Origin of the sequence: Nitrosomonas sp. Is24 (genome assembly GCF_033063335.1) — a bacterium.
GTDB lineage: Bacteria > Pseudomonadota > Gammaproteobacteria > Burkholderiales > Nitrosomonadaceae > Nitrosomonas.
Window position 1 is genome coordinate 1,268,015 of sequence record NZ_JAWJZG010000001.1, and the last position, 57,671, is coordinate 1,325,685.

55 protein-coding genes (1 of these 55 cut by a window edge) are annotated in these 57,671 nt (G+C 46.5%); 31 read left to right on the plus strand and 24 right to left on the minus strand.

All coding sequences use genetic code 11. From position 1 onward, the window contains the following. The 3 genes from R2103_RS05670 to R2103_RS05680 form a co-directional block, all read right to left on the minus strand. A protein-coding gene (locus tag R2103_RS05670) for an ABC transporter permease (RefSeq protein ID WP_317530530.1) crosses the window boundary here: on the minus strand, positions 1-943 show its 5' portion. Its footprint begins 566 nt before the window's first position; only the first 943 of its 1,509 coding nucleotides appear in the window; it begins with the start codon at positions 941-943; its stop codon lies off the left edge, out of view. A 295-nt stretch (positions 944-1,238) separates the two neighbouring features. Next, complete coding sequence (locus R2103_RS05675; RefSeq protein WP_317530531.1) at positions 1,239-2,258, minus strand: PstS family phosphate ABC transporter substrate-binding protein; 1,020 nt, start codon at positions 2,256-2,258, stop codon at positions 1,239-1,241. A 198-nt stretch (positions 2,259-2,456) separates the two neighbouring features. Continuing rightward, the gene (locus R2103_RS05680) at positions 2,457-4,175 is read right to left on the minus strand and encodes an OprO/OprP family phosphate-selective porin (RefSeq protein WP_317530532.1); all 1,719 of its coding nucleotides are present in this window, start codon (positions 4,173-4,175) and stop codon (positions 2,457-2,459) included. Between the two features lie 376 nt (positions 4,176-4,551). On the opposite strand from R2103_RS05680, the gene R2103_RS05685 reads away from it, so the two are divergent. The 8 genes from R2103_RS05685 to hslU all read left to right on the plus strand — a co-directional run bounded on the left by R2103_RS05685 (position 4,552) and on the right by hslU (position 11,005). Next, complete coding sequence (locus R2103_RS05685) at positions 4,552-5,361, plus strand: methane monooxygenase/ammonia monooxygenase subunit C (RefSeq protein WP_317530533.1); 810 nt, start codon at positions 4,552-4,554, stop codon at positions 5,359-5,361. 148 nt (positions 5,362-5,509) lie between these two features. Then, complete coding sequence (locus R2103_RS05690) at positions 5,510-5,947, plus strand: PGPGW domain-containing protein (RefSeq protein ID WP_317530534.1); 438 nt, start codon at positions 5,510-5,512, stop codon at positions 5,945-5,947. A gap of 73 nt (positions 5,948-6,020) precedes the next feature. Next, positions 6,021-6,542 (plus strand): GNAT family N-acetyltransferase, encoded by a 522-nt coding sequence (locus R2103_RS05695; protein WP_317530535.1) that lies wholly within the window; start codon positions 6,021-6,023, stop codon positions 6,540-6,542. 20 nt (positions 6,543-6,562) lie between these two features. After that, complete coding sequence (gene dapF, locus R2103_RS05700; RefSeq protein ID WP_317530536.1) at positions 6,563-7,390, plus strand: diaminopimelate epimerase; 828 nt, start codon at positions 6,563-6,565, stop codon at positions 7,388-7,390. 14 nt (positions 7,391-7,404) lie between these two features. Continuing rightward, the gene (locus R2103_RS05705) at positions 7,405-8,115 is read left to right on the plus strand and encodes a DUF484 family protein (RefSeq protein WP_317530537.1); all 711 of its coding nucleotides are present in this window, start codon (positions 7,405-7,407) and stop codon (positions 8,113-8,115) included. Continuing rightward, entirely contained in the window at positions 8,099-8,992 is an 894-nt protein-coding gene (gene xerC, locus R2103_RS05710; protein ID WP_317530538.1) for a tyrosine recombinase XerC, read from the plus strand. The genes R2103_RS05705 and xerC overlap by 17 nt, the downstream gene beginning before the upstream one ends. Before the next feature lie 66 nt (positions 8,993-9,058). After that, positions 9,059-9,580 carry an ATP-dependent protease subunit HslV gene (hslV, locus tag R2103_RS05715; protein WP_317530539.1) on the plus strand — a complete coding sequence of 174 codons (522 nt, stop codon included), beginning with the start codon at positions 9,059-9,061 and terminating at the stop codon, positions 9,578-9,580. Positions 9,581-9,673: 93 nt separating this feature from the next. Then, positions 9,674-11,005, plus strand: coding sequence for an ATP-dependent protease ATPase subunit HslU (gene hslU / locus R2103_RS05720; RefSeq protein WP_317530540.1), 1,332 nt, complete (start codon positions 9,674-9,676; stop codon positions 11,003-11,005). Here the strand turns inward: hslU and R2103_RS05725 are convergent, their stop codons facing one another. Then, a complete protein-coding gene (locus R2103_RS05725) occupies positions 11,006-11,701 on the minus strand; it encodes a laminin B domain-containing protein (protein WP_317530541.1) in 696 nt (231 codons plus the stop codon). It lies immediately after the preceding gene. A gap of 239 nt (positions 11,702-11,940) precedes the next feature. On the opposite strand from R2103_RS05725, the gene R2103_RS05730 reads away from it, so the two are divergent. The 3 genes from R2103_RS05730 (at position 11,941) to nudB (ending at position 14,605) form a co-directional block, all read left to right on the plus strand. Next, a complete protein-coding gene (locus tag R2103_RS05730) occupies positions 11,941-12,246 on the plus strand; it encodes a zinc ribbon domain-containing protein (protein ID WP_317530542.1) in 306 nt (101 codons plus the stop codon). Positions 12,247-12,346: 100 nt separating this feature from the next. After that, complete coding sequence (gene aspS, locus R2103_RS05735; protein WP_317530543.1) at positions 12,347-14,128, plus strand: aspartate--tRNA ligase; 1,782 nt, start codon at positions 12,347-12,349, stop codon at positions 14,126-14,128. Positions 14,129-14,149: 21 nt separating this feature from the next. Next, entirely contained in the window at positions 14,150-14,605 is a 456-nt protein-coding gene (gene nudB, locus R2103_RS05740; RefSeq protein ID WP_317530544.1) for a dihydroneopterin triphosphate diphosphatase, read from the plus strand. Here the strand turns inward: nudB and R2103_RS05745 are convergent. From R2103_RS05745 to R2103_RS05780, 8 genes are all read right to left on the minus strand, one after another. Next, positions 14,602-15,870: a SulP family inorganic anion transporter gene (locus tag R2103_RS05745; RefSeq protein WP_317530545.1), complete on the minus strand. Its 1,269-nt coding sequence runs from the start codon at positions 15,868-15,870 to the stop codon at positions 14,602-14,604. The two genes, nudB and R2103_RS05745, sit on opposite strands and share 4 nt — an antisense overlap. Positions 15,871-16,045: 175 nt before the next feature. Continuing rightward, positions 16,046-16,279 carry a hypothetical protein gene (locus R2103_RS05750; protein WP_317530546.1) on the minus strand — a complete coding sequence of 78 codons (234 nt, stop codon included), beginning with the start codon at positions 16,277-16,279 and terminating at the stop codon, positions 16,046-16,048. Between the two features lie 309 nt (positions 16,280-16,588). Then, positions 16,589-17,638, minus strand: a complete 1,050-nt coding sequence (locus tag R2103_RS05755; protein ID WP_317530547.1) for a carboxysome shell carbonic anhydrase domain-containg protein — start codon at positions 17,636-17,638, stop codon at positions 16,589-16,591. Between the two features lie 46 nt (positions 17,639-17,684). After that, positions 17,685-19,190, minus strand: a complete 1,506-nt coding sequence (locus tag R2103_RS05760) for an NADH-quinone oxidoreductase subunit M (RefSeq protein ID WP_317530548.1) — start codon at positions 19,188-19,190, stop codon at positions 17,685-17,687. 1 nt (position 19,191) lies between these two features. Beyond that, positions 19,192-20,778, minus strand: a complete 1,587-nt coding sequence (locus R2103_RS05765; protein ID WP_317530549.1) for a NuoM family protein — start codon at positions 20,776-20,778, stop codon at positions 19,192-19,194. 7 nt (positions 20,779-20,785) lie between these two features. Next, positions 20,786-22,354, minus strand: coding sequence for an NADH-quinone oxidoreductase subunit L (locus tag R2103_RS05770; protein WP_317530550.1), 1,569 nt, complete (start codon positions 22,352-22,354; stop codon positions 20,786-20,788). Between the two features lies 1 nt (position 22,355). After that, positions 22,356-25,628: a DUF2309 domain-containing protein gene (locus R2103_RS05775; RefSeq protein ID WP_317530551.1), complete on the minus strand. Its 3,273-nt coding sequence runs from the start codon at positions 25,626-25,628 to the stop codon at positions 22,356-22,358. Between the two features lie 10 nt (positions 25,629-25,638). Beyond that, on the minus strand, positions 25,639-27,111 hold the full coding sequence (locus R2103_RS05780) for a NuoM family protein (protein ID WP_132426426.1): 1,473 nt from the start codon (positions 27,109-27,111) through the stop codon (positions 25,639-25,641). Between the two features lie 672 nt (positions 27,112-27,783). Between R2103_RS05780 and R2103_RS05785 the strand changes: the two genes are divergently transcribed. Beyond that, entirely contained in the window at positions 27,784-28,035 is a 252-nt protein-coding gene (locus R2103_RS05785; RefSeq protein ID WP_317530552.1) for a hypothetical protein, read from the plus strand. A 103-nt stretch (positions 28,036-28,138) separates the two neighbouring features. Here the strand turns inward: R2103_RS05785 and R2103_RS05790 are convergent, their stop codons facing one another. After that, positions 28,139-29,290 carry an RNA methyltransferase gene (locus tag R2103_RS05790; RefSeq protein WP_317530553.1) on the minus strand — a complete coding sequence of 384 codons (1,152 nt, stop codon included), beginning with the start codon at positions 29,288-29,290 and terminating at the stop codon, positions 28,139-28,141. Between the two features lie 41 nt (positions 29,291-29,331). Between R2103_RS05790 and msrB the strand changes: the two genes are divergently transcribed. The 7 genes from msrB to R2103_RS05825 all read left to right on the plus strand — a co-directional run bounded on the left by msrB (position 29,332) and on the right by R2103_RS05825 (position 35,511). Continuing rightward, the gene (msrB, locus tag R2103_RS05795; RefSeq protein WP_317530554.1) at positions 29,332-29,799 is read left to right on the plus strand and encodes a peptide-methionine (R)-S-oxide reductase MsrB; all 468 of its coding nucleotides are present in this window, start codon (positions 29,332-29,334) and stop codon (positions 29,797-29,799) included. Beyond that, a complete protein-coding gene (nhaC, locus tag R2103_RS05800) occupies positions 29,783-31,237 on the plus strand; it encodes a Na+/H+ antiporter NhaC (RefSeq protein WP_317530555.1) in 1,455 nt (484 codons plus the stop codon). The genes msrB and nhaC overlap by 17 nt, the downstream gene beginning before the upstream one ends. Positions 31,238-31,246: 9 nt before the next feature. Further along, a complete protein-coding gene (locus tag R2103_RS05805) occupies positions 31,247-31,642 on the plus strand; it encodes a lysophosphatidic acid receptor (RefSeq protein WP_317530556.1) in 396 nt (131 codons plus the stop codon). A gap of 269 nt (positions 31,643-31,911) precedes the next feature. Next, entirely contained in the window at positions 31,912-32,532 is a 621-nt protein-coding gene (locus R2103_RS05810; protein WP_317530557.1) for a PEP-CTERM sorting domain-containing protein, read from the plus strand. A 142-nt stretch (positions 32,533-32,674) separates the two neighbouring features. Further along, positions 32,675-33,610, plus strand: a complete 936-nt coding sequence (locus R2103_RS05815) for a response regulator transcription factor (RefSeq protein ID WP_317530558.1) — start codon at positions 32,675-32,677, stop codon at positions 33,608-33,610. Between the two features lie 228 nt (positions 33,611-33,838). After that, positions 33,839-34,465 carry an FxDxF family PEP-CTERM protein gene (locus R2103_RS05820; protein WP_317530559.1) on the plus strand — a complete coding sequence of 209 codons (627 nt, stop codon included), beginning with the start codon at positions 33,839-33,841 and terminating at the stop codon, positions 34,463-34,465. 317 nt (positions 34,466-34,782) lie between these two features. Beyond that, complete coding sequence (locus R2103_RS05825; protein ID WP_317530560.1) at positions 34,783-35,511, plus strand: PEP-CTERM sorting domain-containing protein; 729 nt, start codon at positions 34,783-34,785, stop codon at positions 35,509-35,511. Positions 35,512-35,748: 237 nt separating this feature from the next. Here R2103_RS05825 and R2103_RS05830 read toward each other — a convergent pair whose 3' ends face one another. Continuing rightward, on the minus strand, positions 35,749-36,186 hold the full coding sequence (locus R2103_RS05830) for a CopD family protein (protein WP_317530561.1): 438 nt from the start codon (positions 36,184-36,186) through the stop codon (positions 35,749-35,751). A gap of 120 nt (positions 36,187-36,306) precedes the next feature. Between R2103_RS05830 and R2103_RS05835 the strand changes: the two genes are divergently transcribed. Further along, on the plus strand, positions 36,307-37,812 hold the full coding sequence (locus R2103_RS05835; protein WP_317530562.1) for a carboxypeptidase M32: 1,506 nt from the start codon (positions 36,307-36,309) through the stop codon (positions 37,810-37,812). Positions 37,813-37,828: 16 nt separating this feature from the next. Here R2103_RS05835 and pbpG read toward each other — a convergent pair whose 3' ends face one another. The 5 genes from pbpG to flgA form a co-directional block, all read right to left on the minus strand. Further along, positions 37,829-38,659, minus strand: a complete 831-nt coding sequence (pbpG, locus tag R2103_RS05840) for a D-alanyl-D-alanine endopeptidase (RefSeq protein ID WP_317530563.1) — start codon at positions 38,657-38,659, stop codon at positions 37,829-37,831. Positions 38,660-39,143: 484 nt separating this feature from the next. Continuing rightward, positions 39,144-39,371 carry a hypothetical protein gene (locus tag R2103_RS05845; protein WP_108697773.1) on the minus strand — a complete coding sequence of 76 codons (228 nt, stop codon included), beginning with the start codon at positions 39,369-39,371 and terminating at the stop codon, positions 39,144-39,146. Between the two features lie 201 nt (positions 39,372-39,572). Next, positions 39,573-39,941, minus strand: coding sequence for an Mth938-like domain-containing protein (locus tag R2103_RS05850; RefSeq protein ID WP_317530564.1), 369 nt, complete (start codon positions 39,939-39,941; stop codon positions 39,573-39,575). 84 nt (positions 39,942-40,025) lie between these two features. Then, positions 40,026-40,304, minus strand: a complete 279-nt coding sequence (locus tag R2103_RS05855; RefSeq protein WP_317530565.1) for an acyl carrier protein — start codon at positions 40,302-40,304, stop codon at positions 40,026-40,028. Positions 40,305-40,447: 143 nt separating this feature from the next. Continuing rightward, the gene (gene flgA, locus R2103_RS05860; protein ID WP_317530566.1) at positions 40,448-41,158 is read right to left on the minus strand and encodes a flagellar basal body P-ring formation chaperone FlgA; all 711 of its coding nucleotides are present in this window, start codon (positions 41,156-41,158) and stop codon (positions 40,448-40,450) included. Positions 41,159-41,371: 213 nt separating this feature from the next. On the opposite strand from flgA, the gene flgB reads away from it, so the two are divergent. The 11 genes from flgB to flgL all read left to right on the plus strand — a co-directional run bounded on the left by flgB (position 41,372) and on the right by flgL (position 51,892). Beyond that, a complete protein-coding gene (gene flgB, locus R2103_RS05865) occupies positions 41,372-41,782 on the plus strand; it encodes a flagellar basal body rod protein FlgB (protein ID WP_317530567.1) in 411 nt (136 codons plus the stop codon). A gap of 3 nt (positions 41,783-41,785) precedes the next feature. Further along, positions 41,786-42,190 carry a flagellar basal body rod protein FlgC gene (gene flgC, locus R2103_RS05870; protein WP_090316871.1) on the plus strand — a complete coding sequence of 135 codons (405 nt, stop codon included), beginning with the start codon at positions 41,786-41,788 and terminating at the stop codon, positions 42,188-42,190. An 11-nt stretch (positions 42,191-42,201) separates the two neighbouring features. Further along, entirely contained in the window at positions 42,202-42,870 is a 669-nt protein-coding gene (locus R2103_RS05875) for a flagellar hook assembly protein FlgD (protein WP_317530568.1), read from the plus strand. 12 nt (positions 42,871-42,882) lie between these two features. Beyond that, positions 42,883-44,160, plus strand: a complete 1,278-nt coding sequence (gene flgE, locus R2103_RS05880; protein WP_317530569.1) for a flagellar hook protein FlgE — start codon at positions 42,883-42,885, stop codon at positions 44,158-44,160. Between the two features lie 49 nt (positions 44,161-44,209). Continuing rightward, positions 44,210-44,953 carry a flagellar basal-body rod protein FlgF gene (flgF, locus tag R2103_RS05885; protein WP_317530570.1) on the plus strand — a complete coding sequence of 248 codons (744 nt, stop codon included), beginning with the start codon at positions 44,210-44,212 and terminating at the stop codon, positions 44,951-44,953. A gap of 30 nt (positions 44,954-44,983) precedes the next feature. Then, positions 44,984-45,766, plus strand: a complete 783-nt coding sequence (gene flgG / locus R2103_RS05890; protein WP_317530571.1) for a flagellar basal-body rod protein FlgG — start codon at positions 44,984-44,986, stop codon at positions 45,764-45,766. Beyond that, on the plus strand, positions 45,763-46,488 hold the full coding sequence (locus R2103_RS05895) for a flagellar basal body L-ring protein FlgH (RefSeq protein ID WP_317530572.1): 726 nt from the start codon (positions 45,763-45,765) through the stop codon (positions 46,486-46,488). Before flgG ends, R2103_RS05895 begins: the two co-directional genes overlap by 4 nt. A gap of 51 nt (positions 46,489-46,539) precedes the next feature. Next, positions 46,540-47,649, plus strand: coding sequence for a flagellar basal body P-ring protein FlgI (locus R2103_RS05900; protein ID WP_317530573.1), 1,110 nt, complete (start codon positions 46,540-46,542; stop codon positions 47,647-47,649). A 17-nt stretch (positions 47,650-47,666) separates the two neighbouring features. After that, the gene (gene flgJ / locus R2103_RS05905; protein WP_317530574.1) at positions 47,667-48,674 is read left to right on the plus strand and encodes a flagellar assembly peptidoglycan hydrolase FlgJ; all 1,008 of its coding nucleotides are present in this window, start codon (positions 47,667-47,669) and stop codon (positions 48,672-48,674) included. Positions 48,675-48,757: 83 nt separating this feature from the next. Then, the gene (flgK, locus tag R2103_RS05910; RefSeq protein ID WP_317530575.1) at positions 48,758-50,656 is read left to right on the plus strand and encodes a flagellar hook-associated protein FlgK; all 1,899 of its coding nucleotides are present in this window, start codon (positions 48,758-48,760) and stop codon (positions 50,654-50,656) included. Between the two features lie 24 nt (positions 50,657-50,680). Then, on the plus strand, positions 50,681-51,892 hold the full coding sequence (gene flgL / locus R2103_RS05915; protein WP_317530576.1) for a flagellar hook-associated protein FlgL: 1,212 nt from the start codon (positions 50,681-50,683) through the stop codon (positions 51,890-51,892). A 6-nt stretch (positions 51,893-51,898) separates the two neighbouring features. Here flgL and purD read toward each other — a convergent pair whose 3' ends face one another. The 5 genes from purD to R2103_RS05940 form a co-directional block, all read right to left on the minus strand. Next, on the minus strand, positions 51,899-53,221 hold the full coding sequence (purD, locus tag R2103_RS05920; RefSeq protein WP_317530577.1) for a phosphoribosylamine--glycine ligase: 1,323 nt from the start codon (positions 53,219-53,221) through the stop codon (positions 51,899-51,901). A 12-nt stretch (positions 53,222-53,233) separates the two neighbouring features. Next, positions 53,234-54,793, minus strand: coding sequence for a bifunctional phosphoribosylaminoimidazolecarboxamide formyltransferase/IMP cyclohydrolase (gene purH / locus R2103_RS05925; RefSeq protein WP_317530578.1), 1,560 nt, complete (start codon positions 54,791-54,793; stop codon positions 53,234-53,236). After that, complete coding sequence (locus R2103_RS05930) at positions 54,790-55,032, minus strand: helix-turn-helix domain-containing protein (RefSeq protein ID WP_108697756.1); 243 nt, start codon at positions 55,030-55,032, stop codon at positions 54,790-54,792. The genes purH and R2103_RS05930 overlap by 4 nt, the downstream gene beginning before the upstream one ends. A gap of 7 nt (positions 55,033-55,039) precedes the next feature. Further along, positions 55,040-56,044: a tRNA dihydrouridine synthase DusB gene (dusB, locus tag R2103_RS05935; protein ID WP_317530579.1), complete on the minus strand. Its 1,005-nt coding sequence runs from the start codon at positions 56,042-56,044 to the stop codon at positions 55,040-55,042. A gap of 164 nt (positions 56,045-56,208) precedes the next feature. Then, on the minus strand, positions 56,209-57,381 hold the full coding sequence (locus R2103_RS05940) for an FAD-dependent monooxygenase (protein ID WP_317530580.1): 1,173 nt from the start codon (positions 57,379-57,381) through the stop codon (positions 56,209-56,211). Positions 57,382-57,671: the final 290 nt, after the last annotated feature.

The following is a 57,671-nucleotide window of genomic DNA, read 5'->3' on the forward strand; positions in this document are numbered from 1 at the left end:
ATAATTCCGGGTGGGTTTCGATATACACCTGCATCATCAATACCGCGGCGGCGATCAGTAAAACGCTGGGGATGGAGTTTAGCGTCGTATAAATATACTGAATGACATCATCGACCCAGCCGCGGAAATAGCCCGCCATAATGCCCAGCAATAATGCGAACGGCAGCATAATGAGCGTGGTTAGCGTGCCGATCACCAGCGCGACGCGTATGCTTTTGAGCGATTGATATAAAATATCCTGCCCGACCTTGTCGGTGCCCAGCACATGATAATGCCCGGCCAATGCAGTGATGCAGCCGATGATGAGCAACAGAATGAGTAGGGTGATCAAGATAGCGCGCCAGGGAATTTCGGTGTTGCGGCGCCAGATGGCCATTAGGCATGGCGCAAAATTCTGCCGGTTGCGATAGGAAAGCCGGGCGATTAAGCCAATGGACAGTATGCTCCAGATTAGCAAACCGCAGGCCAAGCCTTTTAGCGCAAGCTGCGTGATATCGGCGCTGTGTTCCTTGTCAGGATCTTGCAAATGCGCGCCGCCAAACTGGAGCCGGGCGAAAGTCCGCACTTGCTTGCCATCCTGCTCAATGGTTTCTTTGGCATACAAATGCGCTGCCAGCGGTGCGGAGTAGGTTTTCTCGACTTGCGTGCGTAACGGTGCTACCAGTACATCCAGCAGACTCAGCACTTCGACGCTATAAATCGTCTCGCCCTGATTGTTCTTGTGATCCAGCGCGGGGCGGAAATGCACCGTGTCCAATAAGCCAACCGCCAGGAAAAAGATCAGCACGGTGAGCGCTGACATGCCGCTGGCGCTATGTCCCACGCGCTTCCATTGCGCCAGCAGATGTTCATGGCGGCGGATATACCAAACGATAAAGAATACAATGGCGACAAACAAATAGATCAGCGCATCGGTCCACAAAATAATCGGGCTAAAAGACATGGTCAGGATGGATGGCTCTGCGGCGATGAGGCCGGTTTAATTACACATAATCATTCATATCATAAATGAATGCTGGGATTTTTTGAAAATTTATCAATACCGGTAAACCGATCAATGTATTAAGGCAGGATACAGTCTAACATCGATAACGGTTAAGGTCGCGCGATGATAGAAAATCCGCGGATGAAAAAGGAAGCAACAGCCCGGGAGAGTTTCTCCGTAAGGCCTCTATCCGGAGCTGTTGTGTAAAGGATGTATTGTTGCTGTGAAAAATATTTTTTAGAAATACTGCTGGTTAGAAATTCTCGTATTGCAATCGGTCTTCACGCCTGATCAGCTCGTCAATTGTAAGACCGATAGCCGGTTTGCCGCTAAATACCGAACCCACCCGTTTATTGTTGAAGTGTTCCAGCATGGTGGCATAAGCTCTGGGTGGAAGAGGGAAGAACTTAACTTCTTTGACCAGTAGAAGCGCATTCTTCATATAAAACTCTACAAATGCCTTGACCTCGGGTTTTTCAGCCGCTTTGATATTGACATAAATAAAAACCGGGCGGGATAGCGGTTGATAGCTGCCATTTTCCACGGTTTCGACAGAAGGGAGAATCGCACCTTTGCCGCTGTCGATTGCAACGGCGGTTACTTTGTCCTGATTTTCGATGTAATAGGCGAAGCCAAAAAACGCTAAGCTGTTTTTGTTACCCGCCACATGATTCACCAGCACATTGTCATTATCGGATTCGGTGAAATCATGACGGCTGGATTTGGCTTTGCCGACAATGGCCTCGGTGAAGTAATCATAGGTGCCGGAATCCTCGTCAGCGCCGGATAACTTCATCGCTTCATCCGGCCATGCCGGGTTGATTTGATTCCATTGGGTGATTTTACCTTGTGCCGCCGGTTCCCAGATTTTCTTCAACTGCGCGACAGTCATTGACGTGCTCCAGGAGTTTTCCGGGTTTATCGCCACCGTCAGCGCATCAAACGCCACGGGTATTTCGACATATTGCACGCGGGCGCTTTTACAATCTTTCATTTCACTATTCAGAATCGGGCGGGAAGCATTCACGATATCAATCTCACCACGGCAAAATTTCTTGAAGCCGCCACCGCTGCCGGAAATACCGACCGTAACGTTAATCGCGTTCTTTTTTACGGCTTGGAAATTGTCTGCTACGGCTTGGGTGATCGGATAGACGGTGCTGGAGCCGTCTATTTTAATGACCGCTTGTGCATTGGCAACACTGGCGGAGCCAGTCAGTATTGCCAATGAAATTGCTACAGTGAGTTGCTTGAAGGTATGAGGTTGCGACATTTCATTCTCCTGTTTGAGATGATGCGGCGTAAATGACGGCATTCAAAATGCCGCGCACGAAAATGTTAACGCATGTTTTCCAATCATGTCATGCTGGTAAAAGCTTAAGCATTGATGGATTGCAGGCTTTTTAAAATCGAGCATTCAGAAAATCACACTGAACACTCGATTTTTGCTCAACTTCTCAGTGGCGGATTTTTAGAAATCAATCGTCCACTGTGTCAGGAATGCGCTCAGATCACCATTATTCCATCCATGCGTACGTGCTCCGGCGCCGCCTGAGTAACCATTGGTATTCGTGGTTGGCGTTGCTGCCGTGTTGATATCCAGCATATGGATGACATTGGCCTGAAACTTAACATTGGAATGCGGGTACCAATTTAAACCGAATCTGACCATGTTGGCGCGGCCTCCTTTGATGACACCGGAATTCATGTCAATGTAATCATAGCCGAATGCGACTTCCCATGCGCCCCAGCCGGTGCCGTTCCAATGAAAGGGCCGGTTAGGCTTGATGCGGTTTGCCGCGCCGTTTCTGACGTGATAGGCCTTCGACTCACCGGTCAGGAAATAGCTTACAAAGCCATAATAACCGGTTAGGTGTTCGCTGTCATAACCGACACCGTTGATATTGGTGCGCAAATATTCAGCTTGCGCCGAGAATGGGCCGTAGACAAACCAGCTTTCCGCTCCGTAGCGATCATAACTGGTGACTTGACGGCGATTCGGATCACTCAACGCACCGGTGCTCAGATTACCGGTATTCAGGATATTGGTGCGGTCCACGTTGGTTCCCGGAAAGGCGAAGAATGACATACCGCCGCCGCCACCGATCTGGCCTTCTCCGACCATGGTGCCATCGGCGCGATATTGTGTGTTGACATCGGTATGTCCGGCAGAAACACCGACATGGAAAAACTTGGTGTCATCAATCATCCAAGGTCTGCCGCTGACACGGCCAATACCTTGCCAGCCGGTGTCGCCGGAGCCATTGTTACGATTCTGATTGCCGTTGGCATTGACGGAAGTCGATGCGGAAGACCATCCGCCGATGGGCTCGGTTTGGAATGCAATACCGGTTTGAAATCTCTTAACCGCGTAATTGGCGCCGATACCGGTTTTATAGGTGTTGGGATTATCGACGAACGAATTGACGGACATATGCCGTTCGATAAAAGTCAGATAGCGGTTGCTGGCAGCTTCTTCCAAGCTGAACGGCTCCTTGAACGAACCCAGTTTGTAAGAGAGCGCATCGGTATGGTTCAAACGCACGAACGCATCAGTAATTCCCGATCCGACAGTACCATTGCCTCGGCTGAAGTCGTATTCGAACTTGTAATCCCAGATTTTGTAAAAAGTGCCCTCAATGCCCAAACGCGCACGGCGGATATTCATGCCGCTATTCAATTCGTTTGCGGTACTCGCTCCGAAAGCGGGGTCAGGGTCATTGATAAAATTGTATTGCGAGGCTGGTTGAATCCGTCCATTCATCGATACCGAGAAATTGCCATCCTTGGTTGACCAATGTAAGCCGCGGTCATCAAAATTCCCGTGTATTTTTTCAACTTCCTTGACGCGTTCTTCGAGTACCGAGACTTGATTCTTAAGTTGCTCTTTCTCAGCCTTTTCACGCAATCTTACCAAGCGGTCACCCGCAGGTTTATTCTCCGTTTCCGCTGTCCGGTCCTCATGGGTTGGAGTTTGTGCAGGCGCTGCCAATACGCTTTGGGGAGCCTTTGTTTTGGCCGATTTCTCTGATTTTTCATAGGTGCCCATATGAACACGGCCGGGACCGGGTTCCGCAAAAATTTGCTTGGTTTTTGTATCGACATATAAATCGAGTGCATAGGCGCTGGATAGAACACCTAAATTGATTAACGCGGTGGTTGCCAGGGTAAGTCTGAATAATTTCATCATCTGTCGTTGATCCAGGGTTGAGAAAGTGAGTCATCTACGGTGGCAACCGTTATATAGAATCAATGTTACAGTTTTATGACAGTTACATTTTTTTTACGCTTTTATGACACAGCCTGTTATCCGGAATAGCAGTGCTGGCAGGTTAACTACTTGAAATAGTAATTATTAATTCCTAAAATACCGGATGCATTCAACGCAAAAGTAACAATGACGTTGCGTAATGCATAGTTTGACTTTCTTGAATTGACGGGAACTTTCATGACGAGAGCACCTGTCTAACCAAGTGCTTAACAGGGGAATATAATTTCTCTTGTTAAACGCCTAATTCTATTAACTAACTAACTGACTTATTATTATTTAATAGGAGGAAAATAAAATGGCAACAACTTATGGCACGAGTAGCAATGCATCAAGTGCTGACTATGATATGTCGCTGTGGTATGACTCAAAATACTACAAACTGGGCATGTTAACCATGCTGCTGGTTGCGATATTCTGGATCTGGTACCAAAGAACGTTTGCATACTCACACGGTATGGATTCGATGGAACCGGAATTTGACAAAGTATGGATGGGACTGTGGCGTGTACACATGACCCTGATGCCTTTGTTTGCGTTAGTAACCTGGGGTTGGATATTGAAAACCCGTGATACCAAAGAGCAACTGGACAATCTCGATCCGAAACTGGAAGTGAAACGCTACTTCTACTGGATGATGTGGCTGGGCGTGTATCTGTTTGGTGTTTACTGGGGCGGCAGCTTCTTCACCGAACAAGACGCATCCTGGCACCAAGTGATTATTCGTGACACCAGCTTTACCCCAAGTCACGTGGTGGTGTTCTATGGTTCATTCCCGATGTACATCGTATGTGGCGTAGCATCATACCTGTACGCGATGACCCGTCTGCCACTGTACAGCCGCGGCACATCGTTCCCGCTGGTGATGGCAATTGCAGGCCCGCTGATGATTCTGCCAAACGTAGGTTTGAACGAATGGGGTCACGCATTCTGGTTCATGGAAGAACTGTTCAGCGCGCCACTGCACTGGGGCTTTGTAATTCTGGGCTGGGCAGGTTTATTCTCGGGTGGTATTGCAGCACAAATCATCACCCGTTACTCCAATCTGACCGATGTGATCTGGAATGGTCAAAGCAAAGAAATTCTGAACAACCGGATCGTTCCTTGATCCATTCTCTGTTACTGTAAACTAAACCCGTTGCCTGAACTCTGGCAACGGGTTTAGTTCTGCCCAGCGTCTTCTTTACTCATTTGCAGCGGATCAATCTTCCGGTTGGTTTGAATAATTTCATTCGGCATATCTGTATTCTTACATCATGGAAGATTTGACAACCCCTATTCAACAATGGATATCGACCGAAACATTGATCGCGCTCTCGATCGCTTCAATCATTGGCTTCATCGGTTCTTTGATTGCAATTCCATGGATTCTGATCCGGTTACCGAGTGACTATTTCGATTTGCGCGTTCCCCGTCACTGGATGAGAGAGCACCACCCTGTATTGAGGGTGATTGGATTAATCGTCAAAAATATTGCCGGTGCAGTATTTCTAATTGCAGGTATCTTGATGCTATTTTTGCCTGGGCAAGGGATACTGACGATGCTGATCGGTATTTCTTTTATGGATATTCCTTACAAGCGTGAGTTTGAAGTCCGAATTGTCGGACAACCCACAGTATTTAACGCCATCAATGCCATGCGTCATAAATTCAATAAACCGCCACTCACGCTAGCCTTATCTCCCAAAAAGTAAAATAATTTTGGGATACTCAGGCCATTCTGATGGCCTGTTCATCACGCTGTAAGCAATGCATTAACCGTTTGAGATGAGAATAGACAAAAATATCGAGCAGCCGGAAATATTGCCCTTGACGACAGGGGATGCGGATGCCATTTCGGCATTGGCTGAAACGATCTGGCGGCATCACTATGCCCATATTATTTCAACAGAACAAATCGAATATATGCTGCAGCAGCGTTACCAGCCGGAATTGATCAAGAAGCAACTGTTGAATCCGGCCATCTGGTGGCGGAAGCTGATTTTGAACGAGGCGATCATCGGTTTCTCATGTTGCATGCTTACAAATAAGCCAGGTGAGCTTAAAATAGACAAACTCTATATCCATCATGACCATCACCGTAAAGGCTATGGTGCTATGCTGATTAAAAACGCGATTCAAATTATGCGGGAAAATAATCTGCAATCGCTGATTCTGACCGTCAACAAAGATAACCGCACCGCGATTTCGGCGTATCGGCATTATGGATTTGAAATTACAGGTGATAGTATTGTTGATATCGGCAATGGTTTTGTCATGAATGATTATTTGATGACCTGGAGAAATTAAACCGCTTGGCGGATTGAGCTATGAAACTGAAATTCACCAAAATGCAGGGCTTGGGTAACGACTTTGTCGTTCTGGATGGTATCAACCAAGCTATTACGCTCGACCGGGAGCAAATCCGCAAATTGGCAGATCGCCATTTCGGCATCGGTTGCGATCAGTTATTGCTGGTTGAAAAAGCCGAGGGTCAAGCTGATTTTCGCTATCGCATCTTCAATGCCGATGGCGGAGAAGTGGAGCAATGCGGCAACGGTGCGCGCTGCTTCGTTCGCTACGTGCATGATCATGGTCTGACACAAAAAAATGAAATTCGCATCGAAACCCTCAGTGGCGTAATATCGCCACACTTGGAAGTCAGCGGGAATGTCACCGTCAACATGGGAAAACCCATTTTTGAACCGGAAGCAATTCCTTTCATCGCTGAGCGACGTGCATTGACTTACCCGCTTGAATTGCCAGGCCAGCCGGTTACAATCAGTGCGGTGTCGATGGGCAATCCGCATGCCGTGCGCGTGGTGCCGGATGTGGACAATGCACCGGTCGATGCGGAAGGCGCGCTGATCGAATCGCATCCCCGTTTTCCCAAACGCGTGAATGTCGGTTATCTGCAAGTGATGGATCGCGCGCATATCAAGTTGCGTGTTTATGAGCGTGGCGCGGGTGAGACGCTGGCATGCGGAACGGGCGCTTGTGCCGCGGTTGTTGCGGGTATTAATCTGGGATTATTGGATCACCGGGTTAAAGTCAGTACGCGCGGTGGTGAATTGACGATCAGCTGGCAGGGTAACGACGAACCGGTCTGGATGACCGGTCCCGCCGTCACTGTGTTTGAAGGCGAAATAAATTTGTAATCAACCAAGGAATTATGATGAAACCGGAAGAAATCGCGCAGTATTTGCAGGAGCATCCGCAATTCTTCAATGAATACGCCGACTTACTGGCGGATATTCAAATTTCCCATCCGCAGGATGATAAGGTCATTTCATTGAATGAACGGCAAGTCATGTCATTGCGGGAAAGAAATCGCGTATTGCAGGATAAATTGCTGGAGTTGATCAGCTTTGGAGAAGAGAACGATGCCATCGGTGAAAAGATGCACCGCTTGGCTATTTCACTGCTTTCCGTTTCCAGTCTAGACGAGCTTTTTAATGCATTGTATTTCAGTCTGAAGGAAGATTTTGCCGTTCCGCTGGTGGCCATGCGGCTGTGGAATATTGCCAATAGCGCCGGACCGGCTGTTGAATTGACGCCGGTCAGCGACGATGTGCGCACCATCGCGGAAAGTTTGCCGCAGCCGTATTGCGGTAACCATGTCGCGAACGAAATCAAGCAATGGTTCGGCGAAGGTGCTGAGCATCTGCATTCATTTGCGATGATTCCGATGAAAACAACGCAAACTATCGGTTTGCTGGTTCTCGGCAGTCCCGATGCCGAGCGGTTTTACCCAGAGATGGGTACGTTGCATTTAAAACGGCTGGGTGAGCTGGTGTGTACAACGATAACCCGTTACGACCACGCCGAAGCCGCTAGTGCTATCGCTTCTCAAGATCATGCCGCTCATGAGCAGCAAACCTGAGTCACTGGCCGCTGCATTTATTCATCACCTCACGCATGAGCGGCGCTTGTCGCCGCTGACCGCCGACAGTTATGCCCGGGATATTCGTCTTCTGTTCAGTCATCTGCAAAAAGATGACTTAGCGCAGGTGCAAGCGCCGCATATTCGCCAAGTCATAGCGCAGCTGCATGGCAAAGGCTTGTCGGGTAGAAGTCTGGCGCGCATGTTATCGGCCTGGCGCAGCTTTTACCGCTATTTAATCCGTAGTCACGGCTATCAGCATAATCCCTGTATTGGTTTGCGGGTTCCCAAGTCACCGCAAAAATTACCCAATGCGCTGTCTCCTGATGAAACTGTCCGGCTGCTGACGTTTTCGGCGGATCATATTTTGACGGTGCGCGATAGTGCGATGTTCGAATTGTTTTATTCCTCCGGGTTGAGGTTGGCGGAATTGGCCCAGCTTAAGCTGGCGGCCATAGATTTTGCCGAAGGAACCGTGAAAGTGCGCGGCAAAGGGGGAAAGGAGCGCATTGTTCCAGCCGGTGATTTCGCCCTGCAAGCGTTGAAAGCATGGCTTGTTCAACGGGCACAGATCGTCAAACCGGGTGTAACCGCGTTATTCTTATCGCAGCATGGTGATGCGATCAGTATGCGCACCATCAGTCATCGTCTCAAGGGCAGGGCCAGGCAGCAAGGCATAAACCAGAATGTGCATCCGCATATCTTGCGGCACTCCTTTGCGTCCCATTTATTGCAATCCAGCGGCGATCTGCGTGCTGTGCAGGAAATGCTGGGACATGCGCATATCACCTCTACTCAGGTTTACACCCATCTCGATTTTCAGCATCTGACCAAGATTTACGATACTGCGCATCCGCGCGCAAAAAAACGGAATTGACTTCTACCGGAATCAGCCCGGTTTTATACGTTATAATGCGATTTTGTAACGAATTAAACGAATTCCATGACAACAATTGTTTCAGTAAGACGCGGACGTCAAGTGGCTCTCGGTGGGGATGGTCAGGTAACGCTGGGGGCGGTGGTGGCCAAATCCAGCGCGCGTAAAGTGCGCAGACTCTATCACGATAAAATTCTGGCGGGATTTGCCGGTGGCACTGCGGATGCATTCACATTATTTGAGCGCTTTGAGGGTAAATTGGAAGCGCATCATGGACATATCATGCGTGCCGCGGTTGAACTCGCCAAGGATTGGCGCACCGACCGGATTTTACGCCGGTTAGAAGCCATGCTGGTGGTTGCTAACGAAGACGCCACGCTGATTGTCACCGGTGCGGGCGATATTATTGAGCCGGAGCTGGGTATTGCCGCCATCGGCAGCGGCGGATCGTATGCATTGGCAGCAGCGCGCGCGCTTTTGGAAAATACCGATTTGCCGCCGCACGATATCGTGAAAAAAGCCCTTACCATTGCTGGCGATATCTGCATTTATACCAACCAGGATCATATTATAGAAACCATTGATTGATATCCGGTAATCGCGCAATACCGTTGTAACAATCCACACCGGAACGGTATTCGATACTCTATTTACATCACACCTATCACAGAATTTAAAATCATGTCACAAATGACCCCGCAGGAAATTGTCCATGAGTTGGACAAACATATTATTGGCCAGGATGCAGCCAAGCGTGCCGTCGCCATTGCCTTGAGAAATCGCTGGCGCAGGCAGCAAGTTGCCGATCCGCTGCGTCAGGAAATCACGCCGAAAAATATTCTGATGATTGGTCCGACCGGGGTCGGTAAAACCGAGATTGCGCGGCGTCTGGCAAAGCTTGCAAACGCGCCTTTCATCAAAATTGAAGCGACCAAATTCACCGAAGTCGGCTATGTCGGGCGCGATGTCGATTCGATCATCCGCGATTTGGCGGAAACCGCTGTTAAGGAATCACGCGAAAATGAAACCCGCAAAAAGCAGCCGCTGGCTGAAGACCGGGCTGAAGACCGGATTCTTGATGCTTTATTGCCCGTTGCCAGAGATTTTGGTGTTCATTCGAATATAGAAGATCAGGATAACGCGACGCGGCAGAAATTCCGCAAGAAATTACGCGAAGGTGAGCTGGACGATAAAGAGATCGAAATCGAAGTCGCCGCGCCGCGCGCCAATATGGAAATTTTCGCGCCACCGGGAATGGAGGATTTGACCTCGCAAATTCAAGGTATGTTCCAGAATATGACCGGGGAACGCAAGAAAACCCGGAAGCTGACAATCCGTGAAGCGAGGAAGATTCTTCTCGAAGAAGAAGCGGCGAAAATGGTGAACGATGAAGAATTGAAGTTGACGGCGATCCAGAATGTGGAACAGAACGGCATCGTGTTTCTCGATGAAATAGACAAAATTGCCAGCCGTGCAGGGCATACCGGCGGCGATGTTTCCCGCCAGGGGGTGCAGCGCGATTTGCTGCCTCTGGTTGAAGGCACGACCGTTTCAACCAAATACGGCATGATCAAAACCGATCATATCCTGTTTGTGGCCAGCGGCGCATTTCATATGTCCAAACCTTCCGATTTAATTCCTGAGTTGCAGGGGCGTTTCCCGATTCGCGTTGAGTTGACCAGTCTGAGTGTCAGTGATTTTGAGCAGATACTCACCAATACCGATGCCTGTCTGACCCGTCAATACGAAGCGCTACTGGCCACGGAAGGCGTTACATTGCAGTTCGGCGAAGATGCAATCAAACGCTTGGCTGAAATAGCCTTTTCCGTGAACAGTAAAACGGAAAACATCGGTGCCAGACGGTTGCATACGGTGATGGAGAAACTGCTGGAAGACATCTCGTACGATGCACCAAAACACAGCGGAAAGACGATTGTGATTGATGCAGCGTATGTTGATCAGCGCCTTAAAGACTTATCGCAAAGCGAAGACTTGGCGCGCTACGTGTTGTAATTACGCTGCTTGCAGCGTTTTTCTGCGGTAGGCAGCAAAACCGAGCAACCCGAATCCGGCAAGCAACATTGTGTAGATCTCGGGCTCGGGTACCGGTGTCAGGAGACTGACATTGTCCAGAGCAATGACTTCCATCACCGGTGTAAAGTGCTCGGCATTGATCCAAAGTGCATTCAGGTTGGAAAGAACAGCGAGCAATTGCGCATCGGTGGCCAAAGCTCCGGAAAAAGTATCGGCAACCCGCCAAGTACCGGCTGTGAGCGCAGCATCGAAATGCGTCCAAGCGGCTGGCAAGCTGTTGGTGGCTTCATAAACCAGCGTCAGTCCGGCGCCTTTTAAGACAATTTCGGCTTCATTGGCGTAACTCGTGCCCGCAACCACATACCGGCTATCGAATTGAAGGCTGCCGCCAAAAGCAGCGCTCTGATCGCCGAGGAATTTGCCGGGGGCGCTAAAATATGTCCATTGCGAATCGGGATCGGCAAGCGTAATGGAACCGGCGGGTACGCCGTCTGCGCTGTGTGTGGGCGTTAAACCGCTGGTGATGACCGACCAGGAAGGAGAGCCATCCGTTGTGAGTCCGCTCCAGCCATCAGCATCGCTATCGAAAGTGCTGGATACGAGTGAGCTGGCGGCGATCGTGGAATAACTCAGAATAGTCAAACAGCAAGCAACAGAAATGACAGAACGGATCATAAATATTCTCCTTGGGTAGGGTTGAAGCTGAAAGTGTCCTAAAGCTGAAGTGAATATAGTTTGGATTCTCTCATTTTGTCAAATAGATAAAGTCATTATTGTAGAATCGGCCTGAATAACAGTTTCGACTCAGCTGCATATTGAGAGGTACGGATACCGGGGCAGCATGGATGCTTATCCAACAAGGGCGGTTAAGGTATAATATCCCGTTTCTCAATATTGGATTGTCGGAGGTCTCTATGCCTATTTATGAATATCTATGCAATTCATGCGGTGCCGAGAAAGAACATTTGCAAAAAATTAACGATGCGCCTATTGCAGTTTGTCCTGTCTGCGGCAGCAGCAATTATGTGAAGCGTATTTCTGCGGCTGGGTTTCAGCTAAAAGGAAGCGGCTGGTATGTCACTGACTTTAAGAATAATAAAACACAGAAAACGGAATCCAAAGCCAGTGCAAAAGAAAATACGCAACCTGCGGCATCTACCGCTACGGATTCACCGGCAACAACAGAAAGCAGTTCCGCTTCCACGGCGGCTGCCGATTAACGGATCCGCAATATCCCAATACAACGCGATGCATGTCTTGGCTACTGCCGGTAATACCGGAAAATCACTTATCTCACCATTCTGACTACTGAATAGAACTATGCGTACAAACTACTGTGGCGCCATTAACACCGGATATCTGGGTCAAACCGTAACTCTTTTCGGCTGGGTGCACCGGCGCAGGGATCACGGTGGTGTAATCTTCATTGATTTGCGCGATCGTGAAGGGCTGGTACAGATCGTGTGCGATCCCGATAACGTGGAAACATTTCAGGTTGCGGAAAAAATTCGCAATGAATTCGTCTTGAAAATTACCGGTAAAGTGAGAAAGCGTCCCGAAGGAACGATCAATACCGCGTTGGTCAGTGGTGAAATTGAAATTCTGGTGGCTTCCATTGAGGTATTGAATCCGTCACTGACACCGCCGTTCCTGATGGACGATGACAATATCAGTGAAGCAGTGCGGCTGGAACATCGTTATCTGGATTTACGCCGTCCGGCGATGCAATCGAATCTGCGCTTGCGGCATAAAGTGGCGATGGCGGTGCGTGTGTTTCTCGATCAACATGGATTTCTCGACATTGAAACGCCGATGCTGACCAAATCCACACCGGAAGGCGCGCGCGATTACCTGGTGCCGTCACGGGTGAATGCCGGTCATTTTTTTGCTTTACCGCAATCACCGCAATTGTTCAAGCAGCTTCTGATGGTATCCGGATTCGATCGTTATTATCAGATTACGCGCTGTTTCCGCGATGAAGATTTACGTGCCGACCGGCAACCGGAATTCACGCAAATCGATATTGAAACCTCATTCCTGTCAGCGGATGAGATCATGTCGTTGATGGAAGAAATGATACGCGGCTTGTTCAAAACCGTGAGCAATGTGGATTTACCCGATCCTTTTCCGCGTCTCACTTATGCCGATGCCATGCACAAATACGGTTCGGATAAGCCGGATTTGCGTATCCCGCTGGAATTCACCGAATTGACCGACATCATGAAAGATGTGCCGTTCAAGGTATTCCGTGAAGCCGCGGAAAAACCCGATGGCCGTGTCGCGGCGCTATGCGTGCCCAGGGGTGGGGAATTGTCACGCAAGGAAATCGACGATTACACCAGCTTTGTCGCAATTTACGGCGCCAAAGGCTTGGCTTATATCAAAGTCAATAATCTCGCGGCTGGTGTGGAAGGGTTGCAATCGCCGATTCTGAAATTCTTACCGGAAGAAACAATTAAAACCATTCTGGCGCGCACCAACGCAAAGGATGGCGATTTGATTTTCTTTGGGGCGGACAAAACCAAAGTCGTCAACGAATCATTGGGTGCGCTGCGTATCAAAATCGGACATCAGCACGGACACGCTGAATCCGGCTGGAAACCGCTATGGGTTGTCGATTTTCCGATGTTTGAACGGGATGAGGAAGAAAATCGCTGGCAAGCATTGCACCACCCGTTTACGTCTCCGGCTGACGGGCACGAGGACTTGCTCGAAACCGATCCGGGCAAAGCGCTTTCCAAAGCGTACGACATGGTGCTGAATGGCTCCGAAATTGGCGGCGGATCGGTGCGGATACATCGCCAGGAAGTGCAATCGAAGGTGTTCCGCGCACTCAATATTTCCGAACAGGAAGCACAAGAGAAATTCGGTTTCTTGCTGGAAGCGCTGCAATACGGCGCGCCGCCGCATGGTGGGATTGCATTCGGCCTGGATCGTATTCTGACGATGATGACCGGTTCGGAATCGATCCGGGACGTGATTGCGTTTCCTAAAACGCAGCGCGCGCAGTGCTTGTTAACGCATGCGCCCAGCACCGTGGATGAAAAACAATTGCGGGAATTGAACATCCGTCTGCGACAGGTTGAAACCAAGCCCAGTTAACGGGCAACCGGGTGTTTGTGGATGTACAAAATACCGGTTTCTGTGTTGGTGGTGATTCATACCGCTGATTTGCAGGTTTTATTGCTGGAGCGCGCCGATCACCTCGGTTACTGGCAATCGGTGACTGGAAGCCAGGACTCTGGTGAAACATTGACACAAACAGCAGCACGGGAAGTATTTGAAGAAACCGGTTTGAACGTTGCCGATTATGCGCTGACTGATTGGCAAACTGAAAATCGCTATGAAATTTACGAAGAGTGGCGTTGGCGCTATGGACCGGATGTTCGGTTCAATACCGAACATGTGTTTGGGTTAAGCTTACCTGGCATCCTGCCAATCCGGATTGCCGCCAGAGAACATTTAAACTTCATGTGGTTGCCTTGGCAACAAGCAGCGGATAAAGTGTTTTCGAGCAGCAACGCGGACGCCATTCGTCATTTGCCTGAACGCCAAAATCTTCAGCGGAATAATCGTTAATCGACACCGCCTTGTCCGGAAAAACGCTCCAAATACTTTTTAACAATACTTATACTCTTGGTGTGATGCACTTGGTAAATCACAATGAAATTGATGAGTCCGTGCATCAATAGCGATAGCAATAGACCTTCAAAAATGCCGAGACGGTAAACAAGCAGGGCGCAAATGACCGCAAGCATCATCGCATACTGGCCTTGATGCGCGACGTGTACGAGTCCCATGATCATTTTCCAGCCGGTAAAAATCATGATCACCGCTAAAGAAAACTTGGGCAAAAACTCTAACAACTCCGTGTTCAATACAAAGAACAAGATAACCAAGCCGATCACCAGTACGGAGAATTTTGTATAAGCGCCTGCCAGCTTGTTCGTAGTGCTTTTAGCCACACCATCCAGATTGGTCATGCCGCCAAAGAAACTGGATCCCATATTGGCGATCCAGATCGCCAATAAACTATTGTTGGTATTGCATTTGCGGTTTAGTGGATCGATTTTCTGAATAGCTGCATTGCTCATGACTTGCTCGATGACATCGATAACCGCCAGCATGGCTGCAAAACCGATGACATACAACCAGGTCAATGCGCTATCGAAATGCGGTAGCGGCAATGATAAATTGAGCGGCACATCTTCCACATGCAGCATCGGCATGGCAACAAATTGCGCCAATATGACTCCCGCAGTAATTAAAACAAAATAAGGGATCGCCGGTTGTGTTGCTTGGAATTTGGCAAAAAGGTAAAGAAAAACAGCAAAGCCTGAGATCGAAATCACGATCATCAAAATACGAGCGCTATTCCAGAAGCCTTCGGATACCGATTCTGCCGGTATTTCATACGTCATGACAAAGAAATTGAGGACAATTTTAAGTCCCACACCGGCCAATAAGCCTTCAACCAGATATTCAGGCACTGCCAGGAGAATATATTTCTGTAGATTGAATTTCCAAATGATAGCTTGCATAAATGCCGTCAGGAAAATCACAAATGCCATATTGGCCATACCAAAATTGGCAACCCCTAGTGCCAAAACCGGCGCTAAGCCAGCAGCCACTCCTGGTGCTCCAATATAGTTGCCGGGTTTGAACCAGGCATTGATCCAACCAACAAAACAGGCAAAAACAACGGTTGCTAGCGCAACTTTGATTGGATAATCGGACATCAGTGCAATGCCGGTAGTCAATGGAATTGCCATTGCTCCTGTGATTACCCCGGCTTGCAGATCACGCGTGAGGAATTTAGCTTGAAATGCTGCGGAATTATGCATATTTCGATACTTCAGATAATTTGTTAATGCAATACCAAACGATAATTGCATGCAAACTTTGCTGGGTGCTCAAGGAAAATACTGCAGGAAGGCAAATTCCTGCATTTTTAACGAATAAAATTCTAATGGTATTAATTCCCGTAATCTTATGTACGGGATTTTTTATATATTCAAGTCATTTAAGATTGATTACTTGAGGCTCATCGTCATTGTGCTGTATATCGGCCTCACCGCTTGTTTGTATTTTAGATTCAATTGTTTCCGATGCTATTTCATGCCCGTCTTGCAGACTTGAATCATTATCAGCCTGATCTTTATCATCATCTCTTTCTATGTTGTTTTCGCTTGCTTTATTCTCTTCGTCGCTTTTAGAACTGAAAAGACCTGTAAACCAATCAAATAAACCCATAGCACTTCTCCTTTTGTTGGAACAGCGATAAATTGATAAATCTAGGGGATATACACACAACGCTGGCTGTCACTATCGAAGCTATTGTGTAACTGGGTGAGCGGTTGCCTCCTTTTTAAAGTTGATTGTTGGTGTCAATCACATAAAAGAAATGGCCAAAACAGTATTAGTCTATGAAACTAATGTGTAATGACCATTCTGTATTGAAACAATTATGTTTTTTTGTTTTGTAAAAACCAAAACAAATTGATCTGAAGTTACTGCATCAAAAAAAACATATTGTGAGTAATTGTTCATTTATGTAGCGTTTTATCCAACTCTTTCGATTACCTCAAGCTTTCTGGTATTCAAGTTATTACAGGCTGTCAGTATTTGCAGATGAGGCGCTAGATCGGGAACCTTATCCTTGATGATATTAAGTGCAAATTTACCGAGGAATAACGCTTTTTCTTTTGCTAAGAGATATTCCGGACCGGCTTCATCGCGATACACTCCGGAAGTCATTAGCACCACACCATCAGCAGCAATCCGGCCTTCGTCGATATTATTTTTCAGAAGCTTGGCGGCTGTTTCAATCGCAACGGAAAGATTAGGATCAAAAGGTCCGACAATAAACGCGGTATTGATGACATGCAGCCAGTCAAAGCCACGGCCAACGCCGATTACCCATTCTTTGTGTTCAGATTCTTCGATGGGCCGATTGGTAGAACGGATTTCTGCAATATGCCGGATATTCCCCCGCACCAGTGGCATCAAGTCCCGGATAACCCTTTCAGGCATTGTGGGGTAGAGTGAACGCAGCATTTCTTCCAGTTCAAGTTGCGACGATTCTTTCGCATTCGCCAAATCAACGGAGCGGCCATCTTCACCGTGCAGAACCAGAGCATCCAAGTCGGTTTCAATGCCGCAAACGATGGGCACTACCGCGCCACCCTTGCCATAAACCGATTGAAATTGACTTTTTAGCTTAACGGCAGCAGCTTTTGCAGCTTCCGTATCGTAATGGAATCCCCGGCAGCCGCGGTGTGTATCTCCACGAGCAAAGTGATAGGTGACAAAAACCAAACAGTGTCTGCCGCGGCTGATGGAATATTCGACCCATTGATCGATAGCTGCTTGAAAAAATGGCCAACCCAGATCAAAGATACCACCCAAATTACGAAATGGCTGAATGATCCCAAGCGCGGTTTGTGTCATAACCGGCAAATGCAATCGGCCATCCATGCATTTTAGCGCGGCTATTTCGGTTGGATGTTCGCCTCTATACCTCCGGCGCTCTGTGGCCAAATCTATGAAAGCTTGCGAATGTCTTGCATTTAAATCGAGTAAATAATCGATTCCAGTATTCGAATTTTTCATCATTCTCCTAAAAAAATTTAGCATATTATGAATTATGAGTTTAAAACTAGCGGGTTGTTAAGGTTAATCGAGACAGCCATTCTTCCGAAGCAATTTGATTAATATTAAGAATGTATTCAGGATAAAAACCTAGAGCTAATATTAGCAGCGCCGGAATGAGTAGTAAAATCATTTCTCGTGATTGCAGATCAATTACTTGCTTGACATCGTCATGAACAATCGGCCCCAAGAAAGTCCGGCGTGTATACGATAGCATATAGGCTGCGCCAAGTATCGCACCGGATAATGCTGCAATGCCTAAAACAGAGTGCGCGCTGATTGCGCCCAGAATCATCAGCAACTCAGCCGGAAATCCGCTGGTACCGGGTACTCCAATACTTGCCAACGTAAACAGGAAATAAAAAGCCGTCAGTTTCGGCATGACTTTAGCAAGCCCGCCTAAATGAATCGCTTCAGTGCTACCGAGCCGGTGCTGAATAAAGCCCGCAATGAGCATCAGTGAGCTGGCTACCAGCGTAAAATTCAGCAATTGAAAAATAGCACCTTGGAATCCTTGTATGTTGAGCGATGCGATCCCCACCATGACTAATCCGACGTGACTGACACTGGCGTAGGCGAGCAGGCGGCGCAGATTTGTTTGCTGCAATGCGATCAAGGCGCCATAGATGAGTGTAAAAGCCCCAATCACGCTCAAAACCCAGCTGTATTCCATTGCGGCAACCGGTGCCAGCGGCATCGCAAAACGCAAAATCCCATAAATACCCAATTTCAGACCCACCAGAATGGCGACGATGTGCGTTGGCCCCTCGGTCGCTACTGTAGGTAGCCAAGTGTGTAATGGAACCAGCGGTGATTTTACGGCGAAGCCGAATAACAGTAAGAGAAAGACCAGTTCTTGCAATTCATTCGGTAACGGCGTATCTAGCAAAACGGGTAAGCTGAAAGACAAATCTGTAGGTATTTGCCCTCCGGATTGTAGCGCATGGTTTGTCGCCAATACGATAATTGCCAGCAATAAGGTGACGCCGCCGGACAGCATAAACAATGTATATTTCATTGCTGCGCTGCGCCGATGCGAACCGATGCCCCATAAACCGATTAAGAAAAAGAACGGTGGCAGCGTTAGCTCCCAGAACAGGAAAAATAACACCGTGTCCAAGGCACAGAATATTCCAATGCTGACGCCTTCAAGCGCCAGTAATAAAGAGAAATGAAAGCGTGAAGTATGGGAAATGGTATTCCACGAGGCTAACATCGTAATCACGGTCAGCAATGCAGTCAGCGGCAAAAACAAAACTGAGATACCATCAACGCCGATCAAATATTCGATGTTCAAAAGCGAAATCCAGGCGCGGCGTTCAACGAGTTGAAATTCACTTTTATCCGCATCAAATAAAATAAGTACGCAGATTGTTAGAAGAAAAGATAGCACAGCGATAAAAAAGGCCACTTGCTTCGAAAAATCGACATTACGTATTGATCCAGCCAATACGGCCCCTAATATGGGGACAATTATCGTAAGGCTTAGCAGCGGGAAATCAGCTTCAATCATTCTAATTGTCCTTTGAAATAATATACTGCGTAGTCAGCGGCTTGCTAGTATTAAGCGCGTCGATATTGTTGTGAGAATTACTGCCGGCATGAATATTTTGATCAATGATATGCAACCACGGTGAAGTATTCAGTCCGGCGCCTATGAGCAAGCCGCAGATGGCAATTGTGATAATCCATTCGTTCCTGGGAGAGGGCGGGGAACTGGCGTGATGCATGTTCACAAAAGGCCCTTGGAAACGCTTCGGTGCAGCGATAAATATTTGCTGGAAAGCACGTAACAGCAATCCAACTGTCAAAACGTTACCAAATAAAATGGCAATGGCAATAAGCCACCCTTGACCTTGAATAGTGCCATCGATTAACAAATGGATGCCGTCAAACCCCGGTGTTCCGGGCATACCCATCGTACTTAACGCGCAAATGACAAATAAAACGGCAATGGCCGCATTCGTGTCAAACATGCCGCCTAAGCGTGGAATAAAAGCTGTGTGCGTACGCTTATAGATCATGCCAAGACTGAGCAGTATGCCGGCGGTCGCCATACCGAACGATAAGGCCAGAACGATACCGCCTTCCATACTATGTGTGCTGGAATCAAATAAACCGACAGTGATTAGTCCGGTTTGACTGATGATTGCAAAGGCGATCAAGCGGCGAAAATTAATTTGCATGAAAGCTAGCAATGCACCGTAAAAAATCCCGATTAAACCGAGCAAGGTCACAAACCAAGCCCATTGCTCCGCAACTTCGGGAAGCAGGGGGATTAAATAGCGTACGATCGCATAAATGCCCAGTTTCAGACTGACTAGAAAAATTCCGACACTTGCGATAGTGCCATGTTCAGCCACTACCGGCAGCCAGGCATGAAATGGAAACAATGGCATGCGAATGGCGAAACCGAATAAAAGCAGGAAAAAAATCAATGTCGGGTAATCATGACTAACATTGCTTTCCTTCAGAACAAGCCAATCGAACGATAAGACATCAGTCGTTAACATGACGCCAAAACCAAGCATCAAAAACCCTGCCAACGCCATCAACAATCCGCTACTGAAGTGTTGTAACAGTAACGCCACAACCCACCGCCGGTTTTGGCTTGATCCCGATCGCAGTGTCATCAAGACAATAGGGATCATTTCAAGAAAACACCACAACCAGAACTGCATTGCATTCAGTGCGGCAAAAGCACCGATCAGAATGGCTTCATAACCCAGTAAAGAGGCAATATGAGTACGGTCTGACACATGCCGCGCCGTGAGGGTATAAATAAGGGTTAGTAATGCCAGAGTGGATGTCAGCAGTATAAATAAAATATTAGTGCCATCCACACCGACCGTATAGGTTACGCCTAAGCCTTGATAGCGCTCATAGAGTTGGATACCCGGCAAGTCGGGATCGAAAACTGATAGTAAATAGACGCTGAGCAAAAATGTCCCTGCCGTTCCAACGAAGCCTAGACGTAAAGCAATGACCGGCGAGGATGTTATGATGACCGCGGCCATCATAACCAACGGAATAAGCGTCAGTACCGACAAAACTGGAAAAGAAACTGTTTCTGACCAATAAGTAATTTGTGTGATATCCATCGAAACCTCAAATTGAAGCGGCAATCATTAAGACAATGAATACAAACAGCACCAGGTAACGCGGTTTGAGAATAGTCTGTTCAAAAGTATTCGCAATCTGCCCGAGCTTTCTGCCAATATCGACTGTATCCATGCCGATACCGCGCAATACCAAACGATCTTCAAACCAGCTCATGATATTTGCTGCCCATTCAAAGAATTTTCCGACTATGCCGCTACCGCGGACAAACTCAAGGTGTATTCCATCACGGATATCTTTACCCATCTTTTTCTCCAATTGCGTCAGTGATGAGATGGTGTAGTTTGAAGAAACGGGAGCGCCCATGGCACGATCAATGATATTTTTATCGAACCGGTCCAAATCGTGTCCAAGACCATAAATAGGTTTTACCAATGTTCTATCGGCAATCGGATCAAGCCAGAAGCGCTGCAACGATGCGATATATAACCAGCGTTTATTGGCGATTGCGGCGGCTACCGGTTTCATCGGATTGCCATAGACATAGCGCAGTAACGAAGGCGCTGTTAACACCTGGTAATTTCTCACTATGGCATGCGCGCACAAATGCCAGCTCGCCAATTCCCATAAACCCAAACCGCATTCCAAAAACATAAGACCCAGCTGCCCTGTAATGGCAAAGCATAGTGAGCTTTTGGTATCGGTTTGTGTCAATCCGACAATATAGCTATAAATTGCTGTAAACAATCCAATCGCCACCAGCACGGACATGGTGAGCGGTGCGAGCTCGATAAGCGGCCGCAGTAAAATAACCAAAAAGATGCCAGCGTGGATCATCACAGCACCATAGAACACAGCACTGGAAGGCGTGGGTCCTTCCATCGCTCTTGCTAGCCAGGGTGTAAATGGCAGTTGCGCTGACTTGGCAACCGCAGCGACGACGAAGCATAAGCTGATTACGGTGGCAGTCGGTGTTGATAGCGTTGTTGCAATTTCGTTCAGGTTGAACCAATTCGTCGTTCCGGCATAGTAAAAGGAAAGGGCTATGCCTAGAATAAAGCCGGCGTCTCCGATACGGTTGGTTACAAAAACCCGTGTGGAGTTAATGGTTGCGGTGGGCCGGTCATAGGCGAAAGATATCAATAAATACGAACACAGTCCCGCCAACTCCCAGCCCATAAATGTAACAACCGCATTACCCGAGAGTATGAGCAGCAGCATCGCCGACGAGAACAAGGATAAAACAAAAAAGAAGCGGTGAAATCCGGGTTCAGCATGGATGTAGCTTGTTGAGAAGCGCGCGATTATGAGTAAAATTATCGAAAATAAGGCGGCTGCAATGACGCTGAAACCTGTCGTGATGAAATTGAATTCAACGACGAGATTGCCGCTGCCAAGCCATTTTCCTAGCGAAGTATAGTTGGAATTGATACCCAATAAATCAGCGCCTAACAAGGCGATCGCGATCAAACACGACAAGGTAATGGCATTTTTAGCCACATTTGCGCTGATCGGCTCGTCTTTTTTTCCGCTGATGCGATCAAACAAAATACCGAAACCGATGATCGCAGCGGCTATGAATGGCAATAACGGTATTAAAAAAACCAATTGATCCATTTTAGGCTCCTGTCGGATGAGGTTGTTTGATTAAAGCAGGTGGCAAGGGCACGTTGATGCTCTGATAGTAAGCAACGGACGACTCATATTCAGGCACTTGTTTTCCTGCCGCTTGCCAAGGAACAAATCCAACGCCACGTTCAAATACTGAAATTTCAGCCGTATCGGGATCAATCGCACTAAGCAAAATCCAACCACCGCCCACGAGTTCACGGATACTGGCCTGCCGCTCATAAATTTGTCCCAGTATTTCGGTTTTGGCTTCCACTAAAACCTGCAATCGCAGCGGTTCGTGGATTTCAATCATCTGTTTGGTTAACCCGGTACGTAAATCGCTGCTGGTGCCTTCCAGCACGCCGAACATCCCGGTAATGTTATGCGTGACTTTTGAGCCGGAGCCAAAATAGTCATTGTTTACCGTGGAGAAATAATACTCCAGGTTGATACCCGCACCCACCGGACCGACCGCTAACAAAAGATTTTCAAGCAATTTGCCATCCGCATCCTGCGTGGGATCATATGAAATGAGAAAAACACGCCGGTCCAAAAATGTTCCTTGCGACACGGATCGCCGCCCGACGATCGCTGCGGCAATCGTGGCGTGATTGAATTCCGGAAATGCTTGCGAAAAATCATTTGCACGCAAGGTCACATGTTCTTTTCCGGCTTCCGGGGTGCGAGGGTTGTTAGCCGAGACAAAGCGCCGGCAACGTTCGTGAGCTGAAGCTTTACTCGCTTTGATTAAATCGTTCCTGAATGATTCGAATGCAGGCAATACACTTTGTGGAATATCTTCAAGATCATACCAATAGTATTCGTCGCTACAGGTGTCGTGTTCAGCGCCGACAAACCAGGTGTCGTCGGGAATGTGAATGCCGCGTTCGGCGAGTAATTTTCTAATTTCCGGACGATTTGCCATGGCTGCAAAAAGCCGCGCGTTCGGTCCGCCACGCTTGCCGCTACAGGCGCCGCAGTTGTAACCAAACTCATGCGGATTATTGAGGTTGGTCGATCCATGGCCGGCTAAGCAAACAATAGGGGCGAAACCGTACGATAAGCCGGTCGTGCGCATGAATACCGTTAACCGGTCGGCTTGTTCCGTATCGGTAAAGCCCAACCGAGGCTGATCCGGGGTTGCGGGCGTATCCGAAGCAGGCGCTTTGAACATCAATTCGGTGGGGACTTTCTTTTCAATACTTTGACGCAAGGTGGTATTGAGCGCCAGAAAATATTTCGGTAAAAACACTCTGCCGAGCAGACCGGCAAACACAACCGGCGCTAATGTATCAATGATGGCATGCGAAAGAATAAGACTGCGCCGCAATGATTGATTCATCACATAAGCGAGTTTCTTATAAAAACGATATCCTTTGAAATGCTCTTGCAGTATCGGTTCCGCGCCTTTTCTCGGGACTTCATTGACATCATTTGCAGGGCGTACGACCACCGGGCACTGCATTTTAATTTCTACATCGTCTATCCCTTTGTAATTCATTGGCACGCCAAAAAATCCTGCAGCGCCTATGGTCTCAATGGCGGGGTTAATTTCTTCCAGTTGGCGGCGCAGACTCTCTTCACGGTCATCCATGCAAGTGACAATCTGCGCTTGCGGCCGCTGGGTACGTTTGGCCCAGCGGCCGCGGCCAACATTGGCTCGCAGAGTTTGAAAAAAATCTTCCCGGTAATGATATTCGTAGGCATACAGCCATATTTTGCTGCGCTCAGGCGCATTAAATTCGTCCAGTACCATCAGCATCTGGAGTAAATCGTTTTTCTGCATGCCATGAATATCCGCAGCCGTGAGCCCTAGATGCTGGCACAGCCGGAAAAGCCGCCAGCCGCTATTAAAAGCCGCGTGTTCAGAATCTTTTTTAACCAGTGGACTGAATTGCCAAGTCCATGTCAGGTCGGCTAAGGATTGCCATTCTTCCCGTTGCTCGCGTTCGGATCCGGCGCGCAAAATCAAATCCTTGGCAAGATTGGTCAGATACTCCGGTAAATTGCCATCATACAATTGCTTCCGGACCATGAACTCGGATAAATTTCTGCGAAAATAATAGCCGATCGTTCCCAGCTTGGCTTCGATCTTCCAGGTGTCTTTGCAGGCCTGATTGAGCCATAGCCGATCCAATGTGAGACGGATAGCCAGATAATCGGCCATATGCAGCGTTGCGTCATTTTCCGTATGGTAATCAGGATTATGCTCACGCCAATTGATCATTCCCGACCAACCCGGCAACTCAAGCGCCAGCTGCTGGATATAATCTTCCCATCTATCTTGTGGAATCTCCATGTTGGTTAATTGCAGAATAATGCAATCGACTGGATCTTCCGGTGTTTCGTCGACAATGTTTTGCCAGTCGGGTAAATCGTGTAAAAAAGGATTCACGTCGAAATGTGCTGTCGAGCGCCAAGCTGCATAGAGCCCCAGTTTGCTGCGACCGGGCAATTGCCATGCCGCAACGCCTTCATCCAGTACCGATGCGCAGATTCGTATGATCTGCGGCCTAATGGAATAAAGAATATCGATACCGCTTAAAGCCAGAACAAAACTGCGTAATGTAATTTTGTTGCCGATTTGCGCCAGCATTTCATTGAGTTTGGTTTCCGCATCCCTACGCATTTTTTGATGTACGGGAATGCCCTCGCCATTTGCCAGGTTTGTTTGGATTTTTTCCAGCCACTCTTTGGCCTGTTCTTCTGAGAGATCCAACATGTTCTCGGGGTGCAAGTCGGTTAGCTCAATACCCAGTTTGTTGAGAATGCTTTCCCAAAGCTGTTTAACGGCGATATTGGGATCGGAAATGCAGCTGAGCATCCGTGCACGCGCTTCTTTAGAAACATCCGGTTGAATGGTTTGCAGCACATTCCGCTCTTCGATCTGCCAATTCAACTGACTGATCGACAGAGTAGGCAGCTCATGCAGCAGCGCAATTTGGTAGATATCTCTACGCTTGATGGTCAGATCGTTGGCATGAAAAACAATGTGCTCAGACTGTAAGTTTTTTGTATGCTCAAATGCGGCTGCAAGGTCTGTGTCGGTTATTTTGCCTTGCTGATAAAGATCCCGGTTCTTTGAATCCGGTAAATAACCATAAACACCAGTTAATTTTTCATATTCCGCCACACCTTCTTCGAACGGGAGATGTTGAAAGCCATGAATGGTGTTGTGATGCACAAATTTATGCAGCGGACGTTGTCCTGGAAGAATATGATCCAAGTGATGGATTGCTTCAATGATATGGTGACGTAGATCATGAGATTCGGAATTCATTTCAGTTATCCTATTGAATACTTTGAATAATAATGCCGTTCATTTGATTCATGGTTGCCATTGAAAGGTCAATCAAAGGCGCTGGCCACAAACCAAACAGCACGATCAATACAACCAGAAAACCAGCTGCTATGAGTTCGTACAACTTTAAATCTTCAATGTTACGCATCTGGGGTTTTACCGGACCGGTGAATAACATACCGATGGTGCGCATGGCGTAGGCTGTTCCGATCATGATACTCACCCCCAGCAGTATCATGAGATTTCCCCATTGCTGGAATCCGCCAACGATCGCGTGCAGCTCGGCAATAAAACCCACCGTACCAGGCAATCCCATTGCCGCAAATAAAGTAATCGTCATGAACAAAGCAAAACGCGGCATGACTCTTACCAAAGAGCTATAGTCCAGAATATTTCGGGTATGTGTGCGCTCGTATAACAAACCCACCAGCAGAAACATTGCTCCCGCTACCAGACCATGCGCGGTCATTTGCAAAACAGCGCCAATCAGGCCCGTTTTATTCATGGTGGCAATATCAAGCAGGATGATCCCCATATGACTGACCGAAGAATATGCCACCATCGCTTTCATATCCGTTTGCCGCCATGCCAGAACACCACCATAAATCATTCCGATCAATGCCAGGGTTATTAAGAGTGTTTGCAGCATTTGCGTGGCTTCCGGCAGCATGACAATGACTCTGATCATGCCGTAGGCGCCCATTTTGAGAAGAATTCCGGATAGCAATATACTGACCGGGCTTGGTGCCTGTACGTGCGCTAACGGTAACCAGCCGTGTAATGGAAAAATAGGCATCTTAACGCCGAAGCCGATAAGAAAACCGATTAAAACCCAAATTTGCTCATCCCTTGGCATGCTCTGTGCCGCGACGGTCATCGCAGACATCAGAGTGCCGCCATGCGGCGGCATGTATTGACTGATCGCCAATAAACTGATCAGCATGAAAATAGAGCCGCCCATCGTATAAAGCACAAAATTCAAACTGGCGACATGACGGCGTGTACCTCCCCAGCGATCAATGAGCAGAAACAGCGGCGCTAAAGTCAATTCCCAGAAAATATAGAACAATGACCAATCTTGCGAAAGAAATACGCCCAGCATCCCCAATTCCAGCAGCAGGATACTGACATAGTAGCTTTTGATATTGTGTGCGATGTTGAAAGAAGCGAGTAGCGCAATTACAGTGAGCAATGCGGCCAATACCACCATGGGCAGTGATAATCCGTCGACGCCTAACGCAAGTGCAGTATTCAGCTTGGGATTAAAAACAAAATACTCATAGAACTGTATTTGACCATCCGATCGATCGTAATTAAGAACCAGCCAGAAGCTTAAGAGAAATACCAGGAGTGCAATTAGATTAGCGGTGAAACGGATTTGGTTTGTGTTCTTACTCGGAATTAACGCAAGTATCAGAATACCTAATACTGGTGTTAGAAGTAATGTACTGAGTATTCCCATCGAACGATTTATCCTTTTACTTTTATTATAAGATTAAGTTTTTATTAAAAATATTTATAAATAATTCAACATATTTGTTTGAAATTTTTAAGTGAACCGAAATCTGATGTATGAATCGGACCAAAACTGCCTCTATGTCAGAAAAACTGTACTACCACTATCAGAAATCATTAAATCCCTGTTGCTGTAAGGGTAAGCTAACACAATGAATGTGAATTAAAAGTGAAATGCATGTGAATTAAAAGTGAAGATAATGAGGCATGAAAAAAATTTCTCAAACCGGTTGTCTGGTTGCAGAGAATCGAATTTATGGTGTTCTAGCGGTTTTTGATTGAGCAAAATTCTGAGTATTTTTTTGCGGTGATTCAGAAGCGGAAGTACAGAAATTTTTTTTGCGCTTGCAACAAAAAATGAAAGGATGCGAAATCATTATCCATTTGAAATGAATGGGCCGCAGTGACTGAAGGTTCCATCATGAATTTCGCTAAAACCGGATAAGTTACTGTGTATAAAATTTAATTGATTGTAGATATCCAATTTCGATTAAAAAGATTGTGAATATTTTGTGAGAATGTTGTAAAATTTATGTGAATTTTGCCGTTTCTGAGATTCTGAATTGATCGGAATGCGCCTGAAAAGGCAAATTTTGCAAACTCTTCTATAGGAGGCTTTATGAAAATGAGCCGATTTCTTTTTGTAACAGCAATAAAGATCTGCTTTGTAGTGTTCGGTATTATTCCCTTGGTCAGCGTTATTTTATTTGGCGCTCTCCCGACATTGCCACAAATACACTCTGTTATAGGTTGGGTGGGATTGGAAGTGATGAGTGGATCAATTCTGTTTCTGAGCTATCTTGCTGTTGCAATGTTGTATATGGTGTCAAAAAATAAAGCGCGTTTTTCTTCAGTAAAAGTTGCAGCTTAATCCCTTATTAGCCTTATAAGGAGTCAATGCTAACGATCAGTGAGTATTGGCTCCTTTTTTATTCTCTCAATTTACTTTTCAATCCATAAGCTCGTTTGGGTACTCAAATCTTTCGAAATTCCGCCAATATTTCGATATGGGGAGTGTGCGGAAACAAGTCAATCAGTTGAATCTCGTTTATTTGCCAGTTATTTTGTTGAAAGAACCAGGCATCGCGCGCGAAAGTTTCCGGGTTACAGGAAATATAGATAATCGTTTTTAACGCAGCGAAGCAGGAAAAAAAGCCCTGATGTTTTTTTAGTCCGGCGCGTGGTGGGTCTAAAACCAACGTTGTTGCATCGCATACCGTTTTTTGCATGTTCCTCCAAATTGACGGACTGAAAAGATCCGCGACGTGTGGAGTTACTTTGGTCAGAGCCTTGCTTTTCAATAATTGAATGGCATCCGGGTCGGATTCGTAAGCGATAAGTGCAGTGCAGTTCGATTCCGCAATGATTTGCGTGAAATTCCCTGAACCGCAAAATAATTCCACCGCTTTTCCAACATTAGGGTTGCGAGCGAGCGCATTCCTTAGCCACTGTTGCATCCATTGATTTTGCTGCGTGTTGCCCTGTTTGAATGGGCGTTTCTTGTTTGTGCGGATTTCGTCCGGCTGCATGTCGTCATCCAGTTCAATAAACAGCCAATTATCTCCGCAGTTTTCCTGCCAGGTTTTATTGGGTAACTGCTGAATTGCCGTTTGCAGCAAGCTTCGGCATTGTTCATTGAGTACCAGACAATCATTCACCGGTGCAATTTGTTGCGAGTTTTCGGATACGAAGCCGAGCTTTACTCCGTCCGTTTTAATTTGGCAACGGTTGCGGTAGCCATATATTTTCGGTGCCGGCTGAATAGCACCGGCATTCAACTGAGCCGGATCAAAACCGGCTCGTTGCATGGCATAGAGGAAGCGATTTCGTTTTTGCTCGAGCTGGCTTGTATAATCAGCGATCATCCAGGAGCAACCGGTACAGGCATTTTCTTCCAGACTGACAAAAGGGCATGCGGGTATTTGTCTTTGTGCCGAAGGTTGCGTGAGCTGTATCAATTTGGCATAGGCAAATTTTTTATTATTCAGCGGCTTGTCAATGGTTTCAAACTCACCGCTATCTCCTGGCCAAGTGCCATAAACAAAATAAGAAATGTTATTCTGGGTGTTTTTGACAACACCCAAACCCTTTTGCGATAAATGCGTTACCGTCCCTGTGAATTTCATGATGAATAGTCAGTTATATTTATTGAAAAGGAAGATCCGTGATGGCGAATCACTATGAAAATTTTGCTAAAGATCCTGAATTGTTGAAAACCGATTTGTCACCGTTGCAGTATCAGGTGACGCAAAATGCCGGCACCGAACCGCCATTCCAAAATGAATATTGGGATCACAAAGCTGCCGGGATTTATGTTGATATTGTATCGGGTGAACCGCTGTTTGCGTCAATTCATAAATTTGATTTTGGTACCGGATGGCCCAGTTTTTACCGGCCGATAAACGAGCAGTATATCCGGCTTAAGAGCGATTATGCGATGTGGATGCCGTGCACGGAAGCCCGCAGCCGTTATGCGGATAGTCATCTGGGGCACGTGTTCAACGACGGCCCGCCGCCAACCGGCTTGCGTTATTGCATCAACTCTGCCGCGTTAAGGTTTGTAAGAAAAGAAGCTTTGCAAGCGGAAGGCTACGGCGAATTGCTTGCATTATTCGCGCATGAAGAAAGAAAATAGGCTCGCAATGACAGAAACCAAGCCACTCATTGAGGAATTACTCACTACGCATCGGTTGCCAAACCTATTACAAGCGCTGGTTTGCTTCGCCGGTGTGTTTCTGTTGATTTCGCTCGGTATGTTCGTACTTGCGATCAGTATTCATGTCGTTATTTTTCTGGCATTGATCTGGGTGTGCCTGCAAGCGCGCTGGCTGGGTTATTCCTTTCTCGATATCCGGCGCATGATGGACGATGGCATCATCAAAGCGCTGCCAGCGATCTATATTTTTCTGTTGATCGGTATGGTCATTGCCAGTTTCATGCAGAGCGGCACCATCGCAAGCCTGCTTTACTACGGATTGGATTTGTTGAGTCCGGGTACATTTCTGGCGACAGGGTTGATCTTATGCAGTTTCATGTCGGTTGCTACCGGCACTTCCTGGGGTACGGTTGGAACGATCGGAGTGGTGTTGATCGGTATTGGTGAGGCGATGAACATTCCGCTGCCGCTCGTGGCCGGCATGATTATTTCCGGCGCCACTTTCGGCGACAAATTATCGCCTATTTCGGATACCACCAATCTGGCGGCCATGAGCGCTGGAACGAGTTTGTACCGGCATATCGGTTCCATGCTCTACACAACAGTACCGACGTTACTAATTGTTCTGGTGATCTTCATGATTATCGGAGAGCATTACAGTGATAATGCTTTACCGCGAGCGCATATCGATGAAATCCGTACCGCTTTGGCAGGCGCTTATCAATTAAATGGCTGGGTGACACTGCTGCCGCTGCTGCTGATGTTCGGTTTGAGTATCAAGCGCTACGCCGCCGAAGTGAGCATGTCGTGCAGTATTGTGCTGGCCATGCTGATTGCCGTCGCTTATCAAGGCAGGGATGGCGTTGATGTATTCAACGCATTGTGGGTCAATTCACCGGGCGCTACCGGAATCGAAAACATTGACGATTTACTCGGACGCGGGGGATTGTACAGCATGGCGTGGACGCTATTACTGTCCATCATGGCGCTGGCGCTCGGCGGCGTGATGCATCATGCCGGGTTCCTGCAAGTGCTGCTCACCCATATCATCGCACGCATTCAGCGTGTCAGCACATTGATCGCGACTACCATCTTGTCCGGATTGATCGGTAACATTGCGATGGGCGAGGCTTATATCTCGATTATTCTTAATTGCCAGCTGTTCAAGAGCGCATACCTTGAAAGGAAGGTCGATAGGGCAGTGCTGTCCCGTTCAGTCGAAGAAGGCGCAACCTTGACTACCGGCCTCATTCCATGGACAACAGCGGGTACTTTTTATGTGGCGACACTGGGCGTTCCAACACTGGATTATGCGCCCTATGCTTTGCTGAACTTATTGAATCCTTTTGTTTCCATTGCAATGGCCATTGCGGGAGTTGGCTTGTTGCGTGAAAAAAATACACCGCGATCGTATTAAGGAATAAAGATGAAAGAAGTATCAAATCACCGCAATCATTGGAAAACCATACGCATTATTTTGGCCGCTCTAATAGGCGGATTTTTATTGTCGTTTCTTGGCTTTGGCTTACTGTGGAGCGGCATCCCTTGGCATACTCAGCTAATCATGATTCTGCCATTCTTGCTGTTGTCTTATGGCATATTGCGCTGGAGCAACGGTGCGATAGGGTTATGTGCTTTTATCGGCATCGGTGCTGCACCGCTTGGATTATTGATCATGCAGTTTCGTGATACGAATGGCTCGCACTTAATGCCAATACTGGTTGTTACCGGCTGGTTGATTGGAATCTGTGCCGGTTGCTACTGGGGGAAGTTGTCCCAGAAACCTTCAGTAAATTCATCAAAAGATGTTGTTTCGTCTTGATTTTTTCTTCTGCAAGCGAATCACTTTTTTCTGCTTCAATGGATTGGGGTAATGACATTCCCGGGACAGAGTTCCTGGTAATCTTAGTCATAACCTACTATTAACTCCTTATAAAATAAGGATTAACAGACTATAGATTTAAGTTATCCCGCAGATTAACATGCAATCGTCATGACTTCATGCACTGAATACATTGAACAAAGTTGAGTAGTGAAGTTCAAGCGATATCCATTTAATTTTTGCTTTATCAATATTTGCGGGAGTAACAAATGAGTAAACCATTTTATTTACACAATACAATGATCGCGGCGATGATGCTGATGACCGGAGGGGCTGCACACGCTGGACTTTCGTTTGTGGTAACCGATACAGCCACCCGAACCGAAGCGTTTAACATCGCAGGATTCGCTACATTACCGGCAGGCTCGGCAGTTAGCCTTGGGCATCTCGATTACACAGGGCCGGGGTCGCAAACAGTTACTTATACTTATCTTGGCCAGGAATCCGGTTTTATTGACAAATTTTATAACACGTTAAGCGGAGCCAAACTTCTTGAATCCAATGCGGTTGGAACCTCAATCAGCTCGGTTGTGAGCACGACCGGGCCGCTGAGTTTCAAATTTGAAGGCGATGTCGGTAGATTTGCCATTAACGGCGGTCACTGGGACAAAGGCACATCGATCGGATTGATTGGTACAAACATGCTAGTTGGAGCCACAACCTATGCCTATGTACTTGGCTACAATGACAGTGCAGGAACTAAACATCTGGGTGACTGGGATGACTTCGTGATCGGTGTAAGCGCTGTGCCTGAACCGGAAACCTATGCAATGTTGCTGGTCGGACTTGGTTTGGTGGGATTCTCATTAGGTAAGCAGAGACAAAGATAAAGCATCGATGTCGCTTGTTTTTTGTTAGTTCCAGCAGTAAAAAGGCGTTATGGTGAATGAGTCGAAAATTCAGAAAGAAAAGAACGGTAATAAGAAGTAACGCCATATTTAATATAATGAACCATACCGGAATCATACGAAATTGAAATCATTTATCGATATTCAATGCTTGAAAACCGATAAGAAACGGCAGGAATGCTCCGATTCCGCTGCTTTGAATCGACGCTTGCTCGATCGGCGGCGGGAGCAGTTTGACCGGCGCAATATATCGATTTTACGTGGACAAGCACGCTATGACCGGCGCCGGAATGATCGGCGCGATTTATCCATGCTATATAAGCAGCCGCGCAATATGCACGCGGAATTAGTGAACGCAGGGCTAACACCGCTGTTTTCTACGGCGAAAGGATATCGCGCTGATTTGCTTCGTATATGGACCATTACCGAACAAGCGGATTTAAACACACATCTGCGCAATTATTCGGATAACTCACCTTACATCTGTATCAATCAATACAACCTCAAAGAAGTCGAGACCGCAAGTGCCAAATTAGGAGAAATATATCCGGATGCTATCCTGATCGATATGCGGCTAGCAGCTGACAAAGTGGTCGAACAGTTGCGGATGATCAGAAAAAAGATGGCATCCGTTAAGATAATCCTGCTTTACGAGAAAAATCCGCCGGATTTTATCGACGAGATTATCGAGTTTCGCATATCCGGGTTTTTACCGGTCGGAACCGATCATAAAATATTCGAAAAAGCGATACAGGTGATCGTTCACCGGGAAGAATTGTGGTTTCCGCATCACGTAGTGCAGCGGATATTTGATGTGTTGTCCGGATGGCACAATATTTCTTGCACTATTCCATCAAGAGATATTGCATTAACGAAGAGCGAGCAAGAAATTGTAAAATTAGTAGCGAAGGGATTGACCAATAAACAGATTGCGCTGCAACTTTCTGTGAGTCCGGAAACAGTGAAAAAACATTTGAAGTCTGTTTTTATTAAAACCGGAGTTCGTAATCGCAGTCAATTGGTCTTTGGCTATCTTTCAAGAATCGGTGTTTCCAGCTAATGGAATCACAGTTCTGTGCAGTAGATTTAAGATATTAGATATTTTTTTACTTATAGTACCCATTTAGGGAATATGAATTTTGCTAATAATGTAGGAATATTTAAACGTGGAGAGGTAAAAGATGGATGCTAATAAATTATAGAGGCTGTTGATTTAACGCGCGATTCTTCTCTTGCATGTTTTGGTAATACGAGTAGTAATTTTGGTGTTATAACAAATAGGTCAGAATTGCTACAAAAAGACTTATTTTGGGATTTTTTGGGGGTAGGTAAAATGATTTTAAAAAAATTAGCAATATCAGCTCTTGCAACCGGCGCTCTCGTTATTGGAAGCGGCGCTCAAGCAGCAACGTATCAATTCGGTCAATTATTATCAGGTGGCGGACCTGCAAGTGTGCATCTTGCGGATCTGGATATCAATGATCTTGGCGGCGGTCACTGGTCATTTACTTTGTACAACGTTGATCTAAGTGCTTTTGGTTCTAAAGCATTTGTTGGCTCAATGGCTGTAGATGGCATAACACCAAGTTCTGTTACAACTGTGGCTGGTGGCGGGGTAAGTAGTGTTGGCATTAGCCCTGGTGGTGGACCTGGCGGTAGCTTTGATTTTAGATATGATACCGCTAGTGGAAGCGATAGACTTACGACAGCAGAATCAGTTTCATGGGATGCTTTTGGATTAGGCAGTTCACCGCTCCCAAGTAACGGAGATTTGGCTTTACATATTCAAGGTACTAGTTTTTCACCTAGCTCTGCTTGGTACATTTCACCAGTTCCAGAACCAGAAACCTACGGTATGTTATTAGCTGGCTTAGGTTTGCTTGGTTTTACACTGCGTCGTCAAAGAAGCATGTAACTATTAAAACTAATAAAGATAAAAATAACTATTTTCTTTTTTAGCAGAAACTAAAAAGAAGCCCTCACAAGAGATTCGATGTTGCTAGTTGAATCTCTTTTATTTTTTATGATTGTTAATCACAATAAAATTTTTCTCATACTTATTTCAACAATTGCAAGTGTGAGTTTTTGCTAGGACAAAAATCCTAATAAATCAGGAGCATCGGTCTATTGTATTAGATTACTCCTGAAGTTATTGTTACTACCAGTGATGGAATTTATTTCTATCTAAAATAATAAAAATCAAGATTAAGTATTCTTATAGGAGCATTTAAAATGCGTGTTTTGTCTGTTATATCACTCTTCACCTTGCTAAGCGCCCCAGTAGTTGCGGCGCCTGTAGTCTTCGACTTTGCCAACCTGAAGTATAGTGGCGGCATTAATACCGGTTTTCTGCCAACAGATGGAATTGCCTGCAGTGGCGGCGATCTGTGCAGTTCAAACATAGCATCGTCACTCAGCGGTGATCTAAGTTTCACCAATGGCGGACTGACAGTGCACGCTAAAGGCTCGTACAATGGTGGCGCTTTTGGTTCCAGAGCAGCCGTTGTTCAAGATCATGAAAATGGCTACAACGGAAAACTTTCTGGAAAAGATGCAATCGGCGCCGGTTTAGGTGTTTATCACAAGAAGGATGATACCAGTGACGATAACATCACTGAAAAAGAAGCAATCTGGCTGCATTTCGACCAGAATGTTTCATTGTCTTCAGTCGGTTTTCGTGCAGAAGGGCATAATACGACGAGCTGGATCGCTAATGCGACCTTCCAATACAGTTTCGACAATTCAACCTGGACTACAGGATTACTACCAAAAGACGTAGGTCAATTCGCTTTGAGTCACACCGGACATGACTTTTACTTCAGATTCGGTGGCGGTAGCAAAGCAGATCAATTTTATATCAGCTCAATGACGGTATCGGCTGTACCAGAACCAGAAACTTATGCCATGCTGTTGATTGGATTGGGTTTGGTAAGTTTCTCATTACGCAATAAGAAAGGATAATTAAAATAAAGATAAAGAATCTGTTTCTTGCTAGCGCAAGCTAAAGAAGGAACATTGCGGAGAGATTCAAACGTATAGAGTTGAATCTCTCTTTTTTATTTTAAGCTTCCATAAGTCAGAGAAGCTTCCAGATTGACGGAAGAGCAGGTGCGGAGAAATTCACAATACTAAGAGATCGGCCATCACTTGAATTGAGAATCATGCCGACGCCGTCATTTCGTGCGGACGTGAGCAATCTTAAAGCTCAGAAACAATCGCTAATAAATCCGGTTTTACCACTACCAATATCACCACCGCAAACAGAACCAAAACCGGAAATTCGTTAAACCAGCGGTAAAACACGTGACCATGCTGGTTAGCGTCGTTTTTAAACGCTTTGACGTATTTTCCGCAGTAATAGTGGTAGTAAATCAATATCAAAACCAGCGCTACTTTGGCATACAGCCAATCGCCGGAAAAGCCATAGCCCACCCATAACCACACACCGAACACCACGGTCAGCACTGCGCCGGGAGTCATGATGCCGTAATACAGTTTGCGTTCCATGATCTTGAAGCGTTCATTGCCTGGCGCATCTTCGCACATGGCATGATAGACGAATAAGCGTGGCAGGTAGAAAAGCCCAGCAAACCAGGTGACCATGAAAATGATGTGCAGTGATTTAATCCAAAGCATAGCAGTACGATTGATTAGTGTTAAAGTTGGTATGATACTGGGCTTGCGATGTTCGCGCCATCCCTTGGAATCGATAGAGCGCGCGCACTGTTTATAATTGAATTGAGAAGCGAGATTACGATGAATCAGCACTATCAGAATTTAGTTCAAAAACTGGAAGAGATTACGCATTTGAACGGCGTCATGAGCACGCTGGGATGGGACCAGGAAGTGATGATGCCGGTCGGCGCCAGCGATGCGCGTGCCAAGCAGATTGCGGCGCTGGCAGGGGTGATTCATGAGCGTATGACCGATCCAGCGCTGGGTGAGTGCTTGCACGAACTCAAAGCTAAGGATTTTGCTGCTTTGAACGAGCTGGAGCGCTGCAATATCCGCGAGGCGTTGTACAGTTATGAACTGGAAACGAAAGTGCCGAAACGGCTGGTACAGGAGCTGGCTGAACTGGGTTCACGCGGGCATGGCGTATGGGTTACCGCGCGTCAGGAGAATAATTTTGCTGATTTTGCACCTGTGCTGGAGCGTTTTTTGCAGTTGAAAACCGAGTGGGCGCAGTGTGTGTCGCCGGACTTGAAGTCTTACGATGCGAATATCGATCTATTTGAACGCGGCACGACGATGGACGTGATCACGCCGATCTTTGAGCGCTTGAAGCAGGAATTGATACCGCTGATTGCTGCCATTCAAAACCACTCTGTTCAGCCGGATACGTCGTTCTTGCAGGGCAGGTTTGCGCTGGATAAGCAGGAATCATTGGCGCGCAGAATTAGCCAGGACATGGGTTTTAATATTGAGCAGGGACGTATCGATATATCGGTGCATCCGTTTTGCGGCGGCAGCCATCCGACCGATGTGCGTATTACGACTCGTTATAAAGACAGCAATTTTGTCGAGTCATTGTATTCGGTGATCCATGAGACCGGTCATGCGCTCTACGAACAGGGGCGCCCGCATGAACTCGGCGATTTGCCGGTTACGGAATCCTTAACGATGGGTATCCACGAATCCCAGTCGCTGTTCTGGGAACGCATGATCGCGCAAAGCAAGCCCTTCTGCGTACATTATTTTGAAACGATTCGCGCGGAGTTTCCGGAAAATCTTCAATCCGCGACTGTGGATTCTTTTTATCGCGCGATCAATACGTGCAAGCCAGATTTTATCCGGGTGGAAGCGGATGAGGTGACGTATCCACTGCATGTGATTTTGCGTTATGAAATCGAGAAAGGGCTGTTTGATGGATCGATGAACATCGATGATTTGCCGGAAATCTGGAATGAATTAATGCAAAAATACTTGGGAATTAAACCGCCGACCGATACGTTGGGGGTATTGCAGGATTCGCATTGGAGCGGCGGCGCGTTTGGGTACTTTCCTTCATATACGCTGGGTGCGATGTATGCGTGCCAGTTCTATAACACGTTGCTGCGCGAGCAACAGGACACCGAACAAAACATCGCTACAGGAAATTTTGCACCTATTAAGAATTGGTTAAACGAAAAAATCCATCGTCAGGGTAAGCTTTATACACCACAACAGCTGGTTGAGCGTGTTACCGGCGAACCGCTGAATCCGGATTATTTCGTCGAGTATCTGAAGAACAAGTACAGTGAAATTTATCGGTTAGCCTAAGGAGCGCGCGCCGGTTTTATGCTTGACGGCGGCGGCCTTGATTGCTCTCGATCCATTTTTTGACGCGATTGGCGTCGCCGATACGGGTGTTTTTGCCCCACGAATTGAGCAACACAATCACCATCGGTTGCCCAGAAATTTTCGCTTGCATCACCAAACAGCGTCCGGCTTCGCTCAGATACCCGGTTTTAGAAACATTGATGTCCCAGCCTTGATTGCGTACCAGACTGTTGGAATTGACATACTGCAATTGACCGCGTTTGTTTCCAGGTGATACGGAATGTTGCGATGTGGTGGAGAATTCACGAATAGCGGCGTAATTATTTGAAGCTGCAACCATTTTGGCCAGATCGCGTGCGGTTGCAACATTGCCGCTATTTAAGCCGGTAGAATCGATAAATCGGGAGTTGTTCATGCCCAATTTCTTGGCTTTGGCATTCATAGCACTTACAAATGCTTTGGCACCACCTGGATAAGTGCGGCCAAGTGCCGCCGCGGCGCGATTTTCGGATGACATCAATGCCAATCGTAACAGCTCTTGGCGTGAATACGTGCTGCCAACGGGCAAACGTGACGATGAGTGTTTTAACTTATCGACATCGGCATTCGTGATTGTGATTTTTTCATGCGGCGATAGACGCGCATCAAGGGTAACCATTGCAGTCATCAACTTAGTAATGGAAGCGATGGGCATTACCTTGTCGGCATTTTTATCGTAGATAACACGATCATTTTTCGCATTAAATACCAGTGCAGCTTGAGATTTAATATCCGGATCGTTTTTTTGTGCTAAAGCATTGCTGGTTAAAAAAAACAGAACACAAATTAAAAAAATTCCCCATTTCATTCTTTTTCTCTCCGATTGACAAAAATTACAAGTTCTTATGAATTCATCGAAATATTTTTATGAACGAGGATAGTGCTAATTCAATTTAGAGTTTTTTATATGCTTCACGTTTAATCTTACTATATCTTCATCTATATTTTTATAAAAATTTGCAAATAAATTCTTTATTTGCAGAAAGTTAAGAGATTCTGGTGGTAATGAAATTGAAAAATGCTGTATAACATAATGATATTAAATAACTTAATGTCATTTGCAATTGAGAGCCAGAGTGTATGTTATTACAGACTATCTATCAGTTAGTGCGTGCTGCTGAGGTTTGAGCGTAAAGCAGAAAGGCATTTTATTTCCAAAGGAAATGATAGGCCAAGTCGACATTTGCTGAATATTTTTCTCAATTCAATCTATTTCTATATCGAATGTAGCAAATATCAGCCTGTTTATCTAACTTGACCTATTCGCCAGCTACTAAAAAACTGACTTATTATTACTTACCAAAATTTGGTTGTTTGATTTTAGCGGGACAGGTAATCATTTCACCGTCGGTGCGATCTCTGGTCTTTTCGCCGTCTTTTTTACCTTCGCAAGCCATTTTATTCAGAATATCTTGAGCAGCCATTGGTGGCATTTTTGATTCCTTGTTTCCACTTGCCATGGTGACAGAAGAACCCATCAAAAAAACCAAACCAACTGCAGCGATAAGAAATTTGTTCATTTTCCACTCCTATATTAATGTTATGAAGGAAGCCAATTTTAATATACCTGACTTACCAACCATGAATTTATCACAATCATAACTGTCAGGCCATTTCTTTTTAGAATCTTGCGTATTTGAAGAGGCGAATTTTTACGTTAGCTGGAGTTGATCAGGCCAAAATTCAGCGGCATGTAAAAAATCTGCTTTTTCCTTGCAACGTTAAATCAAAAGAGCCGCAGCGACACGACGCCCTTCTTCAACCAGAATATTATAAGTCCGGCAACAAGCTTTTGTATCCATTATCTCAATCCCAATTCCCAATTTTGTCAGTTGACTGAGCAATGTGTGACTGGGGAATTTATGCTGAATGCCGGTACCGAGGAGAATGATTTCGGGTGAATGCGGCAGCAAGCTTTCAAAATGTTGAACCTGAAGCTCTTGAACGGATCGTACAGGCCAGTCCTCAATCAAATGATCAGGCAACACGATCAAGCTCTTTTCGTAGCGCGTTTGATTAATCAATACATATCCTTCACCATAACCCGTGAAAATATATTGCTGTGCGAAATTTGCTAGATGGAGCTTCACTGATCTGTTTCCTCGTTGTTTGCGAATCTATCGTGAGCGATTATGCATGATTCCGATCAAAAAACAATCGCTGCCACAAAAGTTTTACCCGAGTTGTTTGTCATGATCTGCTATTTTTTGTTCTACAAAATCAACTAAGGTACCGAGTGTCGCAAATGTTTTCGCACTGATCTCATCATCTTTTATTGCGATGGAGAATTTTTTTTCCAGAGCCAGAATGATCGTTACAACTGCGACGGAGTCGAGTTCAGGAATATTGCCGAGTAAAATTGTGTTTGGTTCTATTGCATCGATCCGGTTACCCAATCCCAAGGTATCAGCCAGAATCTTTTTTATTTCAGTGGTATGGCTTGTGTTTGTCACAATGAGGCGCTTGATTATTATCAGTATTAAAGAAATCTAGTGCGTATTATAATGCTGATTGAAGATTATGATTGCGGGATTACGCAGTGCTTGCAGAAAATTCACAGGGACTGCGTGCGTGGAGGGTGAAAACGCTCAGTATGTTACGGCTGAATTTCCACGATTGAATTTGCACGTGCAAGTCCGCTGAGGATTCGGCCTGATTTATTACGAACCTGAATGACTTGTCCTTCCGCTGCGTTGGCCAACGCCTGACCTTCCGATCGAATACTGAATCCCCGGCCTTGAACCACTAAATTCACTGTCTGACCGCGCACGATCACATAGGGTGCTCGCAGCATTTGCGGACGTATCGGTTGACCGGCGGGCAAGTTGGTGGCGGCCACTTTACCAACAATTTGGGCCGCATCAGTGAGTATGCCATCCGGCATCTGCGTCAGATTGACATTCTGCGGTGCGATATCTTCATAGCTCAATGTTTGTCCGGTTGATACGGGTCGCGCGATATGTAAAACATCCGCCATGACATTGATCTCAGTCTGAACATAAATAGTCCAAGCTGCGAATTCACTGTCACAACGAACGCCGATGGAGGTTTTCCCCCATAAACGTCCGCCTGCCGGAACAAAAGGTTCTAATTGAGGACACTTGGGCAATGTTAAATGCTTGTCAATTTGACCGACATTGATTTGCACCAATCCTGGCAGTGAAGCCGTATTGTTGTAAAGAAAATTCTCAATGGCGTTTTTAATCAGCGGAATTTCTTGATGCGCTATTGCAGCGTTGTGCTGTGAGGCCAGCGCAGAAGAAGCAAGCATCGGCAGACAGAGTATCGTCATTAAGCAACGTATCATAGATTGATCTCACCATTCATTTTTGCCGTATCCGGCAATTATTGCCGCTACCCGAAGCTATATTAAACGAGCATGAAAAAATCCAAGTGCAAAGATAGCACCGCTTTCATGTCTTATTTGCGGATTGGTTGATTAACTTGTGCATATATTATTGCTGGCATGCTAAATGCTAATAGATGAATAGAAAATAATTTTAATCAGGCGGTAGAGACGATGATTAACAAACTTGATAAAGAATTAAATTATCACCACAACGCCCTCAGTCTGCGAGTGGGAAGACAAGAGTTACTTTCCAGCAATGTGGCTAATGCCGATACGCCAAATTTTAAAGCGAAGGATATCGATTTTGCCAGCATGCTTCAGGACAGATTGTCATCGACGCCTAGTCTGAAAAAGGTAGCTATGAATACGACATCATCAATGCATATTAATTCTGCTGCATCAGGAATATTCGGCGATAGTGTTTTATACCGGGTTCCATTGCAACCCAGCGCGGATGGAAACACGGTGGATATGGATATGGAACGGACTCGATTTGCTGATAATGCCATTAAATATGATGCCAGCATTACATTTATTAACAATGAATTTAGAAACTTAACATCGGCAATGATGGAGAGATAGAAAATGTCACTATTTAATGTATTTGGTATCGCAAGTTCAGCCATGTCTGCACAATCGCAACGTTTGAATGTGGTTGCCAGTAATCTTTCCAATGCCGATAGTGTGACCAGTTCGACCGGTGAACCTTATCGCGGCAGGCAGGTGGTTTTCAGTACTTTGCAAGCGGATGCTAATGGTGCAAGTGGCGTTAAAGTTGCAGGTATCGTTCACGATCCGTCGCCCATGCGGCAGTTGTTTGAACCTAAGCATCCGCTGGCGGATAAAAACGGCTATGTGACGATGCCGAATGTCAACGTTGTCGATGAGATGGTGAATATGATGTCAGCGTCGCGTTCCTATCAGAACAGCGTCGATATGATGAATACCACCAAATCCTTGTTACAAAAAACCCTGACTATTGGTCAATAAAGGAGCGTGTAATGGATGCAGTTCAGCAAGCAAGTTCACAAACAGCCGCAACGGGTGCAACTACTGGCATTAATAGTAAAAAGGATGCTGAAAACCCGCAGGACCGGTTTTTAAAGCTTTTAGTCACGCAAATGAAAAATCAAGACCCGCTAAAGCCGCTGGACAACGCCGAGGTTACCAGTCAATTGGCGCAAATCAGTACGGTATCGGGTATTGATAAGCTCAATTCGACGCTGCAGCAATTGGTTACCAGCGCTGAAGATAACCGCTCTGTTGAAGCGCTGGGACTGATCGGACATCAAGCATTCGTACCTGGGACATCGATCAAGCTGAATGGGGATGGCGCTATTGCAGGCATTGAATTGGCGCAGCCCGTCGATCAGCTAAAAGTCACCATACTGGATGGTGCCGGAATTGCCATTCGCACAATTGAGCTTGGCGCGCAACCGACAGGACTCAGCACGATCGCTTGGGACGGTAAGACTGATAGTGGAACTCAGGCGGTGGACGGAGACTATACCTTTGCGGTAAGCGCGAAACAAGGCGGTAATGACATTAAAGTCGATACCCTCTCATTTGGAAAGGTAAATAGTGTAATGCCTGGAGAGGGGGGTGCGCACCTCGATATGGGAGATAAATTGGGATTAGTTGGTTTGTCTGACATTAAACAGGTGTTTTGATAGGAGATTATTATGACTTTTCAGCATGGTTTAAGTGGATTAAATGCAGCATCAACCAACCTGGATGTAATTGGTAATAACATTTCCAATGCGAATACCGCCGGGTTTAAACAATCTGTCGCACAATTTTCCGATATTTTTGCAAATTCCATGGAGGGGACAGATACCGCTCAAGTAGGGATAGGATCAAAAATATCTTCGATTGCGCAGCAATTTGGTCAAGGTACGATTACACCGACCAATAATCCTTTGGACATTGCGATCAACGGACAGGGTTTTTTCCGTATGAGCGATAACGGTACGGTAAATTACAGCCGGAACGGTCAATTTCATGTTGACGATTCTGGTTTTATTGTCGATGCATCAGGTGCCAATTTGACGGGCTTTATGGCTGATGTGAATGGTGATATTAAAGCGAGCGGCGTCCCGGCAAATTTAAAATTCGGTACTTCCGATCTTCCGCCTAAAGCAACCACCACATTTGATCTGGGGTTTAATTTGGATGCACGGAAACCCGCCATTACTACCGCTTTTAATGCGACCAATCCAAAAACTTATACCAGCCCAACTTCAGGAACAGTAGTGGATAGTCTTGGAAATTCACATGTTTTGTCTATATATTTTCAGAAAGCGGCTGCAACACCCAATACTTGGACTGTTTTTGCCACTGTAGACGGTAAAGTAGATTCTGCCGGGGTACCTGTTGGTGTCAAGATAGGGGGAAGTACTTCACAGCCGATGGTATTTGACGGGGATGGAAAATTACAGAGTATTGCAGCTCTTCCTGCTGGTCCACTGGACTTAGCGATAGATTTTAGTGCCATTAATCCAGGGCTTGGCGCAACAACACCGCAAACCGTCCGTCTCGATATGTCAACTGCCACACAATTTGGCTCTGATTTCGGTGTAAATGCAATTACCCAGGATGGATATACTTCCGGCCGTATGTCAGGCTTTACGATTAGCGCTGATGGAGTGATTCTTGGAAATTATAGCAGCGGGCAAACGAAAACATTAGGGCAAATTGTGCTCGCCAATTTTGTAAATCCACAAGGTTTGGTTCCAGTCGGAGATGGTCACTGGGCAGAAACTCCTGGTTCAGGCGAACCTTTGATTGGACCTCCTAAAACCGGAAATCTCGGTGTGCTTCAATCCAACGCCGTTGAAGATTCAAATGTTGATTTGACAGCGGAATTGGTGAAAATGATTCAAGCGCAACGCTTGTATCAAGCCAGTGCTAAACAAATTGAGACACAAGACCAGATTATTCAGACAATTACTCAAATTTAACCTGTCTTTCATTCATAAAAAACAGATTCTTATTGGGATTGAGTAGAAAATGGATCGACTGATTTATACATCAATGACCGGAGCCAACCATACGCTGAATCAAAAAGCGACCGTTGCTCAGAATCTTGCTAATGCATCAACGACGGGGTATCGCGCTGAAAGCAATGCATTTCGCGCAGTGCCGGTATACGGTGATGGCCTGCCTACACGCGCTTTTGTCGTTGATTCAACAACCGGCGCCGATTTTACCCCCGGTGCAATGCAAACTACCGGCCGTGATCTTGATGTTGCGGTTCGTGGTTCCGGATGGATTGCGATTCAATTGGATGATGGCAAGGAAGCTTATACGCGTAATGGCAGCTTGCAAGTCAGTCCCAATGGCATTCTGCAGACAAATGGCGGACATAAAGTGAAAGGCGATACTGGCATTATTACTCTACCACCCGACACTCGCATCACGATCGGTGTTGATGGAACCGTCTCATCTGTGCCGATTACGCCTCAACCCAATACCGTAGCGCAAGTAGGCCGGATCAAGCTGGTAAATCCTCCGGAAGATAAGCTTGTAAAGAGCACGGATGGCTTGTTCCGGCTCAAGGATGGCGGTGAGGCACCTGTTGATGCCAGAGTTAAGCTGGTCGATGGCACATTGGAAGAGAGCAACGTGAATGTGGTGCATGAAATGGTCAACATGATCGATCTGGCCAGGCAATTTGATATGCAAATGAAAATGCTGGATAACGCGCAGAATAATGCTCAGAAAGCCAGCGAAATAATGCTAGTAAGAGTCTAATTCGATAATAAATTTTAATAGGTAAATCATATGATACGTTCGTTATGGATTGCTAAAACAGGGCTTGATGCGCAACAAACCAAGATGGATGTGATTTCTAATAACTTAGCGAACGTCAGCACCAATGGATTTAAACGGGCCCGTGCTGTTTTTGAGGACCTGCTGTACCAAACGATACGTCAGCCCGGCGCTCAATCATCGCAACAAACGCAATTACCATCCGGGTTGCAGTTAGGAACGGGTGTAAAGCCGGTTTCTACCGAAAGTATATTTACTCAGGGTGGATTGCAACAAACCGAGAACCAACGTGATGTCGCCATACGGGGAGTGGGTTTTTTTCAGGTTTTGCTACCGGATGGTACAACGGCTTATACCCGCGATGGAGCATTTCAATCCGATCTGAATGGCCAGCTTGTGACTTCCAGCGGTTATGCTGTTCAACCTGCGATTACCGTTCCACCGAATGCGCTGGGTATCACGATAGCGCGCGATGGTACGGTAACCGCAACAGTTCCGGGGGCGGTCGCGCCCATTCAAGTCGGCAATATTCAATTGGCAAGCTTCGTTAATCAAGGCGGATTGTTAAAGATGGGTGAGAATTTGTATCAGGAAACCGCATCGAGCGGCGCTCCCAATCAGAATGCACCGGGTACCAACGGATTGGGGTTGCTGGAACAGAATTTTGTAGAAACTTCAAATGTAAACGTCGTGGAAGAGCTGGTGAATATGATTCAGACCCAGCGCGCCTATGAAATGAATTCCAAATCAATCGAAACTTCGGACCAAATGTTGCAACGATTGGCGCAGCTATGATTGATCGGGTTATCGGGGGTAGTGTGATGGACAATTTTAACCGGTATTTTTTCATGTTGGTGCTTGGCACACTTGTAACCGGTTGTGCTATGACACCTTCTACCACGACTTACCAGCCCAATACATTACGTGCTCCGCAACATGCAGCCGCAGTGGCTCAACCCAATGGCGCAATTTTGCAAATGGTTCACAGCACCACAGGCGGAGTGCGCTATACACCGTTATTCGAAGACCGGCGTGCGCGGAGTATTGGCGATACGATTATCGTCACTTTAAACGAAACAACCAACGCCAGTAAGAGCTCTGGAAGTAACGCAAGCCGCTCTGGCAGCATTGATTTTTCCGTGCCGAGCTTGCTGGGGATTCCGTTAAGTTTATTAAAGAAACACGCAACGGTTGAAGCTAAATCGAATAATAAATTTGATGGCAGCGGTGAAAGCTCAAGTAAAAATAATTTTAGAGGAACCATTACTGTAACAGTCATCGAAGCGCTACCGAATGGAAATCTGGTCGTGAGCGGTGAGAAACAGATCGGTATCAACCAAGGGCAGGAATTTATCCGATTGTCCGGAATTGTGAATCCGACTCACATCATGGGAAATACGATTTCTTCAACACAAATTGCTGATGCGCGTGTTGAATATCGAAGTAATGGCTATATTGACGAAGCGCAAACGATGGGGTGGTTGTCGCGCTTCTTTCTTTCGGTTACACCTTTCTAAACCGGAAATTGCTTAACTTGATTAATACTTCAGAAATCGGTATGTAAGATTATGAAAATCAGAAACATCGTTATTCTTCCTTTGCTTGCGCTGAGCGTACTGTTGCCGGGTATCAGCTTGGCCGATCGCATCAAGGATCTGGCATCGATTCAAGGTGTTCGCAACAATCAATTGATCGGGTATGGATTGGTAGTGGGTTTGGATGGTAGTGGCGATATGACAACGCAAACGCCATTTACAGTTCAGAGTGTCATCAATATGCTGGGTCAATTAGGCGTTAATCTGCCTCCCGGCACTAACCTGCAATTACGCAATGTTGCCGCTGTCATGGTGACAGCGACCATGCCAGCGTTCGCCAAGCCCGGTCAGCATATCGATATCACAGTGTCTTCCATGGGCAATGCCAAAAGCTTGAGGGGTGGAACGCTGTTACTGACTCCCTTGAAAGGAGCCGACAATCAAGTATATGCCATGGCTCAAGGAAATATTCTGGTTGGTGGTATCGGAGCCGCAGCTGGCGGTAGCAGTGTGCAAGTAAATCATCTCAGTGTCGGACGTATCACAAGTGGCGGTATTGTAGAACGCGAGATTCCAACGACGGTTGGGCAGGGCGATTTTATCAATCTTGAGCTGAATACAACGGATTTCACGACAGTAAACCGTATTGTTGATGCGATCAATGGACTTTATCCTACAGCCGCATCCGCCGTGGATGGCCGGGTAGTGCAGGTGAAAGCGCCGGTAGACAATAGCCAGCGCATTATGTTTATTTCTCAGATTGAAAGTTTGGACGTCAAACCGGCAAAAGCATCGGCAAAAGTAATTGTTAATTCACGTACCGGTTCAGTTGTCATGAATCAGGCGGTAACACTTGAATCAAGTGCGGTTGCACATGGCAATCTGTCCATAATCATCAATACCGAACCAGTGATCAGTCAGCCCGGCCCCTTCGCACAGCGCGGTGAAACAGTGGTCACGCAGCGATCGCAGGTCGAAATCCGAACCGATGAAGGAAATTTAATGTTATTGCCGAATGGAGCAGATCTTGGTGAAGTTGTGAAAGCTTTAACGGCGATCGGTGCTACCACTCAGGATTTGTTATCGATTCTGCAGGCGCTGAAAGCTGCCGGTTCACTACGCGCGGATTTGGAAATTATTTAACTTACTGGATATTAAGAATGGTTATTTCACCGGATATCTCAAGCAAACTTGCCGTTGATGCCAAAAGTGTTGATGACTTGCATTTAATGGCCAAAAAAAATCCAGACGAAGCGTTACAAAAAGTTGCGCAGCAGTTTGAAGCATTATTTATGAACATGCTGCTTAAAAGCATGCGCGAGGCGACACCTAAGGATGGAATATTTGATAGCCAGCAAACGCAGTTTTTTACCCAGATGCATGATCAACAGCTTGCACAAAAGATATCCACCAAAGGGATTGGTATTGCTGACATGATGGTTCAGCAATTATCCCGAAATAATAAATCGATCGAACCACAGACTTCAATCGGCCAAACAAATACCATTTTGTCAGCGATTAATTCCATTCAGCAAGCGCCATTAGTTGAGGGTATGCACCCGAATGATCAATCAGGACAGCTGTGGTCAATCCATCAGACGTCGTCCAATGTGGTGATGCCAGCAGGAAAAATCGATTCTGCAATTGAGGGATTCACTGCACCGATTCAGACGGATGTTCAGAAGAAAAGCGCACCCAGTCAATCGGGAAATTTTATCGATAAACTTTTACCGCATGCCAAAATCGCATCCGAATCAACCGGTATTCCACCTAATTTCATGTTGGCACAAGCTGCACTGGAAAGTGGATGGGGGAAACATGAGATTCGTCATGCGGATAATAGTCCAACCCATAATCTTTTTGGCATCAAGGCCGGTGCTAATTGGAAAGGGGACGTTGTGGAAAAAACAACGACTGAATATATCAATGGTGTGCCACAGAAAGCGATTGAAAAATTTCGTGCTTATAGCTCGTATGCAGAGGGATTCAATGATTATGCCAAGTTGCTTATGGATAATCCGCGCTACGCTAAAGTATTGAATTCGACGGATGCCGCGACTTTTGCTAATGGCCTTCAACGCGCTGGGTATGCTACTGATCCTATGTACGCTGAGAAATTAATGCGTATTCTGAATAGTGAGAAATTGCAAAATCGCGAATTTATCTAATGCGGAATTTTTCTTTAATTCTTCAGTCAGCGTGCCGATATTGCCATTATATATTTTTTAAGATCAAGAACTGAAAGAACATTATGGGAAATGGAATTCTTGATATCGCAGTTACTGGTTTAGCAACTGCACAAAACCAATTATTGACGGCCAGTCATAATATTAGCAATGCTGGCACGCCTGGTTTTAATCGTCAGCAAGTCTTGCTCAGCACAAATACACCGCAATCTGGTGGTGCAGGGTTTATCGGGCGCGGCGTTCATTCTTCTACAGTGCAACGGATATACAGTCAATTTCTTACTACCCAGTCACTACAGATACAAACACAGAGCCAGTCACTTGACAGTAACTATACTGAGATAAAGCAGCTGGACAACATGTTTGCCGAGGCTACATCGGGACTTTCACCCACATTGCAAAATTTTTTCAGTGCCATCCACGATGTTGCCACAAATCCCGGCGTCATTCCCTCGCGACAATCGATGCTGAGCAATGCTGATGCCTTAGTTGCACGTTTTCATAGTATGGATCAACGCATGTCGCAAATAAGGGAAGGGATAAATACACAAGTCAGCAGCACGGTCGTTCATATCAATTCATTGGCCAAGCAAATTGGAGAGATCAATAAGCAGATAATATGGGCGGAAGGTTCAGCCGGAGGGCAGCCTGCTAACGATATGCTGGATCAACGCGATGAACTTATTAATCAATTGAATAAATTGGTTAATACCGATACGGTGCGTCAAAGCGATGGTACGATGAATGTATATATCGGGAATGGGCAGGCGTTGGTGGTTGGTGCGCAAACCCTTTCCTTGGAAGCGATTAAAACACCGGATAGTCCGAATAATTTAACGATTGGGCTGGTTAATGGTAACAGCACAATTCAGCTTCCCGAGAATCAGATCACCGGTGGTACCTTAGGCGGTATTTTTTCTTTTCGCAGTAATACGCTTGATAATGCACAAAATTCGCTTGGGAGAGTCGCACTCACCTTGGCGCAAACTTTCAATGCACAACATCAACTCGGTATGGACTTGAATGGCGCTATGGGAACGAATTTTTTCACGTTACCTGCACCTAACTTAATCTCTGCATCGACTAATAGTTTGACATCCAACATCTCGATGGCGATTACTGATTATAGTGCGTTGACAACCAGTGATTACGAGCTTTCCTATGATGGAACAAACTATACGTTGACCAGATTATCCGATAACGTATCGGCTACACCATCGAGCAGTTTGCCGCTAACACTGGATGGCATATCGGTGACAAGCGCCACCATGCTGGCGAGTGAGAGATTCCGCATCCAACCTACGATCAATGGCGCAAAGGATATTGCGGTCAATATTAATGACACAACTAAGATAGCTGCGGCAAGTCCAAACCGGACCAGTGCCGCATCAACCAATAAAGGTACTGGCACTATCAGTGCTGGGACTGTAAATCCATTGCCATTGAACACTGATCTGCAACAACCTCTTACAATTACATTTAGCTCGCCTTCTAAATTTGATGTCACAGGGACAGGGATTGGATTACCTGCGACAAATCAGACGTATACAGCGGGTACGGATATCAGTTTCAATGGCTACACATTTCAAATTAGCGGTAGTCCTGCTGCCGGAGATGTTTTTACTGTCACCCCTAATAATAACGGTGTTGCCGACAATCGCAATATGTTGTTGCTGGGCGCATTGCAAGCAACGAATACGCTGGAGAATGGCACAGCCAATTACCAGACTGCTTACGGGCAGCTTGTCAGTCAGGTTGGTAACAAAACACGTGAGTTGGCGGTAACGAGTAAAGCGCAAGCCAATTTGCTGGCACAAACTCAACAATCCATTCAATCGGTATCCGGTGTGAATCTAGACGAAGAAGCTGCGAATTTGCTGCGTTTCCAGCAGGCTTATCAAGCTTCCAGCAAAATTATTGAAATGAGCAGTACTTTATTTGACTCAATTCTTCGTTTCGGTTGAAAAATAGAATAGAGGTAACTTGATATGCGAGTTAGTACAGGTACAATTTACGAAACTGGAACTAATTTAATGCTCCAGCAGCAAGAGAAACTGATTAATACACAACAACAATTGTCTACCGGACGGCGAATTTTAACGCCCTCGGATGATCCAATCTCGGCTGCGCAAGTATTAAATATTTCTCAATCAGCAGCACTCAATGAGCAATATTCGGTGAATCGATCCAGTGCGGGCTCTTCGCTTCAACTGGAAGAAAATGTGCTGCGGCAAGTGAACGGAATCCTGCAGGATGTGCACAGCTCAACCGTGTATGCGGGGAATGCGACACTGACTGATGCGGACAGAAAAACACTTGCTACTGAATTGCGCAGTAAACTGGAGTCACTCGTTGGTTTAGCCAATACAACCGATGAGAAAGGGCAATTTTTATTCTCAGGATTTCAAGCTAATACCAAACCTTTTGCGCAGACAGGATTAACTGTGCAGTACGTGGGAGATCAAGGGCAACGCTTAAACCAAGTGGGTCCTGCACGTCAATTGGCAGTCAGTGATTCCGGCACGGATGTTTTTGAACGCATCAAGAACGGAAACGGTGTTTTCGCTACCGCCGCTAGTTCGTCAAATATGGGGAGCGGTGTGATTGATGGGGGATCGGTGATAACTCCTTCGAGCCTTACCGGTGGTAATTATGAGATTACGTTTGCTGTGTCTGCAACTGGTGTTACAACCTACGATATTGTCAACACCTCGACAGGATCAACGGTTTCATCGGCTAATCCTTATGTAAGCAACAGTACAGTCAGTTTTGATGGAATGCAATTGAGTATTAAAGGAAATCCGGCTAATGGGGATAAGTTTACAGTGTCTCCAAGCAGCAATCAAAGCATTTTCAAAACAGTGGGAGACTTGATTACTGCATTGGAAACGACGTCTAGCGGACAACCTGGCGGTACCCGGCTGGCGAACAATTTAAAATCAACTTTACAAAATATCAATAACAGTTTGGAGCATGTGCTGTCGAAACAAGCTTCTATCGGAGCACGGTTACAAGAGATCGATACTTTGGAAAGTGTTGGCAGTGATCAAAATATTCAATTTGAGCAAATGCTTTCACAACTGCAAGATGTTGACTTTGCGCAAGCAACGTCTGATTTGCAGCGGCAGCAGCTTTATCTTCAAGCTGCACAGCAGTCGTACATCAAAATTTCCGGACTGTCTCTATTTAATTATATTTAGAGTTGCTCAGCCACGTTTTTCGCTAGTGGCGCGCTGGTAGTTTATGCCTTGATGGCCGATATCGTGACGAACCTGAGCGCCATCAAAACGGATGTTTTCAACCAGTTTATAAGCTGCCTGCTGAGCCATCCTTACACTATCGCCCAATACCGTTACACATAAAACGCGTCCGCCTGCTGTCACAATTTCATTTTCGTTCTTCCCGCCCATCGACGTTCCGGCATGAAAAATATGAAAGTTGCCAGTATTTTCCTGTTCTGTAATCAAATCTTGCAAACCGTAAATCACATCATTCTTTCTCGGATTTTCCGGATAACCCTGCGCGGCCATCACAACACCGAGTGCGGTACGCCGGTCCCATTCAATTTCCGCTTGATCGAGTGTCCCATGAACGGCATGCTCGATGAGCCCTAATAGATCACTTTTCAAACGTAGCATAATCGGCTGCGTTTCCGGATCGCCTAGGCGGCAATTGAACTCCAATACTTTTGCCTGATCTCCTGCTGTGATCATCAAACCGGCATAAAGAAACCCGGTATAGCGGATGCCATCTTGTTTTAACCCGTTAATGACCGGATCAATAATATTGCGCATGATATGCGCGTGCAGGCTGGGGGAAACAAAAGGAGCGGGTGAGTAAGCGCCCATACCGCCGGTATTGGGACCTTGGTCACCGTCATGAAGCCGTTTATGGTCCTGACTGGTTACTAACGGAAGGATGTGATTCCCATCGGTTACGACGATAAAGCTGACTTCCGTGCCTTGAAGAAATTCTTCGATAATGATTTCCTGTCCTGCGCTGCCAAGATGCTTCTCCACTAACAATGCATTCACAGCGGAATGCGCTTCTTCTCCCGATTGCGCGACGATGACGCCTTTTCCGGCTGCCAAGCCGTCGGCTTTGATGACAAGCGGAGCAGGATGTTGTTCAATATAGGCGTGCGCCAATTCGGGATTTGTAAATCTTGCGTAGGCGGCAGTCGGTATGCGATGCCGTTGCATGAATTCCTTGGCAAAGATTTTTGAAGTTTCAAGTTGCGCCGCTTGCCGGGTTGGGCCAAAGATTTTCAGGCCAGCTGCCTGGAATGCATCGACGATACCGGCAGCCAGTGGAATCTCGGGACCGACTATCGTCATTGCAATCGATTCTTTCGTTGCAAACTCGATTAATTCGGGAATGGATGTAATCGGGATATTTTCCAATCCGGGTTCCAGTGCAGTACCGGCATTGCCGGGGGCCACAAATACCTTATGCACACGCGGCGAGAGGCTTAGCTTCCAAGCCAAGGCATGTTCTCTGCCACCGCCGCCGATCACTAATAGTTTCATGATAACCAATATCTAATGCCTGAAATGACGGACACCGGTAAATACCATGGTGATTCCTTGTTCATCAGCCGCTGCAATTACTTCCTGGTCGCGGATACTGCCGCCCGGTTGAATAACGGCTGTAGCGCCGGCTTGAACGACCACATCCAGACCATCGCGGAACGGGAAGAATGCATCCGATGCGACAACGGATTGCGCCAGCGTTAGACCGGCTTGCTGTGCTTTGATGGATGCGATACGTGCGCTATCCACACGGCTCATTTGTCCGGCGCCGATGCCTATCGTCTGACCGTTGCGGCAAAATACTATCGCGTTGGATTTAACGAATTTCGCGGCGCGCCAGGCGAACAGCAGATCATTCAGTTGCTGCGGTGTCGGTTTTAATTGCGTGACGATTTTTAAATCGGCAGCGGTGATGTTTTGAATATCCGGTGTCTGTACCAGAAGACCGCCGCCAATCCGCTTCAGGTCGTACGTATTGTGTCCTGCCTGTAACGGTACAACCAGTACCCGGATATTGTTTTTCTGTGCCAGAAGCTGCTGCGCTTCCGGTGTGATTTCAGGTGCGATAATGACTTCAACGAATTGTTTTAGAACCGCTTCAGCGGTGTCTTTACCGATGCTCCGGTTAAATGCGATGATGCCGCCGAAGGCAGAGACGGGGTCGGTTGCAAATGCCAGCTGATAAGCGCGCAGCGTGGTTTCCGCAATGGCTATGCCGCATGGATTGGCGTGTTTGACAATCACACAAGCGGGGTCATCGAAAGTTTTGACACATTCCCATGCAGCGTCGGTATCGGCGATATTATTGTACGATAGCTCTTTACCTTGTAACTGTTGGTAATTTGCCAGGCTGCCGGGTGTGATGGTTTCATCCCGGTAGAAAGCCGCTTTCTGATGCGGGTTTTCGCCATAACGTAAAGGCTGTGCGATGGTGAAATTCAGATTCAGCGAATCGGGAAAATCTTTTTGCTGATAATCGCCATCCAGTGCGGTTAAATAATTACTGATGGCGCTGTCGTAAGAAGCAGTGTGCGTAAATGCTTTTTGCGCCAGTTGGAAGCGTGTCGCCAAGCTGATGGAACCATTATTTTCCGCCAGCTCCCGGCTGAGCGGTAAATAATCTAGGGGATCGGTGACAATAGCAACTTTCCGGTAATTTTTTGCGGCTGCGCGCACCATAGTGGGGCCACCGATGTCGATATTCTCAATGGCATCCTCGAAGCTGCAATCCGGGTTCGCGATCGTTTGCTTGAAAGGGTAGAGATTCACGATTACCAATTCGATATTGGGAATCGATGCTTGTTCGAGTGCCAGCTGATGCTCGGGTAAATCGTTACGCGCCAGTATGCCGCCATGAATTTTAGGGTGCAGCGTTTTGACCCGGCCGTCCAGCATTTCCGGGAAACCGGTATAGTCGCCCACTTCGATCACGCTGATTCCGGCTTGTTGCAATAATTTGGCGGTGCCGCCCGTGGACAGGATGGTGATGTCATGCTGAATCAATTTTTGGGCCAGTTCTATAATTCCGGTTTTTTCCGAAACACTGATGAGTGCGTATTTAATGGTCATTTAATTTGATATTGTTTCATTTTCTGACGTAGCGTATTGCGGTTTATCCCCAGTAACTCAGCAGCCTGAGTCTGGTTACCTTTGGTATATTGGATAGCGATTTCAATTAAAGGCTTTTCAACGCTGTGCATGACCATATTGTAAATATGGCATGGTTTTTCCCCGTCCAGGTCATTGAGATATCCGCTGATAGCTTTGCGTATGCAAGATGCAATTTCATTTTCCTTGATTGCATTCATAAACTGACTACTCCCCCTCTTTGATATAACTCAATCGTTGACCTTTCTCAGCTAATGTAGAGAAAAACTTATTGGTTTCATAAATTTGTTGATCGCTGGTTTGTAACTGATTCATTGACTGACGAAAGCTGGCAGATCCAACGAGCCCCTTGGTATACCAGGAAATATGCTTGCGTGCGATACGGATACCGGAGTATTCGCCATAGAATTCATACAAATCATGTAAATGATTGATGAGCACATGGTGAATTTCAGATACTTCGGGTGCTTGTAAATGTTGACCGGTGGTGAGGTAGTGGTTGATTTCACGGAATATCCACGGCCTGCCTTGTGCGGCGCGGCCTATCATAATCGCGTCTGCATTGGTGTAGGCAAGAATATCGCGGGCTTTTTCCGGCGTTGTGATATCGCCATTGGCGATGACAGGAATTTTAATGGCAGCTTTAACCGCTGCGATGGTGTCGTATTCGGCGGTGCCGGTGTATGCGCATGCGCGGGTGCGGCCGTGGATTGCGAGCGCTTGAATACCGGAATTCTCAGCGATATGCGCTATGGAAAGGGCGTTTTTGTGTTGTTTGTCCCAGCCAGTACGTATCTTGAGTGTTACTGGAATATCGACGGCTTTAACCACGGCATCCAAAATTTTTCCCACTAATTGCTCATCTTGCAATAAAGCGGAACCGGCCATGACATTGCAGATTTTTTTGGCTGGGCAACCCATATTAATATCGATGATCTGGGCGCCATTATCCACATTGTAACGTGCCGCTGCTGCCAGCATCTGCGGGTCGGCGCCGGCAATTTGCACGGAAACCGGCGAGACCTCGCCTTCATGGTCGGCGCGCCGTTGCGTTTTCTTGGAGCCCCACAGCAACGAATTGCTGGACACCATTTCTGACACTGCCATGCCTGCGCCCATCGTTTTGCACAATTGACGGAAGGGGCGATCGGTCACTCCCGCCATTGGCGCGACAATGAGTTTGTTTTTCAGAATGTGTGTGCCAATTTGCATGTAAGCGGTGTATGTGGGTTAAATAAGCAGTGATTACCGGGAAGCTTTAATTCGAATGACTGGCGTCTAAATCGCTGCATGGGAATATTCATATAATTCCCTCAGCGCACAATGGCGAATTATAGCTTTAGTTTTGCCGGGCAGATAGTGGATAGAGAATGAAATTATCCGCGCGCCCCGAATATCATGCGGCGGGCGACAAATCGTTTCAGCGGCGGCATGCAATCCAGTGTGCTCAAACCGATTCCACACGCATGTTTGAGTATTCCATTGCCGTTGGAAAAAAGTTTAATGAGGGAATCGGTAAAAATTCTCCCGCCACTGCTGTCCATTCGTCTTTTTTGCTGGTAGCCGGACAGCATCGCTGCTGTGCCGATTTCCCGCGCTGCGCTTTGGGTATTGATGGCTTCGCATGCTAATTCGTAGGCATCTCTCAGTCCCAGATTAAATCCTTGTCCGGCGACGGGATGCAATGTTTGGGCAGCATTACCGATCAATGCGGTGCGTTGCGAGGTAGTGGAAATTGCGTGTTTAAGTGTGAGCGGGAATGCCGATCTTTTTCCGGCGTGCGTGAATTTTCCCAGACGGTCGCCAAAATGCCGGTGCAAGCGGAGCAGAAAATCGCTATCGTTTAACGAGGTGATCTCTTGAACTGCTTCAGGGCTTACCGTCCAAACCAATGCGAAATCTTCTGCATTGGGTAGCAATGCGACGGGGCCATCGGCAGTAAAGCGTTCGTATGCAATGCCGGTTTGTTTTTTCTGCGCTTTGATATTGGCGACAACGGCGTATTGGTGGTAATCGTGCGTCTGATAGACGACATCAGGTAATTGCTGAGCCAATTTGCCGCCATCGGCCAAGACCAGCAGCTGAGCGGTTACTGTCTGTTCTTTCCCCTGGTAATTAAAATGCACCGTGCCTAGGTTTTCAGTAGTCTCTAACCGGGTGACGATCGCACCGGCAATATAACCGGCGGTACTGCCAGTCAAGCGGTGATGCATCGAGCAAAAAAGATCGTGATAGTTGACCACGAATCCTAATGCAGGAACACCGGCATCTTCCGGTGTTAAAACAGTCTGGCCGAAGCTGCCGCGATTGGAAATATGAATTGTCGTGATCGGTGTTTTTTTTGTCAGCTTGTTCCACACACCCAAGCGATGCAGGATTAAGTGGCTGCCGTGCGATAATGCGAGCGGGCGGGGATCTTCATCTTTTTCCGGTACGCCGCGTGCTTCCAGCAGTAGACTTGAGATACCGGTATCCTGCAGCGCAAGCGCTAAAGCCATGCCCACCGGTCCGCCGCCAATGATAACGATGTCATAATGATCAGTGATCATAGTGTTTCTTGAGATTTTTGCAGAATTATTTATGTGTGGTTGATAGACCGGATGCCATATTTTATCCGCGAACTCCGGTGGCAGCCCATGCATTCTGATTGGAGTCATGATTACTGCGTGTTGAATACGGCAGGAGAATAGCATATTGCCACGAATCGTGGAATGTGCGGTTGGGTAAGTCTGTTGTGATGCGCAGGCAAGAAAACGGCTTAAACTGTATAATCGCAGCGTTCAATATTTGAAATCGGTGAAGCCGGTTTCATGGAAGCAATGCTGCGGTGATAATTTGA

What these genes read in the sequence shown, in the direction of transcription:
- R2103_RS05675 (WP_317530531.1), bottom strand. Translation starts at nt 2,258, where the DNA reads ATGTCGCAACCTCATACCTTCAAGCAACTCACTGTAGCAATTTCATTG.
- R2103_RS05680 (WP_317530532.1), bottom strand. Translation starts at nt 4,175, where the DNA reads ATGATGAAATTATTCAGACTTACCCTGGCAACCACCGCGTTAATCAAT.
- R2103_RS05685 (WP_317530533.1), top strand. Translation starts at nt 4,552, where the DNA reads ATGGCAACAACTTATGGCACGAGTAGCAATGCATCAAGTGCTGACTAT.
- R2103_RS05690 (WP_317530534.1), top strand. Translation starts at nt 5,510, where the DNA reads ATGGAAGATTTGACAACCCCTATTCAACAATGGATATCGACCGAAACA.
- R2103_RS05695 (WP_317530535.1), top strand. Translation starts at nt 6,021, where the DNA reads ATGAGAATAGACAAAAATATCGAGCAGCCGGAAATATTGCCCTTGACG.
- dapF (WP_317530536.1), top strand. Translation starts at nt 6,563, where the DNA reads ATGAAACTGAAATTCACCAAAATGCAGGGCTTGGGTAACGACTTTGTC.
- R2103_RS05705 (WP_317530537.1), top strand. Translation starts at nt 7,405, where the DNA reads ATGATGAAACCGGAAGAAATCGCGCAGTATTTGCAGGAGCATCCGCAA.
- xerC (WP_317530538.1), top strand. Translation starts at nt 8,099, where the DNA reads ATGAGCAGCAAACCTGAGTCACTGGCCGCTGCATTTATTCATCACCTC.
- hslV (WP_317530539.1), top strand. Translation starts at nt 9,059, where the DNA reads ATGACAACAATTGTTTCAGTAAGACGCGGACGTCAAGTGGCTCTCGGT.
- hslU (WP_317530540.1), top strand. Translation starts at nt 9,674, where the DNA reads ATGTCACAAATGACCCCGCAGGAAATTGTCCATGAGTTGGACAAACAT.
- R2103_RS05725 (WP_317530541.1), bottom strand. Translation starts at nt 11,701, where the DNA reads ATGATCCGTTCTGTCATTTCTGTTGCTTGCTGTTTGACTATTCTGAGT.
- R2103_RS05730 (WP_317530542.1), top strand. Translation starts at nt 11,941, where the DNA reads ATGCCTATTTATGAATATCTATGCAATTCATGCGGTGCCGAGAAAGAA.
- aspS (WP_317530543.1), top strand. Translation starts at nt 12,347, where the DNA reads ATGCGTACAAACTACTGTGGCGCCATTAACACCGGATATCTGGGTCAA.
- nudB (WP_317530544.1), top strand. Translation starts at nt 14,150, where the DNA reads ATGTACAAAATACCGGTTTCTGTGTTGGTGGTGATTCATACCGCTGAT.
- R2103_RS05745 (WP_317530545.1), bottom strand. Translation starts at nt 15,870, where the DNA reads ATGCATAATTCCGCAGCATTTCAAGCTAAATTCCTCACGCGTGATCTG.
- R2103_RS05750 (WP_317530546.1), bottom strand. Translation starts at nt 16,279, where the DNA reads ATGGGTTTATTTGATTGGTTTACAGGTCTTTTCAGTTCTAAAAGCGAC.
- R2103_RS05755 (WP_317530547.1), bottom strand. Translation starts at nt 17,638, where the DNA reads ATGAAAAATTCGAATACTGGAATCGATTATTTACTCGATTTAAATGCA.
- R2103_RS05760 (WP_317530548.1), bottom strand. Translation starts at nt 19,190, where the DNA reads ATGATTGAAGCTGATTTCCCGCTGCTAAGCCTTACGATAATTGTCCCC.
- R2103_RS05765 (WP_317530549.1), bottom strand. Translation starts at nt 20,778, where the DNA reads ATGGATATCACACAAATTACTTATTGGTCAGAAACAGTTTCTTTTCCA.
- R2103_RS05770 (WP_317530550.1), bottom strand. Translation starts at nt 22,354, where the DNA reads ATGGATCAATTGGTTTTTTTAATACCGTTATTGCCATTCATAGCCGCT.
- R2103_RS05775 (WP_317530551.1), bottom strand. Translation starts at nt 25,628, where the DNA reads ATGAATTCCGAATCTCATGATCTACGTCACCATATCATTGAAGCAATC.
- R2103_RS05780 (WP_132426426.1), bottom strand. Translation starts at nt 27,111, where the DNA reads ATGGGAATACTCAGTACATTACTTCTAACACCAGTATTAGGTATTCTG.
- R2103_RS05785 (WP_317530552.1), top strand. Translation starts at nt 27,784, where the DNA reads ATGAAAATGAGCCGATTTCTTTTTGTAACAGCAATAAAGATCTGCTTT.
- R2103_RS05790 (WP_317530553.1), bottom strand. Translation starts at nt 29,290, where the DNA reads ATGAAATTCACAGGGACGGTAACGCATTTATCGCAAAAGGGTTTGGGT.
- msrB (WP_317530554.1), top strand. Translation starts at nt 29,332, where the DNA reads ATGGCGAATCACTATGAAAATTTTGCTAAAGATCCTGAATTGTTGAAA.
- nhaC (WP_317530555.1), top strand. Translation starts at nt 29,783, where the DNA reads ATGAAGAAAGAAAATAGGCTCGCAATGACAGAAACCAAGCCACTCATT.
- R2103_RS05805 (WP_317530556.1), top strand. Translation starts at nt 31,247, where the DNA reads ATGAAAGAAGTATCAAATCACCGCAATCATTGGAAAACCATACGCATT.
- R2103_RS05810 (WP_317530557.1), top strand. Translation starts at nt 31,912, where the DNA reads ATGAGTAAACCATTTTATTTACACAATACAATGATCGCGGCGATGATG.
- R2103_RS05825 (WP_317530560.1), top strand. Translation starts at nt 34,783, where the DNA reads ATGCGTGTTTTGTCTGTTATATCACTCTTCACCTTGCTAAGCGCCCCA.
- R2103_RS05830 (WP_317530561.1), bottom strand. Translation starts at nt 36,186, where the DNA reads ATGCTTTGGATTAAATCACTGCACATCATTTTCATGGTCACCTGGTTT.
- R2103_RS05835 (WP_317530562.1), top strand. Translation starts at nt 36,307, where the DNA reads ATGAATCAGCACTATCAGAATTTAGTTCAAAAACTGGAAGAGATTACG.
- pbpG (WP_317530563.1), bottom strand. Translation starts at nt 38,659, where the DNA reads ATGAAATGGGGAATTTTTTTAATTTGTGTTCTGTTTTTTTTAACCAGC.
- R2103_RS05845 (WP_108697773.1), bottom strand. Translation starts at nt 39,371, where the DNA reads ATGAACAAATTTCTTATCGCTGCAGTTGGTTTGGTTTTTTTGATGGGT.
- flgA (WP_317530566.1), bottom strand. Translation starts at nt 41,158, where the DNA reads ATGATACGTTGCTTAATGACGATACTCTGTCTGCCGATGCTTGCTTCT.
- flgB (WP_317530567.1), top strand. Translation starts at nt 41,372, where the DNA reads ATGATTAACAAACTTGATAAAGAATTAAATTATCACCACAACGCCCTC.
- flgC (WP_090316871.1), top strand. Translation starts at nt 41,786, where the DNA reads ATGTCACTATTTAATGTATTTGGTATCGCAAGTTCAGCCATGTCTGCA.
- R2103_RS05875 (WP_317530568.1), top strand. Translation starts at nt 42,202, where the DNA reads ATGGATGCAGTTCAGCAAGCAAGTTCACAAACAGCCGCAACGGGTGCA.
- flgE (WP_317530569.1), top strand. Translation starts at nt 42,883, where the DNA reads ATGACTTTTCAGCATGGTTTAAGTGGATTAAATGCAGCATCAACCAAC.
- flgF (WP_317530570.1), top strand. Translation starts at nt 44,210, where the DNA reads ATGGATCGACTGATTTATACATCAATGACCGGAGCCAACCATACGCTG.
- flgG (WP_317530571.1), top strand. Translation starts at nt 44,984, where the DNA reads ATGATACGTTCGTTATGGATTGCTAAAACAGGGCTTGATGCGCAACAA.
- R2103_RS05895 (WP_317530572.1), top strand. Translation starts at nt 45,763, where the DNA reads ATGATTGATCGGGTTATCGGGGGTAGTGTGATGGACAATTTTAACCGG.
- R2103_RS05900 (WP_317530573.1), top strand. Translation starts at nt 46,540, where the DNA reads ATGAAAATCAGAAACATCGTTATTCTTCCTTTGCTTGCGCTGAGCGTA.
- flgJ (WP_317530574.1), top strand. Translation starts at nt 47,667, where the DNA reads ATGGTTATTTCACCGGATATCTCAAGCAAACTTGCCGTTGATGCCAAA.
- flgK (WP_317530575.1), top strand. Translation starts at nt 48,758, where the DNA reads ATGGGAAATGGAATTCTTGATATCGCAGTTACTGGTTTAGCAACTGCA.
- flgL (WP_317530576.1), top strand. Translation starts at nt 50,681, where the DNA reads ATGCGAGTTAGTACAGGTACAATTTACGAAACTGGAACTAATTTAATG.
- purD (WP_317530577.1), bottom strand. Translation starts at nt 53,221, where the DNA reads ATGAAACTATTAGTGATCGGCGGCGGTGGCAGAGAACATGCCTTGGCT.
- purH (WP_317530578.1), bottom strand. Translation starts at nt 54,793, where the DNA reads ATGACCATTAAATACGCACTCATCAGTGTTTCGGAAAAAACCGGAATT.
- R2103_RS05930 (WP_108697756.1), bottom strand. Translation starts at nt 55,032, where the DNA reads ATGAATGCAATCAAGGAAAATGAAATTGCATCTTGCATACGCAAAGCT.
- dusB (WP_317530579.1), bottom strand. Translation starts at nt 56,044, where the DNA reads ATGCAAATTGGCACACACATTCTGAAAAACAAACTCATTGTCGCGCCA.
- R2103_RS05940 (WP_317530580.1), bottom strand. Translation starts at nt 57,381, where the DNA reads ATGATCACTGATCATTATGACATCGTTATCATTGGCGGCGGACCGGTG.